This window comes from Flavimobilis marinus (assembly GCF_900113055.1).
GTDB lineage: Bacteria > Actinomycetota > Actinomycetes > Actinomycetales > Cellulomonadaceae > Flavimobilis > Flavimobilis marinus.
The window spans coordinates 112,109-162,337 of the sequence record NZ_FONZ01000005.1 but is presented as its reverse complement, the minus strand read 5'-3'; the positions used below and the strand labels follow the sequence as shown (position 1 = coordinate 162,337).

Here is a 50,229-nt window from a genome sequence, read left to right as displayed (position 1 = left end):
CCCACATAAAAACTGGCTACAAAAACAAAAACTTGCGTTTTCGTTCAATCAACCAAAGGAATCCTCAAGACCACCGAGCCAGCCACCATGTAGCAGCAGACACCAGCAGTCCACGAGGGATATTTGGCATTGACTATCAAGCACACTGTTGAGTTCTCAAGGAACAGACGCTCCCCGATCCACCCTCGCGGGCCGTTCGGAGGCAACCGTTCAAACTTACCCGACCGAACCCATCCTGTCCAACCCCACGCTTCAAGAGCGCAGAGTCGGGAAACGGATCCCGGTCGCCCACACACGTCAGGAGGGCGGAGTTCGCCCTCGAGAGGTTGTGGGGGTTGTCTTCCGCCGGGACCAGCCACGGCCTGCCTTGCGGCGGCCTCGTGTCTGTTCCTCCCTGGCGGGCTGACTTCGAGAACATTACGGGGCTCCTGGCGCAAGGGTCAAGTCGGCCTCGGGTGACCCCGGTCACCCCGTGGCAACCCGCCATTCACCGGCGCTGAGCAGCGGTAAGACGACTTGTTCGGTGCTGTCACGTTCCGTCGACCAGCCGCACCGTTGCTTCCCAGGGAGCCAGCTCGACACCCGCGTCGGTGATCGCCGCGGGGTTGGCCACGTTGGTGTTCAGCACCGCCGCCTGCGCCCAGTCCGCAGGCCCCGCCAGGGCCTGCGCCGGCACGGTCGCCGAAGCCGACGAGAGGTTCGCCAGCACGAGCATCCGCACCCCTCCCAGGGTGCGCTCGTACGCGAAGACCTGCTCGTCGTCGGGAAGCAGCATGCGCAGCGAGCCGTCGACCACGACCGCGTGCTCGCGCCGCAGCCGGATCAGTCGCTGGTAGTGGCTGCGCACCGAGTCCGGGTCCCCGACCTGGGCGGCGGCATTGATCTCGCGGTAGTTCGGGGTCACCGGGATCCACGGTTCCCCGGTCGTGAAGCCCGCCTGGGGACCGTCAGTCCACTGCACCGGCGTGCGCGAGTTGTCGCGCCCCGCGTACCGCAGGGCCTCGAGCACCTGCGCCGGATCCTGTCCCCGGACGCCGACGGCCTCGCGGTAGTGGTTGAGGGACTCGACGTCCCGGAAGTCGTCGAGGTCCCGGAAGACTGTGTTCGTCATGCCGAGCTCCTCGCCCTGGTAGACGTATGGCGTCCCGCGCATCAGGTGCAGGACCGTCGCCAGCGCCTTGGCAGAGGCGACCCGGTGCACGCCGTCGTCCCCGAACCGGGACACCGCGCGCGGCCGGTCGTGGTTCGACCAGTACAGGCTGTTCCACCCGACGCTCGCGAGGCCCTCCTGCCAGCGTCCGAGGGACGCCTTCAGCTCGGACAGCGCGATGGGACGCGGGTCGAACTTGCCCCCCGGGCCCTCGTCGACCTCCATGTGCTCGAACTGGAAGATCATGTTGACCTCGCGTCGCTCCGCGTCCGTGTAGCGCCGCGCCTGCTCCACCGTCGCGCCAGGCATCTCGCCCACCGTGAGGAACCGCGACGGATCGTCCCCGAACACCTCGCGGTTCATCTCCTGCAGGAACTCGTGGATGCGCGGACCCGACCCGAAGTGCGGGAACCCGTTGCCGTACAGCGCGCCCGGGGGCACCTCCCCGTCGGGCAGGCCCTCCGCCTTGGAGATGAAGTTGATGACGTCCATGCGGAAGCCGTCGACCCCGCGGTCGAGCCACCAGCGCATCATCGCGTAGACCGCCTGCCGAACCTCCGGGTTCTCCCAGTTGAGGTCGGGCTGCTTGCGGGTGAACAGGTGCAGGTAGTACTCGCCGGTCCGCTCGTCGTACTGCCACGCCGGCCCGGAGAAGATCGAGCCCCAGTTGTTCGGCTCGGCGCCGGGCTCGCCACCGGCCATGCCGGGACGGGGCGGCCGCCAGATGTACCAGTCGCGGCGCGCAGCATCCCGGGAGGAAGCCGACTCCACGAACCACGGGTGCTCGTCGGACGTGTGGTTCACCACCAGGTCCATGACGAGCCGCATGCCGCGCTCGTGCAGCCCGGCGATCAGCGCGTCGAGGTCCTCGAGCGTCCCGAACATCGGGTCGACGTCCTGGTAGTCGCTGATGTCGTAGCCGTTGTCGTCCTGCGGCGACCGGTAGACCGGTGACAGCCACACGACGCCGACCCCCAGGTCCTGCAGGTAGTCGAGCCTGGAGATGATCCCCGGGATGTCGCCGACGCCGTCGCCGTCGGAGTCGGCGAAGCTGCGCGGGTAGACCTGGTAGACCACGGTCGACCTCCACCACGCCTGCTCGGCCGCCGCCTCGGCGTCGGAGGTCGGGGTCTCGCCCAGCAGCAGCACGCTCTCGTCGGCGGTCGTCACAGCAGTCTCCGTCTCGTCGGGGAACGTCGTCCACCTTTCCACAGCGTCCCGAGCCGCGCCCAGCCCGCAGCCCGGGCGCTCGGCGAGCCCGGGACCTTGGGGGGTGTACGGCCGACGAGCCGCAGGCTATCGTCGGGTCGCCGACCACGGAGGTCGGCCCCGGCACCCGGTGCCGTGACCGAAGGGGCACCTCATGCCCATCCTTGAGATCGTCGGCTGGATCGGCTCAGCGATCCTCGTCTGGTCGCTGCTGCAGACCCGCATCCTGCGTCTGCGCCTGATCAACCTCGTCGGCTGCCTCATCCTCATCGCGTACAACTCGATCTCCGGCGTGTGGCCGATGACCGGCCTCAACGTGGTGCTCGCCGCCATCAACATCTACTACCTGCGCAAGCTCATGGGCGAGCGCCACTCGACCGCGTCCTACGACGTCGTCGAGGTCCGTCCGGACGACGCCTACCTGCAGCACCTGCTCGGCCAGCACGCGGCGGACATCGCTACGTTCAACCCTGCCGCCGCGGGCCGCCCCGTCACCGAGGCCCGCGAGGCGTACCTCATCGTGCACGGCGACGAGACGGTGGGCTACGTGCTCGCCCACGACGCCGGCGACGGCGAGGTGCAGGTCGACCTCGACTACGTCGTCGAGCGCTACCGCGACTTCACGCCCGGCGAGTTCGTCTTCCGCAGCTCGCAGCTGTTCGCCGCCAAGGGGTACCGGCGCATCGTCACCGCGCCGGGGAGCGCGTCAGCACCCGGCGCGTACTACGAGAAGATCGGCTTCTCCCGCGAGGGCGACCGCTTCGCCCTCGCCATCACGGCCTGACCTGCCCGACGGCGCGCCGTCGAGCGTCCCCGCTCAGGCCCAGACGAGGGCCTGAGCGGGGTCGTGCAGCACCGCGGCGACGTCGGCCAGGAGCCGCGACGCGAGGCCGCCGTCCACCAGGCGGTGGTCGACGCTCAGCGCGAGCTGGGTGACCATCCGCTTCTTGATCTTGCCCTTGTGCACCCACGGCTGCTCACGGATGGCGCCGAACGCGAGGATCGCCGCCTCGCCCGGGTTGAGGATCGGCGTGCCCGTGTCGATCCCGAACACCCCGACGTTGGTGATCGTGATCGTGCCGTCGCTCATGTCCGCCGGCGTCGTCTTGCCGGCGCGCGCCGCGGCCGTGAGGTCGGCGAGCCCGCGGGCCAGCTCGGTCAGCGACATCCGGTGCGCGTCCTTGATGTTCGGCACGACCAGGCCGCGGGGCGTCGCCGCAGCGATGCCCAGGTTCACGTAGTGCTTGTAGACGATCTCGCGGGCCTCGTCGTCCCAGCTCGCGTTGACCTCCGGGTGCCGGTTGAGGGCGATGAGCAGCGCCTTCGCGGTGACCAGGAGCGGCGTGACGCGGACGTCGGCGAACTCGCGGTCGGCCCGCAGCCGTTCGACCAGCCGCATGGTGCGGGTGACGTCGACCGTCTGGAACACCGTCACGTGGGGCGCGGTGAAGGCGCTCGCGACCATCGCCTCCGCGGTGCGCTTGCGCACGCTCTTCACCGGGACGCGGGTCTGCCGTCCGTCCGCGCTGACCGTGCCGGACGCGAGCCAGGGTGCGTCGTCGCCCGGATAGGTGGCGAGCGTCTGGCCCTCGGCCTGGCGCGCGAACGCGAGCACGTCCTCGCGGGTGATGATCTCCCCCGGTCCGGTGGGCGCCACGCTGCCGAGGTCCACGCCGAGGTCCTTGGCCAGCTTGCGCACGGGCGGCTTGGCGTAGACGGAGCCGTGCGCGGCACGGGCGGGCGACGGCGCAGGTTGCGCGGGCGCCGGCGCAGCAGGCGGGGGCGTCGCCGCTGCTGGCGTCGCTGCAGCCTGGTCGTTCGGCGTCGTCCCCGGTGCGGTCGACCCCGCGCCAGCGCGGCGGGCACGACGCGCGCTCGGCGCCGCCACCCCGTACCCGACCAGGACGTTGCCGCTGCCGGCCGCCGCCTCGGGCGTCGCGGCCTCGGCCGGAGCCCCGCCGTCCGACGTCGCGGCGGGCGGGCCGCCCGGGTCGACGTCGACGACGATGATCGGGGTGCCGACGTCGACGGTCGTGCCCTCGGCGACGAGCACCTGGCTGACGACCCCGGTCCACGGGCTCGGGAGCTCCACGAGGGACTTCGCCGTCTCGATCTCGACGATCGTCTGGTTCACCGACACGGCGTCCCCCACCGCGACGTGCCACTGCACGATCTCGGCCTCGGTGAGGCCCTCACCGGCGTCGGGCAGGAGGAAAGTCTCGAACACTGGCATCGCGCTGCTCCTCAGAACCCGAAGGCGCGGTCGACGGCGTCGAGCACGCGGTCCAGCCCGGGCAGGTAGTCGTGCTCGATCTTGGACACCGGGTACGGCGTGTGGAAACCACCGACACGCAGGACGGGCGCCTCGAGGGAGTAGAAGCACTCCTCGGTCACGCGCGCGGCGACCTCGGCGCCGGCGCCGAAGTAGGTCGGGGCCTCGTGCACGACGACGCAGCGTCCCGTCCGGCGCACCGACTCCACGACCGTGGCCGTGTCGAGGGGCGAGATGCTGCGCAGGTCGATGACCTCGATGCTGCGGCCCTCCTCGGCCGCGGACTGCGCGACCGCGAGCGCCGTGTGCACGGTCGGCCCGTACGCGACGAGCGTGAGGTCGGTCCCCGGGCGCACGACGACGGCGCGGTCCAGCGTGCCCTGCGCCGCGCCGGGGCGGTGGTCGAGGTCGACCTCGGCCTTGTCCCAGTAGCGGCCCTTGGGCTCGAAGAACAGGACGGGGTCGGGGCTCGCGATCGCGTCCTGGATCATCCAGTAGGCGTCGGCCGGGTTCGCGCACGTCACGACGCGCAGGCCCGGCGTGTGGGCGAACAGTGCCTCGGGGCTCTCGCTGTGGTGCTCGATCGCACCGATGCCGCCGCCGTAGGGGATGCGGATGACGACCGGGAGCGTGAGCTTCCCGCGGGAGCGGTAGTGCATCTTGGCGAGCTGCGTCGTGATCTGGTCGAACGCCGGGAACACGAATCCGTCGAACTGGATCTCGCACACGGGCCGGTAGCCGCGCAGCGCGAGGCCGATCGCCGTGCCGACGATGCCCGACTCCGCGAGCGGGGTGTCGACCACACGCTGCTCGCCGAACTCCGCCTGCAGGCCGTCGGTCACCCGGAACACGCCGCCGAGCGGCCCGATGTCCTCACCCATGAGGAGGGTCTTGTCGTCGTCGGCGAGCGCCTGGCGCAGGCCGAGGTTGATGGCCTTGGCCAGCGTGAGGGTGCGGGTACCGGTCGCCTGCGCGGTCGGGGGGTGCGTCGTCGTCATCGTCACCGTGCCTCCTCGAAGTTCTGCTCGTAGTCGGCGAACCACGCCCGGTCCGCCTCGACGACCGCGTTGTCGGTCGCGTACACGTGCTCGAACATCGACGCCGCGGCCGGGGCCGGCATCGCGCGGCACGCGGTGCGCACGTGCTCGCCGAGGGCGTCCGCCTCGTCGGCGAGGTCGCGCGCCCAGGTCTCGTCCCAGCCGTCCTCGGCCTTCAGCAGCGCCTCGATGCGGGTAAGCGGGTCGCGGTCGCGCCAGTACTGCTCCTCGGCGCGGCTGCGGTACCGGGTCGGGTCGTCCGACGTCGTGTGCGCGCCCATGCGGTACGTGTACGCCTCGACCAGGGTGGGGCCGCCGCCGGACCGGGCGCGCTCGAGCGCCTCCTGCGCGACCGCCCACGACGCGAGGACGTCGTTGCCGTCCACGCGGACGCCCGGCACGCCGAACCCCTCGCCGCGGCGGGCGACGGGCACCCGGAACTGGCGGGAGTTCGGCTCGGAGATCGCCCACTGGTTGTTCTGGCAGAACAGCACGAGCGGGGCCTGGTTGACGGCCGCGAAGACGAGCGCCTCGTTCACGTCGCCCTGGGAGGTGGCGCCGTCGCCGAAGTACGTCACGACCGCGGTGTCCCGGGCGGGGTCCCCCGTGCCGACGAGGCCGTCGCGCTGGACGCCCATCGCGTATCCGGTCGCGTGCAGCGTGTGCGAGCCGATCACCAGGGTGTAGAGGTGGAAGTTGTGCTCGGCCGGGTCCCAGCCGCCGTGGTCCACCCCGCGGAACAGTTGGAGGATCTGCGCAAGGTCCATGCCGCGGGTGTGCGCGACGCCGTGCTCCCGGTAGGAGGGGAACACCACGTCCTGGGGCGCCAGTGCCCGGCCGGAGCCGACCTGGGCCGCCTCCTGGCCGAGGCACTGCGGCCACAGGCCGAGCTCGCCCTGCCGCTGCAGGGAGGTCGCCTCGGTGTCGAACCGGCGCACGAGCGTCATGTCCCGGTAGAACGCGCGGATCTCCTGGGTCCCCAGCGCTGCCGCGCGAGCCCGGTAGGGCTCAGAGGCGGCGTCGTGGGTGCGCTCGCCTGCTGGGGTCACCAGCTGGACGAGCTCGACGTTCGTGGCGTCGTGGTTCGCGGTCAAGGCACTCCCCGGGTGGACGGGCGGAGGCTACGGTTCCGTAACCTACGCAAGCGTAGGGAACGGAACGCCGCCGCGACCATCTCCGGAAGCGCCCGAAAGGCGATCGTGCGGTTGTGGGGATCCCACAACCGCACGTCTGACCGAGGTGGTCAGGCGTCGGCGTCGAGCCAGCGGGCTGCAACGCCCAGGAGCAGGTCCGTCGCCTCGGGCTCGCCCACGGTGACCCGCAGGCCCTCGCCCGCGAACGGGCGGACGATCACTCCGGCGTCGGCTGCCTGGGTGGCGCACGCCCCCGTGCGTGCACCCAGGTCGAACCACACGAAGTTGGCCTGCGTCGCGGGCACGCGCCAGCCCTGAGCAGTCAACGCCTCGACGAGCCTCGTCCGCTCCGCCACGATCGCCTCGACCTGTCGGTCGAGCTCGTCCTTGGCCTGCAGGGAGGCGAGCGCGGCCCGCTGCGCGACGTGCGAGACCCCGAACGGCGTCGACGTGCCGCGGATCCCCGAGGCCAGCCGCTTGCGGGCCACGGCGTAGCCCACCCGGAGCCCCGCGAGCCCGTACGCCTTGGAGAAGGTGCGCAGCAGCACGAGGTTCGGGTGCTCGCGGAACAGCGCCAGGCCGTCCGCCACGTCGGGGTCCCGGACGAACTCCAGGTACGCCTCGTCCAGCACGACGAGGACGTCGCTCGGCACCGCGGCCAGCAGCCGCTCCATCGCGGCGTGGGTCACGACCGGGCCGGTCGGGTTGTTGGGCGAGCACACCAGCACGACCTTCGTGCGGTCGGTGACCGCCGCGGCCATCGCGTCGAGATCGAGCTCGCCCGTGCTGGCCCCCGACTCGTCGCGCCGCAGCGGGACCTGCACCGAGACCCCGCCCGCGACGGCCACCGCGATCGGGTACGCCTCGAACGACCGCCACGCGTAGACGACCTCGTCGCCCGGGTTCACCACGGCCTGCAGGATGTGCGAGAGCACCGCCACCGAGCCGTTGCCCGCGACGACGTGACCCGGCTCGAGCCCGAGGGTGTCCTCCAGCGCGCTCGTCAGCTCGGTCGCGAACATGTCGGGGTACCGGTTCGCCTCCTGGGCGGCGTCGATGATCGCCGCCAGCACCGACGGCAGCACCGGGTAGGGGTTCTCGTTCGACGACAGCTTGAACGCTGCCGCGCCGGCGCCGGGGCGGGCCCCGGGGACGTACGGCGGAAGGGCATCGACCTGGGGGCGCAAGGGCACTCGTTCGCTCACGCCCCCAGCATCGCACCCCAGGGGGCGCCGCTCGCCGCCGTCCCAGGGGCGTGGGGGCCTGTGCCAGGATCGGGGCATGGGTTTTCTCGCTCGGACTCTCGTGACCGCGCTCGGGCTCTGGGTCGCCACCTCCCTCGTGGGCGGCGTCGATGTCGTCGGCGCTGAGACGCCCGGTGGGACCGCCGTCGTGCTCGGTGTGGTCGCGCTCGTGCTCGGGCTCGTCAACGCCGTCGTGCGTCCCGTCGTGGCGTTTCTCGCCTTCCCGCTGTACATCCTCACGCTCGGGCTGTTCTTCCTCGTCGTCAACGCGCTCATGCTGATCCTGACCGCGTGGCTCACTGAGCTGCTGCCGTGGGGGCTAGCCGTCGACGGGTTCTGGTCGGCGTTCTTCGCGGCCGTCGTCGTGTCGGTCGTGACGCTCGTCGGCAACCTCGTCGTGCCCGACTAGCGGCGTCGTCGGCGGCGCTGAGAAACGGCGTGGAACAATGCGGGCATGCCGCTGACGAGCTCCTCGCCTGCCCCTGACCGTGTCTGCCTGGCCGAGGCCACGCCGCCGATCGCCCTCGGCCCGCTCGACGGCCGCTACCGCGCCGCGGTCGCCCCGCTGGTAGACCACCTCTCCGAGGCCGCGCTCAACCGCGAGCGCCTGCACGTCGAGGTCGAGTGGCTCATCCACCTGACCTCCCAGCAGGTGGTGCCCGGCGCCCCGACGCTCACCGACAACGAGCAGGGCTACCTGCGCGCCGTCGTCTCCGACTTCAGCGCGGCCGGGATCGCCGAGCTCGCGGAGATCGAGCGCCAGACGGTGCACGACGTCAAGGCCGTCGAGTACTTCCTCAAGCGTCGCCTCGCCGCCGCTCCCGGCATCCTGGGCCAGGACACGAACCTGCCCGCCGTGAGCGAGCTCGTGCACTTCGCCTGCACGAGCGAGGACATCAACAACCTCGCCTACTCGCTCATGGTGCGCGGCGCCGTCGAGCGCGTGTGGCTGCCCGCGGCGTACGAGCTCCTCGACCAGCTCGTCGCGATGGCGCGCGAGCACGCCGACGTCCCGATGCTCGCTCGCACCCACGGCCAGCCCGCGACACCGACCACGCTCGGCAAGGAGCTCGCGGTCCTCGCGCACCGCCTGCGCCGCCAGCTCACCCGGATCGAGCGCGCGGAGTTCCTCGGCAAGCTCAACGGCGCGACCGGCACCTACGGTGCGCACGTCGCGGCCGTCCCGGGCGCCGACTGGCCCGAGGTCTCGCGCACGTTCGTCGAGCACCTCGGCCTCACCTGGAACCCGCTGACGACGCAGATCGAGAGCCACGACTGGCAGGCCGAGCTCTACAGCGACGTCGCGCGGTTCAACCGGATCCTGCACAACCTGGCCACCGACATGTGGACGTACATCTCGCTCGGGGTGTTCACGCAGATCCCGGTCGCCGGCGCCACCGGGTCATCGACAATGCCGCACAAGGTCAACCCGATCCGGTTCGAGAACGCCGAGGCCAACCTCGAGATCTCGAGCGCCCTGCTGGACACGCTCGCCTCGACGCTCGTCACGAGCCGCCTGCAGCGCGACCTCACCGACTCGACCACGCAGCGCAACATCGGCCCCGCGTTCGGGCACTCGCTGCTCGCGATCGACAACGTCGGCCGCGGCCTCACGGCCCTCGCGGTGGACCGTCGCATGCTGGACGCCGACCTCGACGCCAACTGGGAGGTCCTCGGCGAGGCCATCCAGTCCGCGATGCGCGCCGCCGGCGTCGCGGGCGTGCCCGGCATGGAGAACCCGTACGAGCGACTCAAGGACCTCACACGCGGCCAGCGCCTCACGGGCGAGCAGATGCGGGAGTTCGTGGGCGGCCTCGGCCTGCCCGACGACGTCACGGAGCGCCTGGCGGCCATGACGCCGGCGAGCTACGTGGGCCTGGCGGCGTCGCTCGTGGACGACTACCTGTAGCCACCCCGAGTTGTCATGCGCGGGTCGGGCTCTAGCCCGATCCACGCATGACAACTCCGGGGAGGTCCGGATCAGGCGATCGAGCCGACTTGGGCGCGCACGGCGGCCTTGGCCGCCTGGATCTCCGCGTGCAGGCGCGCCCGGACCTCCTGGCGCAGCGTCTTCTCGGCGCGCGCGCGGGCCGGGGCGTCCAGGCGCTGGCCCCCGAGCGCAGCGACGCCCGCGACGACCTCGGCGTGGGCGAGCTCCTCGAGCGCGCGGATCTCGTCGACCACCGCGAGGTCGACGGTGCGGGCGGCGAGCCGCTCGGAGAACTCCTCGACGGCGTCGGCCACGACCTCGCGGGCGCGTTCGACGGGCTCGGTGCCGACCTGCGGGGCGTTCGCCCGGATGGTCGCGAGGTCCAGGAGCAGGACGCCCTCGACGTCGGCGACGTCCGCCTCGACGTCGCGCTGCAGGGCGAGGTCCAGGAGGACGAGCGGGCGGGCGGGGGCGTCGGGCTCGTGCGCCCGGTCCTCGGCGAGCACCGTGGCGCGCTCGCGGGCCGACGCGACGGCGGCAGCGTCGAGCACCGTCCCGATGCGGCCCGAGCAGGACACGACGACGTCGGCGTCCGCGAGCGCCTCGACGAGACCGTCGACGGGGATCGAGTCGACCCCGCGCGCGGCCGCGAAGGCCTCGGCGCGGCCCGAGCGCGAGTAGACGCGGACGTCGTCGCAGCCACGGGCCCGCAGGGCCGCGAGCGACGCCCCCGCGTACGACCCGGTGCCGATGAGGATGACGCGAGCCTGGCGCCACGGCGGCGCGGCGGCAGCCACCAGGTCCAGCCCGACGTTGACGATCGAGCGTCCGGCCGAGCCCAGCCCCGTAGCCGCCTCGACCCGCCGCGAGACGCGGGAGGCGAACTGGAACGCCTGCTCGAGCGTCGTGGACGTCATGCCGGCCGCGTGCGCGGCCGTGAGCGCACGGCGCACCTGGCCGGCGATCTCGCGCTCGCCGACCACCATCGAGTCGAGCCCGGAGGCGACCTCGAACAGGTGGCGCGTGGCGTCGTCGGCGGACCGCAGGCGCAGGGCGTCGCGCGCGGCGCCCGGGTCGATGTCGCCCGACGACGCGACCGCGTCCGTCAGGGCCGCGGCGATCTCGTCCGGCTGCGCGCCGTCGGGGGTCTCCACGTAGACCTCGAGCCTGTTGCACGTCGCGAGGACGACCGCACCGGTGACCGTGGGGCACGCCGCGACCAGGTCACGGCCCACGGAGGTCGCCCCCGCGCTCAGGCGCTCGAGGACGTCCAGGTCGAGGTCACGGTGCGAAGCACTGAAGGAAAGGAGATTCACGGCCCCTCGATTTAAGCATCGGGCGCATTCCGGAGCACAATCGACGGGTGAACATCACATCCGGCCACCCTTTATCTGACGGGACGACAGAAAACTCGCGGATCGTGCGCGCGTTCCGCGGCGACCGTCCCGACGTCACGCCCGTCTGGTTCATGCGTCAGGCCGGTCGCTCGCTGCCCGAGTACCGCGAGCTGCGCGCCGGCACGGGCATGATCGAGTCCTGCCTGCGCCCCGACCTCGCGAGCGAGATCACGCTTCAGCCCGTGCGCCGCCACGGCGTCGACGCGGGCATCTTCTTCTCCGACATCGTCGTGCCCCTGCGCCTCGCGGGCGTGGACGTCGACATCGCCCCCGGCGTCGGCCCCGTCCTCGGGTCGCCCGTGCGCACCGCCGACGACGTCGCCCGCCTGGGCGACCTCCAGCTCACGGACGCGGCGCTCGCCCCCGTCGCCGAGGCCGTCGCGCTCACCGTCGCCGGCCTCGCCGAGCTCCCCGGCGCGAGCGGCGAGGGCGACACCCCGCTGATCGGCTTCGCGGGCGCACCCTTCACGCTCGCCGCCTACATGGTCGAGGGTCGCCCCTCGCGCGACCACCTCGCCGCACGCGCCATGATGCACGGCCAGCCCGAGGTCTGGGACGCCCTGCTGCGCTGGTGCGCGAACGTCACCGGCCACTTCCTCACGGCCCAGGTGCGCGCCGGCGCGAGCGCCGCCCAGCTGTTCGACTCCTGGGCCGGGTCGCTGTCGCTCGCCGACTACGAGCGCCACGTGGCCCCGTACTCGACCCTCGCGCTGCGCGAGGTCCGCAGCCTCGACGTCGGCGGACGCCCCGTGCCGGTCATCCACTTCGGCACCTCGACCGGCCACCTGCTGACGGCCATGCGCGACGTCGGGGCGGACGTCGTGGGCGTCGACCACCGCACGCCGCTGTCCGAGGCCAGCACCATGCTCGGCGACGCCGTCCCCCTCCAGGGGAACATCGACCCGGCGATGCTCTTCACCCCCGAGGACGTGCTGCACGCGCACGCTCGCGAGGTCCTCGCCCAAGGTCGTCAGGCGCCTGCGCACGTGGTCAACCTCGGGCACGGCGTGCCCCCGGACACCGACCCCGCGGTCCTGACCCGCCTCGTCCAGGTCGTGCACGAGACGGCGCTGCCGTGAGTCGCCGGGCACCGCGCGTCGTCGTCGTCGGCGGCGGTGTCGCGGGGCTCGTGATCGCGCGCGACCTCGCCCGCGCGGGTCTGAACGTCGAGGTCCTCGAGGGTTCGCGGCACCTGGGCGGCGTGGTCGGCCCCCTGACCGTGCAGCGCGACCCCACCGCGCAGGCCGCTGGCCGCGGACGCTTCCGCACGGTCACCGTCGACGCAGGCGCGGAGTCGTTCGCCACGCGCAGCGTCGCGGTGGCCGATCTCCTCGAGGAGCTGCACCTGACCTCGCGCGTCGTGCCGCCCTCGCCGGTGGGCGCCTGGGTCGCCCACGACGCCGGCGCGGCACCGCTGCCCCGATCCGGCGTGCTCGGCATCCCGACGGACCTCGAGGAGATCGAGCGCGTCGCGGGCCGAGCAGCGGTGCGCCGCGCACGGCTCGACCGCTACCTCCCGCGTCGCATCGGTACGGGCCGCGCCGGCACGAGCGTGAGCCTCGGCCACCTCGTGCGGGCCCGGCTGGGACAGGAGGTGCTCGACCGCCTCGTCGCGCCCGTCGCCGGCGGCGTGCACTCGACCGACCCCATGCTGCTCGACGTCGACGCGGTGGCGCCGGGACTGCGCCGCGCCGTGGCCGAGCACGGCTCGCTCATGGCGGCCGCTGCCGCACTGCGGGCCGCCGCACCAGCCGGGGCCGCCGTCGCCGGGATCCGCGGCGGGATGCACAACCTCGTCACCGCCCTGGCTGACGAGGTCGTCGGCCACGGCGGCGTGATCCGCCCCGGGGCGCGCGTCGACGCGATCGAGCGCGTGGCGGGGACGCGGCGCTCGCCGTGGCGGCTGACTCTCGCCGACGGCGCCACGCTCGGCGCCGCGCACGTCGTCGTCGCGACCGACCTCCCCGCCGCCGGCGCACTCCTCACCCCGCTGCTCCCCGGGGTCACCATCCCGCAGCCGTCCGGGGGCGCCGGGGTCAGTCTCGTGACGCTCGTGCTGGAGCACCCCGATCTCAACGACGCCCCACGCGGGACGGGCGTGCTCGTCGCCCCCGGCGCCGGGCCCGCGTTGGGGATCCGCGCCAAGGCGCTGACGCACGCGAGCGCCAAGTGGGACTGGGTCCGTGACGCGCTGCCCCGGGACCACCACGTGGTCCGGTTGTCGTTCGGGCGGCTCGGTGAGGCAGACGCGCCCACCGCGTCGAACGATGCGCTCATCAGCACGGCGATCCACGACGTCGGCGTGCTCCTGGGCGTGCCGGTCGCACCCGAGCAGGTCGTCGGGTCCGCCGTCGTGCGGTTCCCGGCGGGCCTGCCCTACGCGGGCGTCGGCCACGCGGACCGCGTGCGCGCCGTGCGCGCGGCGGCGCACGAGCAGCCCGGCCTCCACGTGGCCGGCGCCTGGATCGCAGGCACCGGTCTCGCGGCCGTGGTCGCCGACGCCCGGGCGGTCGCGACCGCGCTCGCCGAGCAGCTCAAGAATGGCACCGGCCACCTCGCGGATTAGCCGACATATGGCCCCTGCGAGGGTTTGCAGACATGTCGTCATTTCCCGGTGTGACATTTCTCCGTCGATTTCCGTTCGCCTCCCCACGGGCGCAGACTGAGGGCCATGACCTCCTCCGACGTGTACGGCGGCGCGTCCGCCACCGAGACCGGACCCGAACCGGTCGCCTACACCCTCTGGGCCGTCCTTCGCCGTGACCCCGCGGCCGCCCCGACCGGGACCGACGCCGCGACGCTGGCCGCCGAGCTCGAGACCGCCGCCGCCGCCCTGCCCGGCGACGTCACGGTGCGAGGCTTCTACGACGTGTCGGGCCTGCGTGCGGACGCCGACGCCATGGTGTGGCTGCACGGCGCCGAGGCCGCCGACGTCCAGGCCGCCCTGCGCACCCTGCGCCGCACCGGGCTGCTGGCACCGCTGCTGCCGACGTGGAACGCGATGGGGGTGCACCGCCCTGCGGAGTTCACCGCCCGGCACCTTCCGGCCTACATGCGCGACGTGCCGCCCGCGCGCTGGCTGACCATCTACCCGTTCGTGCGCTCCTACGAGTGGTACTTGCTGCCCGAGGAGGAGCGCCGCACGATGCTGCGGGACCACGGGATGATGGGCCGCGACTACCCACAGGTGCTCGCCAACACGGTCTCGGCGTTCGCGCTGGGCGACTACGAGTGGCTCCTGGGCCTCGAGGCCGACGAGCTCACCGACCTGGTCGACCTTATGCGCCACCTGCGCTACACCGAGGCCCGCCGCCACGTCCGCGAGGAGATCCCCTTCTACACGGGGCGCCGCGTCGACGTCGCCGAGCTCACCCAGATCCTGGTCGGCACAGCGTGAGCACGCTCGAGGACTACTTCGCCTCCGTCGCCGGGGCGTTGCCCGCACGCGTCGGCACGGAGCCGACGCCGTACGACGCCGTGCTCCTGCTCGGCTTCGGCGGACCCGAGGGTCAGGACGACGTCCTGCCCTACCTGCGCAACGTCACCGGGGGCCGGGGTATCCCCGACGAGCGCCTCGAGGAGGTCGCGGTGCACTACCGCGCCTACGGCGGCGTGAGCCCGATCAACGACCAGAACCGCCAGCTGCGCGCGGCCCTCGAGACCGAGCTCGCCGCCCGCGGCTGGGACCTGCCCGTCGTCTGGGGCAACCGCAACTGGGCCCCCTACCTCGCCGACACCCTGCGCGAGGCCCACGCCGCGGGCCACCGGCGCATCCTCACCCTCGTCACGAGCGCGTACTCCTCCTACTCCGGCTGCCGGCAGTACCGCGAGGACCTCGCCCGGGCGCTCGACGAGACCGGGCTGACCGGCGAGCTGCAGATCGACAAGATCCGCCAGTACTTCGACCACCCCGGGTTCGTCGGCCCGTTCGTCGACGGCGTGCAGGGCGCCACCGGTCGCCTCCGCGAGCAGGTCGCCCAGGCGACCGGCGCGCAGGCCTCGCCCGACGACGTCCGGGTCCTGTTCTCGACGCACTCGATCCCCACCCGCGCGGCTGGCGCCACCGGCCCGCAGGAGGGCGTGCCGTGGCGCGACGGCGGCGCGTACGAGGCCCAGCACCTCGCGGTCGCGGAGCTCGTCATGGACGCCGCAGGCCTGGCCGGGACGCCCTGGGAGCTCGTCTACCAGTCCCGCTCCGGCGCGCCGACGACGCCGTGGCTCGAGCCCGACATCAACGACCGCATCACCGAGCTCGCCGGCGAGGGCGTGCGCGGCGTCGTGATCGTGCCGCTCGGGTTCGTCTCCGACCACATGGAGGTCCTCTGGGACCTCGACAACGAGGCCATGACGACGGCGACGTCCCTGGGGCTCGTCGCGGAGCGCGTGCCCACCCCCGGCGTCGACCCGCAGTTCGTCACCGGTCTGGCCGACCTCGTGGGCGAGCGGCTCGAGGGCGCCACGCGGCGCTCCGACACGCGCCTGGGCCCCTGGTTCGACGTCTGCCCCGCGGGGTGCTGCCTGAACCCGGCGGGCGCGGTGAAGCCGACGGTCGCGGGGGCCGACTCGTGACGACCGTCCGCATCGGCACCCGCGCCTCCGCCCTCGCGACCACCCAGACGGGTCACGTGGCCGACGCGCTCACAGCCGCGGGCGGCGCCCAGATCGAGACCGTGCACGTGCGCACCGACGGGGACCGCCTGCGCGGCTCGCTCACCCAGCTGGGCGGCACGGGCGTGTTCGTGACCGCGCTGCGCGACGCGCTCCTCGAGGGACGCTGCGACGTCGCTGTGCACTCGCTCAAGGACCTGCCCACCGGCGCCGCCCCCGGGCTCGTCACCGCCGCCGTGCCCGAGCGCGTCGACCCGCGCGACGCCCTCTGCGCGCGCGACGACCACACCCTCGAGACCCTCCCGCAGGGCTCGCGCGTCGGCACGGGCTCCCCGCGTCGCAAGGCGCAGCTGCTCGCGGTCCGCCCAGACCTCGACGTCGTGGACATCCGGGGCAACGTCGGCACCCGGCTCGCGCGCATCACCGCGGACCTCGACGCCGTCGTCCTCGCGGCCGCCGGCCTCGCCCGCCTCGACATGCTCGACGCCGCCACGGACCTGCTCGATCCGGCCGTCATGCTGCCCGCGGCGGGCCAGGGCGCCCTGGCCGTCGAGTGCCGCGCCGACGAGCAGCACGTCATCCCCGGGCTGACCGCCCTCGACCACCTGCCGACGCGGGTCGCCGTGGCGGCCGAGCGCGCACTGCTCGAGCACCTGGAGGCAGGCTGCGCTGCCCCGGTGGGCGCGCTCGGGCTCGTCGACGGCGCGGTGCTGCGCTTGGACGTGGTGGTCGCCGCCCTCGACGGGTCGAGGGTGCTGCGCGACCACCGCGAGGTTGCGCTCGGCCCGGACCCCGTAGCCCAGGCGGTCGCGCTCGGCCGCGACGCAGCCGCGGACCTGCTCGCCCAGGGGGCCGCTGCGCTTGCACCGGTCGGGCCCGCCGGGCGAGAGTGAAGCAATGACTGCCCGCCCCCGAGTTCTGGTGCCGCGTGACGGGACGGCTGGCGCCCGGTGGTCCGACGCCCTCGTCGAGGCCGGCCTCGATCCCGTGCTCGCGCCGCTGATCACCTTCGGACCACCCAAGGACCGCGAGCCGGTCCGGCACGCCCTGCGCCTCCTGCGCGACGGCGTGTTCGACTGGCTGCTCCTGACCAGCGAGCGCACCGTGGACGCGCTCGAGGTCGCCCTCGAGGTCAACGCCACGCCCGCCGGCATGCGACCGCGGCCCCGCGTGACGCTCGCCGAGGCCGCCCGGGGCTCACGCGTCGCCGCCGTCGGACCCTCGACCGCCCGCCGCGCCGAGCAGGCAGGCCTCACCGTCCAGCACGTGCCCACGACGGAGCACTCCGCCCGCGGCATGGTCACGGACCTCGGCCCCCTGGGCCCGGCCACCGCGTTCCTCCCGCACTCCGCGCTGGCACGCCCCGAGCTCGAGCACGGTCTGACCGCCCAGGGATGGGACGTCACCGCGGTCGACGCGTACCAGACCCTCACCGCGGACTCGCTCGGCGCCGAGGCCCACGACGTCGACGCTGTCGTGCTGACGTCATCGAGCGTGGCGACCACGTGGGCGCGCCTGCGCACGAGCGCGGGGCCCGACCCCGTCGTCGTCTGCCTCGGCCCGCGCACCGCCGAGACCGCGCAGTCGCTCGGGATCCGCGTCGCCGACGTCGCGCCCGATCCCAGCGTCCCCGCCACCGTGGCGACCCTGCTCGCCGCCCTCGCGGGCGCCACGAGCCGCCGCACGCCCGAGCCCGGAAGGCCGTCATGACCACGCCGTACTACCGCCCCCGCCGCCTGCGCACCTCGCCGGCGATGCGGTCGCTGACCGCCGAGACGCGGCTGCACGCCCGCGAGCTCGTGCTGCCGATGTTCGTCCGCGAAGGTCTCAGCGAAGCGCGGGAGATCCCGTCGATGCCCGGCGTGCTGCAGCACACCCGGGACTCGCTGCGCCGGGCGGCCGCCGCTGCGGCCGAGGCCGGTCTGGGCGGCGTCATGCTGTTCGGCGTCCCCGCGACGCGCGATGCCGTCGGCTCCGGCGCGACCGACCCCGACGGCATCCTGAACCTCGGGATCGCCGACGTCGTCAGCGAGGTCGGGGACGCGCTCGTCGTCATGACCGACGTCTGCCTCGACGAGTTCACCGACCACGGGCACTGCGGCCTCGTGCGCGCGGACGGCAGCGTGGACAACGACGCGACGCTCGCCCGCTACGTCGAGATGGCCCTCGTGCACGCGGAGGTCGGCGGCCACATGCTGGGCCTGTCCGGGATGATGGACGGCCAGGTCGGCGCCGTGCGGGAGGCTCTCGACGCGGCCGGGCACACCGACACCGCGATCCTCGCCTACGCCGCCAAGTACGCCTCCGCCTTCTACGGGCCGTTCCGCGACGCCGTCGAGTCCACGCTCACGGGCGACCGCAAGACGTACCAGATGGAGCCGGGCAACCGCCGCGAGGCGGCCCGCGAGGTCGCGCTCGACGTCGAGGAGGGCGCGGACGTGATCATGGTCAAGCCCGCCGGGCCATACCTGGACGTGCTCGCGGACGTCGCGGCGGCGTCGGACCTGCCCGTCGCCGCCTACCAGGTGTCCGGCGAGTACGCGATGATCGAGGCCGCCGCCGCGCAGGGCTGGATCGAGCGCGAGCGCGCGATCCTCGAGTCCCTGGTCGGCATCAAGCGCGCCGGGGCGGACATGATCTTGACCTACTGGGCCCAGGAAGTGGCGGGGATGCTCCGATGACCACCAACGAGGACGCCTTCGCGCGGGCCCAGTCCGTGCTGCCCGGCGGGGTGAGCTCACCCGTACGCGCCTACGGCTCGGTCGGCGGCACGCCACGGTTCGTGACCTCCGCCCGCGGTGCCACGATCACCGACGGCGCCGGTCGCACGTACGTCGACCTGGTCGCCTCGTGGGGCCCCGCGCTCCTGGGGCACGCGCACCCCGCGGTCGTCGCCGCGGTCCAGGAGGCCGCCGCGCGCGGGCTGTCGTTCGGCGCGCCGACCCTGGCCGAGGCCGAGCTCGCCGAGCAGGTGATCGCGCGCGTGCCCGCCGTCGAGAAGCTGCGCCTGGTCTCGACCGGGACCGAGGCAACCATGACCGCGGTGCGCCTCGCGCGCGGCGTGACGGGCCGTCCCCTGCTCATCAAGTTCGCCGGCTGCTACCACGGGCACCTCGACGCGCTCCTGGCGCAGGCCGGCTCGGGCGTCGCGACCCTCGCACTGCCCGGTTCCGCCGGCGTGACCGAGGCGTCCGCGGGCGAGACCCTCGTGCTGCCCTACAACGACCTCGCAGCCGTGGAGGCCGCCTTCGCCGAGCACGGCCCGCGCATCGCCGCCGTCATCACCGAGGCGGCTCCGGCGAACATGGGCGTCGTCGAGCCGGACGCTGGCTTCAACGCGGGCCTGCGGCGCATCACCGCGGCGCACGGCGCGCTGCTGATCCTCGACGAGGTGCTCACCGGCTTCCGCGTCAGCCGCGCCGGCTGGTGGGGCCTGGAGGGTCAGCCCGAGGGCTGGGCCCCCGACCTCTTCACGTTCGGCAAGGTCATCGGCGGCGGGATGCCCGTGGCCGGCGTGGGCGGGCCTGCCGCCGTGATGGACCACCTCGCGCCGCTGGGGCCGGTGTACCAGGCGGGCACGCTGTCCGGGAACCCGGTGGCCGTCGCCGCCGGCCTGGCTACCCTGCGGGCCGCCGACGACGCGGTGTACGCGCACGTGGACCGTGCCGCCGGGATCGTGTCGGAGGCCGTGAGCGCCGCGCTGACCGCCGAGGGTGTGGCGCACACGGTCCAGCGCGCGGGCTCGCTGTTCTCCTTCGCGTTCGGGGACGGGCTCGTGCGCGCTGGCGGTCCGCGGAGCTACGCCGACGTGCTCGCCCAGGAGTCCTGGCGCTATCCGCCGTTCTTCCACGCGATGCTCGACGCCGGGGTGGCGCTCCCGCCGTCGGTGTTCGAGGCCTGGTTCCTCACGGCGGCGCACGACGACGCGGCGCTCGACCAGATCGTCGGCGCCCTCCCGGCCGCAACCCGCGCAGCGGCAGCGGCGACGCCGGCCGTCTGACCCGGTCCCGATCCGAGTCCCGTTCCCGGGACACGGGAATGGGCGGTATCTGTTGCTGAGAGCAACAGATACCGCCCATTCTTCGTCGGGGCCGCGGGGCCGCGGGGCCCTGGGGTCAGCTGAGGCCGGCGGCCGTCTTCAGGTCGTCGACGAACGTGGGGTTCGCCTCGAGCCACTGACGGACGGACTCGTCCGGGTTCTCGCCCTGGTTCTCGTTGAACATGATGTTCTCGAGCGAGAACAGCTGCTCGTCGTTCAGCGTGAACGCCTTGATCATCGCGGCCACGTCCGGGTGGTCGGCAGAGAAGCCGTCACGGCCGACCGTGTGGATCTCCTCGGCGCCGCCCATGACGCCCTCGGGGTCCTCGAGGTCGCGGATCGGGTACTCGTCGTAGGCCCAGTGCGGACGCCACAGCGTGACGGCGACGTTCTCGCCCGCCTCGGTCTGGCTCTTGAGCTCGGCGAGCATCGCCGGGGTCGAGGAGATGACGAACTCCATGTCCTCGAGCCCGTACGTCGGGATGGCCTCGTCCTGCGTGATGCGGGTCAGGCCCGCACCGGACTCGATGCCGACGATCCGGTTGCCGAACGCGTCCGCATTCTCAGCCAGCTCCGCGAGGGACGAGATCGGAGCGTTTTCGTTCACAGCGATCGTGAGCTTGGCGTCGTCGTACCAGACGCCCAGCTGCTCGAGGTCGTCCTCGTACTTCTTCAGGTAGTCCGCGTGCGTGATCGGCAGCCACATGTCGAAGTTGACGTCGTAGTCGCCGCCGGCGAGGCCCGTGTAGACGATGCCCGCGTCTGCGGTCTCCGCCTGGACCTCGTAACCGTCGTCCTCGAGCATGACCTTGAACAGGTGGGAGACGGCGATGCCCTCGTCCCAGCCGCTGTGGACACCGATCGTGATGTTCTTGTCCGCCGCGGTCGGGCTCGACGAGCCCGCAGGCGTTGTCTCGTCCTCGGAGGAGCAGGCGGCGAGCGTCAGGCCGAGGCCGAGCGCGGAGACCGCTGCGAGGGAACGTCGTGCCGTGCGTGAGAAGGTCATGCTTTCCTTTCGCGGACGCCCGGGCGGGCGTCCAGGGTTGTGCTGGTGACGTGCTGGTTCAGGGGGCCCGGCAGCGGGGCCGGGCGAGGCCGTCAGGCCGAGGCGGTGGCGATCGCGCGGGCGACGGGTGAGCGGGCGCTGAAGGCCGCCGTGACCCGGTCGAGGAACATCGCGAGGATGACGACCGCGAGCCCCGCCTCGAAGCCGAGCGAGACGTTGACTCGCTGGAGGGCACCGACGACGTCGCGGCCGAGGCCGGCCGCACCGGTCAGACCCGAGATCACGACCATCGACAGGGACAGCATGATGACCTGGTTGACGCCCGCCATCAGTGTCGGCATGGCCAGGGGGAGCTGGATCTGACGCAGGATGCGTCCCTCGCTCGCGCCGAACGCGTGGCCGGCCTCGACGACCTCCTTGTCGACCTGGCGGATGCCGAGCTCGGTGAAGCGGACGCCGGGGGCCAGGGCGAAGACGACGGTCGCGACGATCCCCGGCACCGCGCCGGTCAGGAAGATGACGACCGTCGGGATCAGGTAGACGAACGCGGGCATCGTCTGCATGAAGTCCAGGACAGGCCGCACGGCACGGGAGACGTGATCGTTGCGCGCGGCCCAGATGCCCAGCGGGATGCCGATGACCAGCGCGATGCCACTCGCGAGGATGACCAGGGCGAGGGTGTCCATCGCATTGGACCACTGGTCCACCGCGGCGATGACCGAGAACCCGATCGCCGAGCCGAGGGCGAGCTTCCAGCCCTTCGCCAGGAGCGCGAGGCCGGACAGCAGCAGGGCGATCACCCAGAAGGGCGGTGAGGTCAGGACGAGGTCGAGTCCCTCGTAGGCGCCCAGCAGGACCGTCTTGATGCTGTCGAAGACGACCTCTCCGGCGTCGGTGACCCACGCGACGAAGTCGGCGACGCCGTCGCCCAGCGGGACGCGGGGAATGATCGTGTCGCTCATCGCAGGTCTCCTTCCGTCGGAGCGGCGGCGTCCGGCAGCGCAGGCACCAGGTCCGCGCCGTCGTCGGTGCTCGGGTCCGTGTCCGTGTCCGTGTCCGTGTCCGTGTCCGGGGGCACCATCGCCTCGAGCAGGGTGACGCGCGGGACGACGCCCATGAGGCGCCCGTCGTCGTCGATCACCGGGACCGGGAGTGGTGACTCGGCCGACGGCGCGAAGATCTCCGCGAGCGACGTCGTCACGTTGACCGTGGCCATGTCGTTGCGGACGATCTGCTCGATCGACTCGGCGCCGGCGCGCAGGGCGGCCACCGCCTCGTCGTCGCGGACCACGCCGCGCAGCACGCGGTTGCGGTCGACCACGAACGCGGCGGACACCTGGGCCTCCCGCATGGTGCGGCTCGCCTGGCGCGGCCCGGCGGTCCAGGACACGACGGCCGTGGGGCGGACCATGACCGACGACGCCGTCAGGACGCGCGTGCGGTCGACGTCGGCGACGAACTGCGCGACGTAGTCGTTGGCGGGGTCGGAGAGGATCTCCTCCGCGGTGCCGATCTGCACGATCCGGCCGTCGCGCATGACCGCGATCCGGTCACCGAGATACATGGCCTCGTTCAGGTCGTGGGTGATGAAGATGATCGTCTTGCCGAGCTTCTGCTGCAGCTCGACGAGCTGCTCCTGCATCTCGCGGCGGATCAGGGGGTCGAGCGCGGAGAACGCCTCGTCCATGAGCAGGATGTCGGTGTCGGCGGCCAGCGCACGGGCGAGGCCCACGCGCTGACGCATGCCGCCCGACAGCTGCGACGGGAGCGACTCCTCCCACTGGTCGAGCCCGACGAGGGCGAGAGCCTCTCGCGCCTTGGCCCGGCGCTCATCCTTGCCCATCCCCTGGATCTCGAGGGGGTAGGCGGCATTGTCGAGCACCGTGCGGTGCGGCAGGAGCGCGAAGTGCTGGAACACCATGGAGACCTTGGTACGACGCAAGGTGCGCATCCGCCCGGCGCTCACGGTGGCGAGGTCGTCGTCGCCGAGCAGGACCTTGCCCGCGCTCGGGCGCCACAGCCCGTTGAGCATGCGGATGAGGGTCGACTTGCCGGAGCCCGAGAGGCCCATGACGACGAAGATCTCACCGGGGGCGACGTCGAAGCTCGCGTCGATGACCGCGGCGGTGCCCGGGACGTCGTCCCGGCTCGCGCCCTGCTTCAGGCGGCGGACCGCCTCGCCGGGCTTGCGGCCGAAGACCTTGTAGACGTTCTCTACGCGAATCGCTGACATGTGTGCGGGGATCACTACCTTCGTCGGGGCACGCGCCCGTGAGGGCGCACATCGTCGTGGGATCGACTTCCGACCGGCAGCTCAGCGAGACGCAGGCGTGCACCGCACGAGGCGCGGTGGCCAGCACCGCACGAGCGGCGCAGGCGACCCAGAGGGCCGCAGGCTCGACGCCGACACGGCGGAAGTCCTGCTCCACCATGCCCCATCCGGGGTGGATCTGCGGTCCACGGACCGGGCGGCCAGGTCAACTCCTGGCCATCTCTTGACCAAATCGGCGCTGTGACCAGCGTATTTGCAGCGATTGTGATCGTTATCGCAATGTGACCCCGGTGCGCGGCCGGTCCACCGGGCGGATCGCCCATTCCGGTGATACCGGGCGTGACGACGGTCGCGAGGCAGCCCCCTGCGCTGCCTCGCGACCGTCCGAGTCGGCCTCAGTAGATGCCGCAGGTACCGTCCGACGACGATCCACCCGAGGCGGCACCCCTGACGCGGGCGCACTGGAGCCGGCTCTGCACCTCGATCCCACCCGCCCGCAGGGTGAACTTGTGCTGCGTGAACGACCGCCCCTGGTTGGAGACGACCCCGGCGCCGCGGTCGACGATCCCGCGGTACTGCCAGCCCGGCGTCCGGGTCTCGCCGCCGGCGGATGCCACGCGCGCCGCGGTGACGCGGGTGCCCGACGCGCACCAGTAGCCCACGTGGTAGAAGGTGTAGAGGACGGTGCCCGCAGCCGAGCGGGGGCGCCAGGTCCAGCGCTGGGTCCAACAGCCCGTCGCCATGGGCGACACGGTCTGGGCTCCGCCCTTGGCGACCGCGAGGCTCGTGAGGGCCGGAAGGTCAGCTGGCAGCTGCGGTCCGACCTCGACCTCGGTGGTGACAGGAAGCAGGTCTGCGAGGTCCGCCGGGTCCGCGTCTGGCTCATCCGCCGTCGCGGCGACCGCGCCGCCGAGCAGCATCAGCACAGCGAGCACGGCCGAGGCCGTCACTCTCCCGAGACTCCGCATCAGACTCCTTCCAGCGTCGTCGGACAGCACGCACGCCCTGTCCGGGAACACCAAAGCAAGGTTCCTGGCATTCGTCTATACCTTGTAGTGCACGATACTGCTACGGTGCCTTCATGACCGGGGTCTCCGAGAGTGTGCTCACGCAGCTGCGCAAGGGCGTGCTGGAGTACTGCGTGCTCGCGTGCCTGCGCACCGGTCCCGCCTACGGCCTCGAGCTCGCGTCGCGCCTCGGTCGCCACCAGGTGCTCTTCGCGAGCGAGGGCACCCTCTATCCCCTCCTGTCACGACTCCGGAAGCAAGGCCTCGTGGAGACGACGTGGCAGGAGTCGACGAGCGGCCCGCCGCGCCGCTACTACGAGCTCACCGCCGAGGGCACCGCCGCCCTCGCCGCCTTCGCCGCGACCTGGGGTCCGTTCCGCGAAGACGTCGACACCGTGCTCAAGGAGACCCGATGACGACCACGAGGACCGCCATGAACAAGCACCCGCTGGTCGAGGCGTACCTGGCCGACCTCGACCGCGCCCTGCGCGGCTCGGACCCGCGCGAACGAGCCGAGACGCTGGCATCGATCACCGAGCACCTCGACGAGGCTCTGGGGAACGCGCCCAGCACGGACGCCGTGCGCCAGGTGCTCGCCGAGCTCGGTCCGGTCGACGCGATCGCCGCGTCCACGACGCCCGCCGAGCCGCACCACGCAGCCCAGCCTCCCCGGTGGTTGCCGGCCCTCTCGCTCGCGATGGCCGGCGCGAGCCTCGCGCTGCTCCTGCTCAACCCGTTCATCGCGCTGCCGCTGGCCCTGGCCGCGCTCGTGATGGGCATCGTGCAGCTGCGCTCCGACGCCTCGAGCAGACCGCTGACCTGGGCTGCCGTCGCGGTGTCGACCGCCACGATCCTCGGCGCCGTGATCCTCGCCATCCTGCTCCTCTCCGTGAGCCAGGACGACGATCCGGTGCCGTCGCCGCGCGAGTCCGTGCAGCAGAGGTGACCGACCATGTCGACACCCGCCGCCGAGCTCGAGCGTGAGCTGCGCCGACTCGCGTTCGTGGAGCACCGCAGGCTGCTCGGCTCATTGAGCCCCGCCGCCCGAGCGGTGCTGGCCATGCGGCTCAACCCGGTCGGTCCGGGGCAGGTTCGCACCATCGGCCACGGCGCCTCCTCGGGGGAGCCCGGCGGCACGCCGCAGCGCCTGGAGGGATAGGTCCGGCATCCGGGTGCACATACCCCCAGGGGGTACTTGCACGTATACCCCTCTGGGGTATACGTTGCTTCGCATGAGCACCGACGCGAGCCCGACCACGCACGACGGCCCCCACGGGTACGCCTCCGACAAGGACGCGTACCTCAAGCGTCTGCGCCGTGTCGAGGGCCAGGTGCGCGGCATCGCGCGGATGGTCGAGGAGGACGTCTACTGCATCGACATCCTCACGCAGGTCGCGGCCGTCACCAAGGCTCTGCAGGCCGTCAGCCTCGGCCTCGTCGAGGACCACCTGGGCCACTGCGTCGTGCACGCCGCCCAGCAGTCCGAGGAGGCCGGCGCAGCGAAGGTGCGCGAGGCCGCCGACGCGATCGGTCGCCTGCTGCGCTGAGCGCAGCGTTCCCACCCCGAGTCCCCCCGAGTCACCAACCCCGAGGAGAAACCATGAGCGAGCAGACCACCACCACCACGTTCGGCGTCACCGGCATGACCTGCGGCAACTGCGTCCGCCACGTCACCGAGGAGCTCGAGCAGATCGACGCCGTCAAGTCCGTGTCGATCGAGCTCGTCACCGACGGCGCCTCCCAGGTGACGGTCGTCTCCGACGACGAGATCCCCGCCGACACCCTGCGCCACGCGATCGACGAGGCCGGCTACAGCATCGTCGTCTGACCCCGGCGCCCACCGGGCGCCCGCGCCACCCCCGACCGAAGGACACCGCCATGCCTGCCCCCCAGACCGATCTCCCCCTGACGCTCGACCTCGCGGTCGAGGGGATGACATGCGCGTCCTGCGTCGCCCGCGTGGAGAAGCGGCTGAACCAGGTGCCCGGCGTCGCGGCGACCGTCAACCTCCCGCTCGAGTCGGCGCACGTCGTGCTCTCGCCGCAGGAGGACGGGGGCTTCGCGAGCGAGGACGAGATCGTCGCCGCGGTCCGCAAGGCAGGCTACGACGCACGGGTCACCGGGACCACGCGTGCACCCGAGGCCGCGGACACCGAGGCGGCGGTTTCCGCTGGCGAGCGTGACGACCTCGAGGGCACCCCCGCCGGCGGCTTCGCCGACGAGGCGGCCGGCGCGCACCACGAGGCCGACACCTCGGCGCCCACCAGCGACCGCGGCGCCGACCTGCGTCGTCGGCTGCGCGTCGGGGCGGTGCTGAGCGTGCCCGTCGTCGCCCTCTCGATGATCCCGGCCCTGCAGTTCACGGGGTGGCAGTGGGTCGTCGCCGCGCTCGCGATCCCCGTCGTGACGTGGGGCGCGTGGCCGTTCCACCTGGCGGCGGCCAGGGCCGGGAGGCACGGCGCCTCGACGATGGACACCCTGGTGTCCCTGGGCGTGATCGCCGCGACGCTGTGGTCCCTGTGGGCGCTCCTGCTCGGCGGCGCCGGCGAGCTCGGCATGACCATGCGGCCGAGCCTCATCCCGGCCCGCACCGAGCACGCAGGCGCGCCCGAGCTGTACTTCGAGGTCGCCGTCGTCGTCACCACGTTCCTCCTCGCGGGGCGCTATGCGGAGCTGCGCTCCCGACGTCGGGCGGGCGACGCGCTGCGCAGCCTGCTCGAGCTCGGGGCGCGCTCGGCGACCATCCGGGAGACCGGCGCCGACGGCGTCGTCCACGAGCGCGAGATCCCCGCGGCGGACCTCGCGGTCGATGACGTGCTCGTGGTGCGCCCCGGCGAGAAGATCGCGACGGACGGCGTCGTGCTCGAGGGGAGCGGCGCGATCGACGCCTCCCTGCTGACCGGCGAGTCCTTGCCGGTCGAGGTGGGCGTCGGGGACACCGTGACCGGCGCGACCGTCAACACCTCCGGACACCTGGTGGTCCGTGCGACGCGGGTGGGGTCGGAGACCACGCTCGCGCAGATCGGACGCCTGGTCAGCCAGGCACAGACGGGCAAGGCCCCGGTGCAGCGGCTCGCCGACCGCATCTCGGCGGTGTTCGTGCCCGTGGTCCTCGTGATCGCCGTCGCGACCTTCGTCGCGTGGCTCGTGCTCAACGGCACCGACGGTGCGGGCGTGCAGGCGGCATTCACCGCGGCCGTCGCGGTGCTGATCATCGCTTGCCCGTGCGCCCTCGGGCTCGCGACGCCGACCGCCCTGCTCGTGGGCACGGGCCGCGCCGCACAGCTCGGGATCGTCATCAAGGGCCCGGAGATCCTCGAGTCCACCCGCCGGATCGACACGATCGTGCTGGACAAGACCGGCACGGTCACCCAGGGCGCGATGGCCGTCACCGACGTCGTCCCCCTATCCGACGACGTCAGCGCCGCGGACATCCTCCGCTTCGCCGCCGCGGTCGAGGCCAAGTCGGAGCACCCGATCGCCAGAGCCATCACGAAAGCGGCGGCCCAACCCGCTGAGTGCATGGTTTTGGCGGTCGAAACGGCCTCGGACACCGCCAAAATCACGCACTCAACGGATGAGGTCGGGGCGGACGGGGTGGTGGTCGGGTCGGACCAGGTGGTCGACTTCGTGATGGCCGCCGGGGGCGGCGTGTCCGGCGTGGTCCGGACCGCGCACTCAGGGCCGCACCTGTCGCGGCGGGTCGTGGTCGGCAAGCCCGGCTGGATCGCTGCCGAGCTCGACTCCGACGACGCGCCCTGGGCCAATGCCGTCGCCGACGCCGAGGCCGACGGCGGCACCGCGGTCGTCGTCGCCTGGAACGGCACCGCCCGCGGCGTCGTCGTGCTCCGCGACCCGGTCAAGGAGACCTCGGCGCACGCGATCGCCGAGCTCCGCAGCCTCGGGCTCCGTCCCTACCTGCTCACCGGCGACAACGCCGGCGCTGCCCGCACCGTGGCGCACGACGTCGGCATCGCCCCTGCCGACGTCATCTCCGGCGTGCTCCCCCAGGGCAAGGTCGACGTCGTGCGCCGGCTCCAGGACGAGGGCAAGGTCGTCGCCGTCGTCGGGGACGGCGTGAACGACGCCGCGGCGCTCGCCCAGGCAGGCCAGCGCGGGCTGGGCCTCGCGATGGGCACCGGCACGGACGTCGCGATCGAGGCGAGCGACATCACCCTGGTCTCGGGCGACCTACGCTCCGCGGCCGCCGCCATCCGCGTCTCACGCCGCACCCTGAGGATCATCAAGCAGAACCTGTTCTGGGCGTTCGCGTACAACGTCGCGGCCATCCCGCTCGCGGCGCTCGGCCTGCTCAACCCGATGATCGCCGGGGCCGCGATGGCCGCGAGCTCGGTCCTCGTCGTCGGGAACTCCCTGCGCCTGCGCCGCGCGCACTGACGTACGACGCCGCGAAGGGCGGGTGCCGCACCGGCGCCCGCCCTTCCCGCTCCGGCGCAGGTCAGCGGAAGCGGCGGCCCTCGTCCCGCCGGTACGCCACCACCGCCAGCGCCGTGAACAGCGCCGTCCAGGCCAGGAGCACCGGCCACGCGAGCGCGTAGACCTCGGCCCCGGTCACGGCACCGACGAGCAGGTCCCGGCCCGCACGCGTGGGCAGCAGCTCGGAGAACGTCGCCATCCAGTCCGGGAACAGCTCCGGCGGCATGAACAGGCCGCCCGCGAACGCGAGCGGGAACAGGATCACCTGGACCGCGGCGAGCGCCGCCTTGGCGGGCATCCCGAAGCCGACCGCCATGCCGAGCAGGACGAACGGCACCGCGGCGACGACGGCGACGCCGAGCCCCGCGAGCAGCCGCGGCGCGGTGACCGTCGCGTCGGTGAAGAGCCAGCCGATCACGACGAGCGGCAGCAGCCCGAGCAGCCCGAACAGGGCACCGTTCCCGACGCGCCCGACCATGCGCGGCACCGGTCCCGCCGGCAGCGCCCGGACGTACGGGTCGAACGGCTGCGCGCGGTCCTCGGCAACCCCGACGCCGTGCGTGAACATGCTCGCGGAGATGATCGCGAACAGCCCGAGCGAGGCGACCGACGTCGTCGCGATGACCGCGTCCCGCGCGATCGCCTCCTGGGGCACCACGAAGAAGAACAGCGCGAGCGCCGGGAACAGCATGTTGCCGATCACCGCGATCGGGATGCGCACCGTCTCGAGGAACTGGTAGCGCAGGTGGACCATCGTCAGGGACAGCGTGCTGGGTGCGGTCATGACGCCACCTCCGTGGTCTGGGCGTCGACCATCTGGCCGAACGCCTCCTCGAGGGTCGCGCCGCGCACCTCGATGCCGGTGAACTCGAGACCGGACCGCACGAGCGCCCGGACGTACGCGTCGGCGTCGGGCGTGAACACCTCGTGGGCGTCGCCGGCGCGCTCGGCGCGGGTCACGCCCGGGAGGGCTGCGACGTCGTGCGGGCTCGTCAGCGTGACCCGCCGCAGGCCGACCTGGGAGAGGATCCCGGCCATCGTGTCGTCCGCGACCACACGCCCCCGGTCGACGACGACGACGCGCTCGGCCAGGGCCTGCACCTCCTCGAGGTAGTGGCTGGTGAGAAGGACGGTGCCGCCGGCGGCGTGGTAGCGGCGGATCGCGTCCCACAGGGCGTGCCGGCCGCCGACGTCGAGGCCGGTCGTCGGCTCGTCGAGCAGGATCACGCGGGGCCGGCCCGCGAGCGCGAGCGCGACGGCCAGGCGGCGCTTCTGGCCGCCGGACAGACCACCGGTCTGGCGGTCGGCGAGGTCGGCGAGCCCGAACTCGCCCAGCAGCTCGGCCACGGGCACAGGATCGGGGTAGTGCCGCCCGACGAAGTCCACGACCTCCCCGACCTTGAGCGTCGGCGGCAGCCCGGTCTCCTGTGGCGTCAGGCCGAGACCGCGCCGCGTGGCGGCGACGCGGGGGTCGCCGCCCTCGAGGCGCACGGTCCCGGAGTCGGGCTTGCGCTGCCCGCACACGATCGACAGGAGGGTGGACTTCCCGGCGCCGTTGGGGCCGAGGATGCCGACGAGCTCGCCCGGGGCGATGTCGAGGCTGACGTCGTCGAGGGCGACGACGTCGCCGAAGCGTCGGGTGACCCCGACGACGGAGACTGCTGGACGGGTGCTCATGCGCCCGCTCCTCTCAGGAGGGTGGACAGGGTCTCGGTGTAGACCTCGAAGGCCCGGCGCCCGGCGGACGTCAGCTCGACGTACGTCGCGGGCCGGCGGCCCTCGTGGGTCTTGGTCACGGTCACGTAGGCGGCATCCTCGAGCCGACGCAGGTGCGTCGAGAGGTTGCCGCCGGTCATCTCGAGCAGCTTCTGCAGGCGGGTGAAGGCCATGCGGTCGCCCGGAGCGAGGGTCGCCAGCGTCGCGACCACGCGCAGCCGCGCCTGCGCGTGGATGACGGGGTCGAGCTCGACGTCGTCGGGCGGGGTCATCGCCGGGCCCGCCGCACGCGCCGCAGGTGGTCCGCCAGGGCGAGCGCGAGCATCCCGCCTCCGCCCGCGACCGCCATGACGAGGTAGGTCCACGGCATCCCGGCGACCGCGGCCGCGCCGGTGACGACGACGATCCACACCCCCAGGGCGAACATCGGCTTCTCCTGCCACAGGGCGCCGCCGGCCATGTACAGGACGCCGACGAGCAAGCAGGACGTGGAGTTCCAGGCGATCGCGATCACCTCGGGCGAGGCGCCCGCGTTCACGATGCCCGTGTTGACCAGGTAGACGGCGACGAAGCCGAGGAACCACGACCACCCGAACATGGCACCGCTGGTGGCGCTGGGCCCGCGGATGCCGGAGGAGCGGCGGAGCACGTGCACCACCGTGGCGATCGCCGCGGCCACGAGCGCCACCCCGAAGACCGCGAAGGCGAGCGGAGCCGGCTCCAGGGTCGGGCTCGTGCGCGCGGTCAGGTAGAGCGCCAGGTAGCCCCCGAGCCACGCGAGGCCCCACATGGCGAACAGCAGCCGGGCGTCGGGCTCGCCGCGGTCGCGCACGTGCTCCTGCTGGGCGTGGATCAGCGCGAGGGTCGCGGCGGCGTCGAGGGCGGTGTCGTCGTCGGGCTCGTCGGGGCGGCTGGTCATCGGGTCTCCCGGGCTGGATCGGTGCGACATCTTTGGTTTGTGCTGCAAACTACTTTGCGAGTGTGGCACTTCGCTCAGGTCCCGCGCAAGAGCCGGTGCTATAAATGCGGCCATGACCACCGACGTCGCCACCGAGCTCGCCCCGCAGCAGCGCCGGCGCCTCGGGGTCGAGGTCTGGATCGTCCTCGGGCTGACCCTGGGCCGCTCGGCCGTGTACGCCGTGCTCGCGATCATCGACCGCCTCACCGCCGACACCCCGCTGCGCGACCAGACCACCGCGATCAACACGAGCGCCTCGCCCCGGCCCTACGTGGACCTCGTCTACCAGCTCGTCGGGTTCGCGTTCGCGCTCGTCCCAGTCGCCCTCGCACTCTTCCTGCTGTCGGAGCCCGGCCGCAGCGTCCTGCGGCGGGTGGGCCTCGACCGCGCCCGCCCGCTGCGCGACCTGGGGTGGGGCGTCGCGCTCGCCGCCGCCGTCGGGCTGCCCGGCCTCGCGTTCTGGGCAGCCGGACGCGCGATGGGCATCACCGTGCAGGTCCAGGCGACGACTCTCGACGACCACTGGTGGGTGGTCCCCGTCCTGATCCTCGCCGCGCTCAAGAACGCCCTGGTCGAAGAGGTCATCGTCGTCGCGTACCTCATGGAACGCCTGCGCGACCTGCGCTGGGGCCTGCCCGCGGCCATCGCCACCAGCGCCGTCCTGCGCGGCGCCTACCACCTCTACCAGGGCATCGGGCCGTTCTTCGGCAACATCGCCATGGGGGTGCTGTTCGCCTGGTTCTACCAGTCGCGCTGGGGCCGACGCCGGGTCATGCCGCTCGTCGTCGCGCACACGCTGATGGACGTCGTCGCGTTCGTCGGGTACGCGCTCCTGCCGTTCTCCCTGCTCGAAGGGCTAGGGCTGGCCTGACCCGGCCCTCTAGACTCGGGCCCATGTCCGAGTCCGCACCCCCGCGCGCCCCGGCGCCGGTGGTCCGCACGGCGAGCGACGCCGCGACACCCACGCCCGTGCACCTCATCGACACACCGATGGACCGGGTGCGCCAGCCCAACGACCTGGTGAACCTGCTGCTGGGGATCGCCGGCATCGCCGTGATCATGCTCCTCGCGGTCTTCGCCCACGCCACCACGGTCGGCGTCCAGGAGGACGTGCGCGGGTTCTCCGACGTGCTCGCGCAGGTCCTGCTCATCCCCGTGGCCCTTCTCGAGGGCCTCGTCACGCTCCTCGTCCCGATCACCGTGATCACCGAGCTCGCGATCCGCCGCATGGGACGTCAGCTCGTCGAGTCCGTGCTCGCTGCCGGGCTCGGGCTCGTGCTCGCCGTCATCCTGTACCTGGTCCTCGCCACGTGGGGGTCGGACGCCCTGGTCAACGGGCTGTCCGTCGTCCGCAGCTCGGGCCCGGCGCTGTCGCTGCCCGCCTACGTCGCGGCCATCGCCGCCCTGCTCACGGTCGCGGGGCCGCGCACGCGCCGCCGGTCCGTCGGATGGTCGTGGAACCTCCTGTGGATCACGATCGGGATCTTCCTCATCACCGCCCAGGTCTCCCTCCCCGGCGTCGGCGTCACCCTGCTGCTCGGCTGGGTCGCCGGGCTCGTCGTCCGCTACGTCACCGGCGTGCACAGCGAGCGCGCCTACGGAGCCCGGCTGATCGAGGGCATCCGCCGGGCCGGCTTCGAGCCGACGTCGCTCGTCCGCGTCCGCGACGTCGCCGACGAGCCCCTGCACCACGACCTCGCCGTCGAGATCACGCCCGAGGGGCAGGAGGTCGACCACGGGTCCGACGGCTGGTGGCGCGGGCGGCAGGAGAGTCGCTTCGACCCCGCCACCCTTGCCCTGCTCCGGTCCGCAGACCACCGCGTCTACGCCATGACCACCGCGCACGGGCCGCGACTCGACGTCGTCGTGCTCGACGGCGACCGGCAGGTCGTCGGCTTCCTCAACCGCGCCTGGCGCTCCCTGCGCCTGCGCGGCATCGAGGGACGCGCCGCCCTGACGCTGCGGTCGGTGGCCGAGCGCGCGGCTCTGCTCATGTACGCCGCGCGCGGCGCCGGCGTGTGCACCCCCGAGCTGCGCGGCGTGTCCGCGGCCGACGACTCGATGATCCTCATCCAGACCCACACCTCGGGCGCCGTCTCCCTGCGCGACCTGCCCGAGGACGCGCTCACCGACGCCGTGCTCGAGGAGTGCTGGCGTCAGCTCTGCCTCGCGCACGACGCGGGCCTCGCCCACCGGGCGCTCACGGCCGACGTTGTCCTGCTCAGCGGGAGCGAGACCGGCCCGCAGGTGTGGCTCACCGGCTGGGAGTCGGGCGACGTCGCGTCCTCCGAGCTCGCGCGCCGCATGGACCTCGCCCAGATGCTCGCGCTGCTCGCCCTGCGCGTCGGGGCCGAGCGCGCCCTGGCGTCCGCCGCGAGCGTCCTCACCGACGAGCACATGGCGGCCATCGGACCGCTGCTGCAGCCGGTCGCCCTGCCCCGCTCCACCCGCGAGGAGGTGCGCCGCGACAAGACCGTCCTGACGCAGCTGCGCGACGAGCTGGTCAACCGCATGCCCGAGGCGAGCGTCGAGCCCGAGCGGCTCACGCGGTTCGGCGCCCGCACGATCCTCACGCTCACGCTCGGCATCGTGGCGGCCGTCGTCGTCATCACCACCATGAACTTCCAGGAGATCGTCACCGCCGTACGCGAGGCGAACCCCTGGTGGGCCCTGGCGAGCTTCGTGCTCGGCGCCCTCACGTGGGTCGGCGCGGCCGTCGCGTTCCTGGCCTTCTCGCCCGTGCAGATCGGGCTCTGGCGCGTCACGCTCACCCAGGCCGCGGCCTCCTACGTCGCGCTCGCCGCGCCCGCCGGCATCGGCCCCGCTGCCCTCAACCTCCGGCTCCTGACCCGACGCGGGGTGAGCGTGTCCCTGGCGGGCGCGACCGTCGCGCTGGTGCAGATCTCACAGGTGCTCGTCACCGTGGTGCTGCTGGTCCTGCTCTCGGTCGTCACCGGAGACGGCGGACTGCTGCGCGCCCTGCCGTCCACCACGATCCTCTGGACGCTCGGTGGGCTCAGCGTCGCCGTCGCCGGCGTGCTGAGCGTGCCCGCGCTGCGCCGCTGGGTGCTCGCCCGTCTGGAGCCGCTCGCCCGGCAAGCGTGGCCGCGCCTGAGCTCGATCCTCTCCCGGCCCGGGCGGCTCGGCCTCGGGCTCCTCGGCAACGCCGGCATGACCATGGGCTTCGTGCTCGCGTTCGACGCCGCGCTGCTGGCCTTCGGGCAGGAGATCAGCCTGATCGACGTGGCGATCATCTACCTGGTGGGCAACGCCGTCGGTGCCGCGGCGCCGACCCCCGGCGGCATCGGGGCCATCGAGCTGGTCCTCGCCGGCGCCCTGGCGTCGACCGCGGGCGTCCCTCCCGGCATCGCGACGTCGGTCGTCGTGCTGTTCCGCGTCATGACCTACTGGATCCGCATCCCGATCGGCTGGTTCGCCATGCGCTCGCTCCAGCGCGCCGGAGCGCTCTGACCGGCTCGCCGGGCGCTTGGCCGGGCGCCACGCCAGGCGCCGAGCCGAGCGCCGCGGGGACGACGAAGGCCCCGCCGGAATCCGACGGGGCCTTCGATCGAGGATCTTGCGAGGGGCTCAGCCCTCGACGCTCACCAGTCCACGCTGCGCAGCCTTCACCAGGCGGCGGGGGATGCTGACCGTCTGACCGTCGACGCGGGTGGCGACGAGCGGGGTCTCCGTCGCCTTCCACTGCGAGCGACGCGCACGGGTGTTGGCACGGGACATCTTCCGCTTCGGAACTGCCATGATCGTCCTTTCTCGGGGAAAAACCTTGCTCCGGCACAGCGAGCTAGGGCCCGGGAGCGGTCATATTTCGCTCCATGCTAGGACTCGGCCGGAAGTCCGGTCAAGTTCGGGTGCGTCACCGTCCCCGGACGCACCTCAGCCCCGGACCGAGGGCCGGGGCTGAGGGCTGCGCGAGGCGCAGGTGCTGCGGTCGCCAGGACTACTTGGCGACGGCCTTCTTCAGGATGGAGCCGGCGCTGATCTTGACGCCGTAGCCCGCGGGGATCGAGATCTCCTCGCCCGTGCGGGGGTTGCGACCGGTGCGGGCGGCGCGCTCGACGCGCTCCACCGAGAGCAGGCCGGTGACCTTGACGGCCTCGCCCTTGCCGAGCGAGTCGACGAGCACGTCCTGCAGCGCAGCGAGCGCCTTGTCAGCGTCGGCCTTGGACAGGTCAGCCTTGGCGGCGATGGCCGAGACGAGGTCAGAGCGGTTGAGCGGCATACGTATCCCTTCATCGGGTCGCGCCGGCCGAGGTGCGGGGCCGGCGCTCTGTGGACTTCGTTGCCCGCCTGACGGCGAGGCTTGGCTTCCAGACTAGGGAATCATGCACGACATCGCAGGATCCCGCGATGATGAACTGTACGCGTGTCATGCCTCCGCAGCCGCACGACCACGCGGTCGAGGCGTCGCGCGTCTCGTTGCGCGGGCGTCCCGTCCGGCCGCCGAACTACCTGGTCCGCCCGGCGGCACGCTGGGCCTTCCGTCCTGCTCAGGGCCCCTAAGGGGTATGTTGCGGGGTGTTTTCACCCACCTCGAGCGTCATCCACAGGCGTGCCTCCGGTTGCATCTGCTCGAGACGGGCCACACTCTGATAGGGACATACTCCTCTCCGATCGCCCCGGTCGGACACGGAGCTGGAACGACGGGGCCACCCTGTGCGGGGGGACGGAGGGCGCGAGGTGCAGCAGCAGATGCTCATCGAGCCTGACTTCGCCGCGATCGCACCCGCCCGCCGGTGGGCGAGCAACCACCTCGAGGACGCGGGCGTCTCCGGGCAGACCCTCGACATCCTGGTCCTGCTCGTGAGCGAGGTCGTCACCAACGCCGTGGCGCACGCGATCCCCCCGGTCGCCCTGCTGCTCGCGGTCGACGACCAGCGGGTGCGCGTGGAGGTGCGGGACTGCGCCCGCGAGGTGCCGATAGTGAAGTACCCGACCGCGTCGGCCACCGGCGGTCGCGGCATCGCCCTCGTCGACATGCTCGCCACCCGGTGGGGCGTGACCTCGTTCGACGACGACGAGGAGCGCCTGAAGTCCGTGTGGTTCGAGGTCGAGCTCTAGCCGATCGCTCCGGCCATCCGGCGCACCGCCTCGGTGAGCACGTCGCGCCGCGTCGCCGTGTTGAGCCGCACGAACCCCTCGCCACCTGGGCCGAACGACGCACCGTCGAGCACTGCGACGCGACCGCGGTCGCGGAACGTCGCGGCGGGGTCGTCGAGGCCGAGCGGGCGGCAGTCGAGCCAGGCGAGGTACGTCGCCTGGTGCGGGTGGTGACGTACGGCCGGCAGATGCTCGGCGAGGAGCTCGGCGACGAGGGTGCGCCGCCCGTCGAGCGCGGCGAGCAGCTCGTCGAGCCAGCCCGTGCCGTGCCGCAGCGCGGCGGTGTGCGCGATGGTCGCCATGTGGCTGGTCCCGGAGCCGAGCTCGAAGCGGTCGGGAGCCAGCGCGTCGTCGGACTCCGGCCCGGCGACCGCCAGGGCGGCCTTGAACCCGGCGAGGTTCCAGGCCTTCGATGCGGAGATCAGCGCGTAGCCGCGCGGGTCCACCGTCAGGTACGGCACGTGCGTGGCGCCGGGCAGGACGAGGGGTGCGTGGATCTCGTCCGCGACGACGGTCGCGTGGTGGTCTGCCGCGAGCGCGGCCACCCGGGCGAGCTCGTCGCGGGTGTGCGCGACGCCGGTGGGGTTGTGCGGGTTGCACAGCAGCACGACCGCACGGCTGGCATCGAGCCCGGCCATCGTCTGCGCGAGGTCGTCGAGGTCGAGGCGACCCTCGGGTGTCAGGCCGGTGGTGACCAGACGCCGCCCGGCACGCTCGACGACGGTCGCGAACGGCGGGTAGACGGGACTGGGCACGACGACGGGGTCGTGCGGCCCCGACAGCCGCTCGACGAGGGCGCGCATGGCGGTGATGACGTCGGGGGCCTGCGTGACGTCGTCGGCCGTGAAGGTCCAGCCCCAGCGTTGGGCGGCGAAGTCCGCGAAGGCGTCGGCGTACGCGTGGCCGCCGGGGTAGCCGGTATCCCCGCGCCGCATGGCGTCGCCGACGGCGTCGATCACGGCGGGCTCGATCGGCACGTCCATCTCGGCGACCCACAGCGGGAGCACGTCCGCGGGGTAGGCCTGCCACTTCACGCTGGTGCGCGTGCGCAGCTCGTCGAGGGTCAGGGTGTCCAGGAGGTCAGCCATGGAACGACGCTATCGCCCGCCACCCACACGGCGATGGGAGACTCGGGGCATGCCGCACATCCGCCTCATCGCGTCCGACGTCGACGGGACCCTGCTGACCCCTGACCACCGCATCACCCCCGCTGTCCGGGACACGGTGCTCCGCGCCCGGGCTGCCGGCGTGGACGTGGTCCTCGCCTCGGCACGGGGACCCAAGGCGATGAAGCACCTGCTGGCCGAGCTCGGCACGCTCGACGTCGGGCCCGTCATCTCCTATCAGGGCGCGCTCGTCGGGCAGTACTCGTCCGACGGCGTCCTCGACGTCCTGCACTCGACGCGACTCGACCACGGCGTCGCGCGGGCGGTGGTGGAGGCCGCCCTCGCCGCGGGCGCCACGGTGAACTGGTACGACGACGAGCAGTGGTTCTACTCGGAGTGGAACGGCTACGGCGAGTGGGAGGCGACCGCGACGGGGGTGCAGCCCGACGGGCAGCTCGGGCCCGACCAGCTCGCCGGCCGCGTCGGTCCGCACAAGCTGATGATCCCGCCGAGCTCGGAGGATCCCGCCCTCGTCCCCCGCCTGGCCGCGGCGCTGCCCGAGGGCGCCGTCGGGCACCTCTCGGGCGAGGGCTACCTCGAGATCGTCGCGCCTGGCGTCGACAAGTCCCACGGGCTCGCGCAGCTCCGCGACGACCTCGGCCTGGCCGCGGACCAGGTGGCGGCCGTGGGTGATGGACCCAACGACCTGGGCATGTTCGCCCTGGCGGGTACCGCGGTCGCGATGGCCAACGCGTCCGAGCACGTACGCGCCCAGGCGACGTTCGTGACGGCGTCGAACCTCGAGGACGGGCTCGCGGGCGCGATCGACTCCCTCCTCGCACGCTGACGGCTTCACAAGTCCGACACCTCCACCCCAGGCAACTTCCAGGTCTGCCCTGTCTACTGAGGTCATGGAGCCCTCAGAGGCCATCGAGCCCGTCCCGACGTCCCGCCTGCACGACCTCTCGACGACGTTCGCACTGATCGAACGGCTCGAGCAGCTGGCTGCGCGCTCGGCCCGGAACGACCTCGCGCGGCTCGACGACGAGGCACGCCGCGTGAACCGCGGGCTCGAGCGACTGCTCGCCGAGCTGGAACGCCCGACGAACGTCCGGCCGCTGCGCCCGCTCGACGGCGCTTCGGGCTTCTGACCGCACCCCCTACCCTGGGCCGTATCGCCGCACCTACCCCGCCTCCGCCGTCGGCCACCCCCGGCCGGGACGCCGTGCTGCCCTCGACCGTCGCCGGCGAGACCGTGCACGAGCTCGTGATCAAGAAGTCCCGGTTCCTCGCGCGCGCCGTCCACGTCGCGTCGGTGGACGAGGCGGACGCCGTGATCGCCCGCGTGCGCAAGGAGTTCTGGGACGCGCGGCACTCCTGCACGGCGCTCGTCGTCGGGCCACACGCGGACCAGCAGCGCTCGAACGACGACGGCGAGCCGTCCGGCACCGCGGGCGTGCCCATGCTCGAGGTGCTCCGCCAGCGCGACCTGACCGACGTCGTCGTCGTGGTCACCAGGTACTTCGGTGGGGTGCTGCTCGGGGCCGGCGGGCTGGTGCGGGCCTACTCGTCGAGCGTGTCCGAGGTGCTGGACCGGGCGCCGCTCGTGCGCCGCGCGCTCATGGACGAGACGACGATCGAGGTCCCGCACGCCGAGGCTGGTCGGCTCGAGCACTTCCTGCGGGAGTGGACGACGGCGCGGGGTGCGGTGCTCGACGACGTCACCTACGGGGGCACGGGCGTCACGTTCGCGCTGCTCGTGCCGCCGCGGCGGCGCGAGGTGCTGGCAGCCGACCTCGCCGCGACGAGCGCGGGGGCCGTCGAGGCCACCGTGGTGGGGCAGCGGGTCACGAACCTTCCCGGGTGACGACCCTTGTCCCGGGGCGGCCGCGCTGCTCGGCGCCTCCGCTGCCGGCACGGCCACGGACCGCGACGTGGCAGCCGGCCCCCCGGACGGCATCGACGCGCTGGTCGACCCGATCATCGGCGACAACTACCCGATCTACTCGGGCAGCGGGTTCCACGACGACGGCACCGCCTACGTCGCCTTCACCGGTCCGCTGCCGGCCGCTGACCGCGACACGATCCTCAGCCACGGTGACATCACGCTGATCGAAGACGCGGCGCTCGATGCCGGCACGGCCGACGCGCTGTCGGCCGAGCTCTTCTCCGCCGCCGCGGCGTCGGCGGACGGCGCCACGATCAGCCTGCACGTGGACCCGCTCGATGGTCACGCGGAGCTGGTCAGCAGCGCGCCGCTGCGCGGTGACGTCCCGACACCGCCCCCCGGAGTCACGGTCACGCTCACCGTCGACCCGAGCCTGTCCGCATCCGCCGACGCCGCCTGGAGCGACGCCGTCGGGAACGAGGCGGACGGCATGCACGCCCTCAATGCGGCGTTCGAGGAGCGCTGAGCGCTCGGCGCCCTGCGTCTGCGCAGCGACCGCGCCCGAACTGCGCCGATTGTCCCGCGGTGGCACGCTGGAGTGGCACGACCAGCGCGCCGCGACGCCACCGACGACCCGAAGCGAGGGACGACAGCCCGATGACTGACAGAGACCAGCTCCCCATCCCCGACTACGACCACCTCGCCGTCGGGACGCTCGCGCACCAGATCCGCTCGCTCGACGCGAGCGGGCTGCAGGCACTCCTCGACTACGAGAAGGCCCACGGCAACCGGCTGCCCGTCGTCCAGGTCCTCGAACGGCGGTTCGGCGAGCTGCAGGACGGCGACGAGCCCTCCGGCGGCGACCCGACCACGAGCGGCACCCAGGGACGCTCGTCGTCCCAGCGCGGCTCGGCTGTGACGCCCGGTGGGCCGGCGCCACGGTCCGCGCAGGCAGCCGGTGACCGCCACGCCTTCACCAACCCGGCGCAGAAGGACCGCTGAGCCGGACCGCCGAGCACTGCCAGTGAGCCAGCCGCTCCCTCCGGGCGGCTGGCTCACGTGCTGCTCAGCTGTCAATGCTGCGGAACTCGGTCTGCGCCACGAGCGCCCGGTCCGGGTAGAACTGCATCGCGCACGGCCCGGCCTCGCCGAGGAGGTCCGGGACGACCCACTGCCCGTCGACGTGCACCAAGTAGGCGGTGCGCGGCCGCATCTCCGGCGCGCACGTCTCGCCCTCGGCGAGCTGCGTGCGGGTGTCGCGCGGGCGGTCGGCGAGCACGTCGAGCAGCTCGGCGACCGCGACCGCCGCGAACTGCACCTGGTACTCCCCGGGCGGACCGCCGGGCCACGCCATCCCCTTCGTCGACGTCGAGGCACACTTCGCGATCACGTCCACGCGGGCGACGCTGCCCGCCAGGATCGACGCATCGCCCTGCCGGCCGAGCTCGCCGGCGATGATCCGGGCGCACAGGTCGCGCGCCTCCGCCGCGAGCGCGTCCGACGGCGCGGGCAGGGGCCGGAGCGTGCCGGCGTCCGGTGGCGGCTCGGGGCTGGTGGGCTCCGGGCTGGTGGGCTGGGGGCTCGTCGGATCGGTGCCGGTGGGCTCCGGCGCGGTAGGGGTGGGCATGGTCGACGTCGTCTCCTCGCTCGTCCCGGACGGGGACGTCGTGGGCGCGCCGTCGGAGGGCTCGCCCGTGCACGCGGCGAGCATCAAGCACGCCGCCAAGGCTGCCGCCCCGACCGTCCGACGTCGCATGGTCGCTCCTCGTGGCCGGTCACCCCCGGCCCTGCTCCCACGCTAGGACTTCTGCGTCCCGCGGGCGAGGGCAAGCACGTCATCGAGCGCGAGGGGCGGCCCCGGGGCACCCACCTCTCTTCCCCGTCCGCGCCCTCTTGCGCGCGTGACTTCGTCAGTTTGGTCGCGACTTCGTCAGCTGCAACTGACGAACTCGCGCCCAAACTCACGAAGTCGCGGATGGGGGGCGCCGGGGGCGCTGGGGGTGCTGGGGTGCTGGGGGTGCGGGGGGTGCGGGGCGGCGGGGGGTGCGGGGCGGCCGGGCGGCGGTTCACCACATGACGGAGCGCTCGCGCTCGCCGCGGCGGATCGGGTACCAGCGGTTGCCGTACCGCCGGGTCACCGCGCTGCCCTCGATGTCCGCGAGCGCCCCGGTCGTCGCGCACACGTGGTCGGCGACCCGGAAGGCGGCGGGGTTGTCCTCGGCGAGGAACCGCACGGTGATGCGCGCCTGGCCCCGCACGACGCCGACGTCCCACGCCTCGACCGTCGTGAGCTCGCGTCCGGCGTCGGCGGCCGTCGGCAGGATGGTCTCGGGGTCGACGCCCGGGGCGAGGGCCCCGACGGTCGCAGTCACGCGGTAGGACGGCACCGAGCCAGGGTAGTCGCGCGGGCTACGGTGTGGGCGTGGAGGAGGGACAGGGACGCGCGGCCTACCCGGCGCTGCGGGCCGCGGCGGGCGACACCCTCGCCGTCGGGTTCGGTCTGTTCCCCCTCGGGGTGGCGTTCGGGGTGCTGCTCGTGCAGTCCGGCTTCGCCTGGTGGTGGGCGCCGGTGTTCTCGATCATGATCTACGCCGGGTCGCTCGAGTTCCTGGCGGTCGGCCTGATCCTCGCCGCCACGCCGCTCGCGTCGATCGCGCTGACGACCTTCCTGGTGAACTTCCGCCACGTGTTCTACGCCCTGAGCTTCCCGCTGCACCGCGTGCACGGACCCTTCGCGCGGCTCTACGCCCGGTACGCCCTCACGGACGAGGTGTACGCCGTCACCGCGACCCGTCCAGCCGACACCCTGAGCAGCGCCCGCATCGTCTGGATCCAGGCGCTCTGCCAGGGCTACTGGGTCCTCGGCGGCGTCACCGGCGCGCTGGTGGGCTCGGTGATGCCCGACGTCGAGGGCATCAGCTTCGCGCTCACGGCCCTGTTCGTGGTGCTCGCCATCGACGGGTTCCGGGCGCACCGGGACGTGCCGGCACCGGTGCTCGCCCTGGTGTGCGCGCTGCTCGCGCAGCTCGTCGTACCGGACTACATGCTCGTCGCGGCGATGACGGCGTTCGTCGTCACGCTCGGCGTGCGGTACGTCGTCGTCGAGCGCGGGGGTGGTGCGCTTGCCTAGCACCGGCTATGTCCTGGCCGCGCTCGCGGTGTTCCTCGTGGTGACGTTCACGCTGCGAGCGGCCCCGTTCCTGCTGATCGACCGCCTGCGGGGCTCGGCGGCCGTCGCGTGGCTCGGCGCGCGCATGCCGGTCGGGATCATGGTGATCCTCGTGGTGTACACGCTGCGCGAGACCCCGTTCACGGCGGCTCCGCACGGCGCGCCCGAGCTGGTGGCGCTCGCCGTCACGGTCGGCCTGCACCTGTGGCGGCGCAACGCGCTGCTCAGCATCGTCGGTGGCACGGCGCTCTACGTCGCGCTGACGGCCCTGCTCACCTGACGTCGGGGTCGGTTCTGCGCGAACCGACACGTGAGCTGTCGATCTGCCCAGAACAGCGACTCGGTCGGAGGCTCTTCGGACGCCGGGCGTCAGCAACCTCGCCCGCTCAGCCCGCGACGGCCTCCACGACCGCGCGGAACTCGTCGTCCGCGACCCCGGCCGCGAGGGCGAGCACCACGAGCACCCGTGCCTTCGCGGGGCTGAGCCACCCACCGGGAAGCACGCCCCGGCCGAGGAGGTCGATCTCCCCACCGGGGTACCCGTACGTGCGGGTGAACGCCGGTCCCGAGCCGGTGCGGCTGCACAGCACCACGGGCATGCGGCCCGCGAGCGCCTCCACCCGCGCCGCGGCGTCGGCGGACACGTGCCCGGCCCCGGCGGCGGCGAGCACGACGGCGTCGTAGGCAGCGCCGTCGTCGGACCCCGTCCTACCCTCGCCCGCGCGACCCAGCCCGGCGAGGAGCGCGAGGTCGTCACCGATGCCCGCCTGCACGACGGCGACGCGCGGACTGACGCGTCCGGTGACCCGAGCGAGGCCGACGATCCGGTCGAGCCCCCGGGAGGAGAGCGGCACCGGGCGCGCCCCGAAGGTCACCCAACCCTCGGCGACGACCGCGACCGGGCCGAACGGCTCCGAGCTGAACGCGTCCGTGCTGAACGTGCTGGTCTTGGCCACCCAGCGAGCCGCGTGCGTGCGGTCGCCCAGGTGCACGAGCACCCCGGCCCCGCGTGCGTCGGCGCTCGCGGCGACCAGCACGGCCCCCACGAGGTTCGCCGGGCCGTCCCCGCCTGGCGCCGAGCGGTCGCGCAGTGCGCCCGTGACGACCACCGGGACCGCCGCGGCCGCGCCGAGCAGGTCCAGCGCGAACGCGACCTCCTCGATCGTGTCCGTGCCCTGGGAGACGACGACGCCGTCGACCGGCGCACCCGTGAGCGCCTCCCCCTCCGCGAGCGCCACGGTCATGTCCCGGAGCGCGAGGACGTCGTCGAGCGTGAGGGAGACGGACGGAGTCATGCGCAGCTCGACGGGCACGAGCTCGACGTCGGGCAACCAGCGCAAGACGTCCTGCAGCAGGGCGGAGGCACCGCTCACGGGCACGACGCCGGGGGTCGAGGTGCGCTCCGAGCTGATGGTGCCACCGAGGGTGACGAGGGCGATTCTCATGGCGCGAACCTATCCGCCGAGTCGGTCCGCCCGCCCCGCGGCGTCCTCGACCGCGGTCACGGCCTCGGGTTGCGTCGCCCCGGTGGCGCGCAACAGGTCCACCGCGGCGCTGCGCACCTGGCCCACGAGGACCGCGCTCGCGTGGGATCCGGGCAGGAGGCTGGACGACGTCGTCGCCGCGCGCAGCGCCCAGGTGCGCACGTCGTCCGCGTCGGCGTGCCCCGTGACCCACCGCTGGAGCTCCTCGACGGCCCGCACGACCTCCTGGAGCGCCTGCACGTGCCCGGAGGTGACCGCGGGCTCGCCGTCGTCGGTGGCGCGGTGCCGCACCAGGTTGGCGGCGGCCCGGCACAGGGCCCGCCCCGTGGACAGCATGATCACGACCCGGGACGCGACCGCCGTGACGGTGCGCACGGCGAAGTGCCGCTCGCGCCGTTCGACCTGCCGCCAGGCGAGCCGTTCGCGCGTGGCCGCGAGGGCCTCGCGGATCTCGGACCGGGCGTCGTCGAGGTCGTTCATGTCCTCGAGCGCCTCCTCCGCCATCGCCAGCGAGCCCGTCTCGACGGCGCGTGCCGCCTTGCGCAGCGCGTCCGCCAGCCGCCCCAGCACGCTCGCGGTGATCCCTCGGGCCAGGCGGTACGGGTCCGGGGAGGCGACGGCGTTGAGCACGACGGCGACGACGCCGCCCACGAGCGCGTCGCCGAGCCGCACCCAGGCGCTGGCGTCGAGGTACGGCGCGAGCGCCATGACGACAACGGCGGCCACGGCTGCCTGGTTCGCCATGAGTCCGCTGGGGCGCGCCGCCACGGCGATCGTCATGGCGACGAGCACTGCCAGGGTGAGCTGGAAGGTCCCGACGCCGAGCCACCGGGACAGCAGGTCGGCGGCCGCGAGCCCGACGACGACCCCGACCGAGATCTCCGACGCCCGGCGCACTCGTTGACCGGCAGCCAGGCCCGTGGAGACGACGGCCGCGATCGGGGCGAACACGGAGTTCTCGGGCCCGAACAGGAGTCCCGCCACGAGGAACGCCAGGCCGGCCGCCGAGGCCGCGAGCAGCAGCGAGGGTGCGTGCGCACGCACCCGGCGCGCCACGGCCCGCAGCGGCACGCGGCGTCGCGCCGCTCGCAGGCGACGTCTCCCGTCCACAGGGCTCCTCTCGGTCGCACGGGAGCGGGGACGCGGCGTGGCTCACGCGAGCGCCGGCCCGGCACATCCTCCAGCGTGCCCGCGGTGGCGGCGGGTCGCATCCGGGCCCCCAGATGCCCACGGCAGCGCACCGACCTACGATCGAACGACGGTTCAGCACGCATCCGAGACCCAACTACGGAGGCAGCATGAAGGTCGTCATCATCGGCGGGCACGGCAAGGTCGCCCTGCGGCTCGCCACGATCCTGTCCGACCAGGACCACGAGGTCACCTCGGTGATCCGCAACCCCGCGCAGAGCGCCGACGTCGCGGACACGGGCGCGGAGCCCTACGTCGCCGACGTCGAGCACCTGGACACCACGGCGCTCGTCGACGTGGTCTCCGGGCAGGACGCCGTGGTGTGGGCCGCGGGAGCCGGCGGGGGCTCGCCCGAGCGCACCTACGCCGTCGACCGCGATGCCGCGATCCGGGTGATCGACGCCGCCGAGCAGGCCGGTGTGCCGCGCTTCGTCATGCTCTCCTACTTCGGGGCGAGCCTGGACCACCAGGTCCCGGGCGACGACCCGTTCTTCGCGTACGCCGAGGCCAAGGCCGCCGCCGACCAGCACCTGCGCGACAGCGCGCTCGAGTGGACGATCGTGGCGCCGTCCGCGCTCACGGACAAGGACGGCACGGGACAGATCCTCACCGCAGAGTCGGGCGCCACGGCCAGCGAGGTCTCGCGCGACGACGTCGCGGAGGTCATCGCCGAGGTGCTCGCCACCGGTAGGGCGAGCGGGCGGATGGTGGAGTTCAACAACGGCACCGTGCCGATCAGCGAGGCGCTCGCGGCGCTCTGAGGCCGCGGCCAGCCAGCGGGCGCCCCCGCCGCGTGCAGGTGCGCCCCGGCGTGTGGGTGGACAGTGATTGGATGGGGCCATGCCTGCCACGGACGCCGCCTCGTACATCGCTGACTTCGCCTCCTTCATCGAGGCCTCGCCGTCGTCGTACCACGCTGCCGCAGAGGTGGCCCGGCGCCTGGAAGAGGCAGGGTTCACACGTCTCGAGGAGTCCGAGTCCTGGGAGGACGCGGTCCCGAGGGGGTTCGTGGTCCGGGACGGGGCCGTCATCGCGTGGGCGCAGCCGAACGGCGTGACTCCGACGACGCCCTTCCGGATCCTCGGGGCGCACACCGACTCGCCCGGCTTCAAGCTCAAGCCATCGCCCACGACCACGAACGCCGGGTGGCTGCAGGCCGGCGTCGAGGTCTACGGCGGGCCCCTGCTCAACTCCTGGCTCGACCGTGAGCTCGAGCTCGCCGGCCGCCTCGTCACCGCCGACGGTTCCGAGCACCTCGTCCGCACCGGTCCCTTCCTGCGCATCCCCCAGCTGGCGATCCACCTGGGCCGGGACGCCAACGACGGGCTGAAGCTCGACCGCCAGCGCCACGTCCAGCCGGTGTTCGGCGTCGAGGGCGCGAGCACCGCCGACGTCGTGGCGCACCTCGCGTCGCTCGCGGGCGTCGAGCGGGAGGACGTCGTCGGCTACGACGTCGTCACGGCGGACACCCAGGCCCCGCGCCGGTTCGGTGCCGACGAGGCGCTGTTCGCCGCAGGGCGCATGGACAACCTCAGCTCAGTGTTCGCCGGACTCATGGCACTGCTCGACGCCGCCGCGCCCCGCGGTGGCGGCCGCCGCGCGAGCGCCCGCCGGCTCGGGCACACGAGCGTGCTCGCCGCCTTCGACCACGAGGAGCTCGGCTCCGAGACCCGCTCGGGCGCGAGCGGCCCGTTCCTCGCGGACGTCCTGACCCGCCTCAGCGGCGGCACGGATGCCGAGCGCCTCCAGGCGTACTCGGGCTCGTGGTGCGTCTCCGCGGATGCCGGGCACGCCGTGCACCCGAACTACCAGGAGAAGCACGACCCGACCAACCGGCCGGTTGCCGGCGGGGGTCCGCTGCTGAAGATCAACGCGAACCAGCGTTACGCGACCGACGCGCACGGCGCTGCCCTCTGGGCTCGGCTGTGCCAGGCCGCGGGCGTCCCCGTGCAGGAGTTCGTCTCGAACAACACGGTGCCCTGCGGCTCCACGATCGGCCCGCTCACGGCTACCCGCCTCGGCATCCGTACGGTCGACGTCGGCATCCCCCTGCTGTCGATGCACTCGGCGCGCGAGCTTTGCCACGTCGACGACGCCACAGGGCTGGCCCGCGCGGTCGCGGCCTTCTTCGCCGGAGCCTGAGACAGCTCCCGGAGGTCTGGGCACGCGACCTGTGCTCCGCTAACGTCCCGCCATGGAGATCTACCACCTCACGCACGCGGCGGACTGGGACGAGGCCCAGGTCGTCGACAGCTACGAGGTGTCGACGCGCGGAGCGACCGTGCACCAGATGGGGTTCATCCACTGCTCGACCGCCGCGCAGCTGCCCGTCGTGGCACGCAACGTCTACGGGAGCGACCCCGCCCCGCTCGTCGTCCTCGTCATGGACGACGAGACCATCCGCGCTGCCGGCACGGAGGTCCGGTACGAGGAGGGCGGCGACGCGGGGTTCGACGAGCTCTACCCGCACGTCTACGGTCCCATCGACCCGGCGTGGGTCACGGGTGTCCGACCCGCCGCTCTCGACGACTCGGGGGCGCTGCACTGGTGACGGGACGAGCCCGAGCGCACCTGGGCACCTCGGCGGGCAGGCCGACGGGCGGTCAGGTCAGGCCGGAAGCAGCCAGGCGCGCTCGGAGTTGAAGGAGAGCGACACCGCGTCGCCCTCAGCGAGGATCGATTCGGTGCTCGGGTCCGGCACGACGACGACCACGGTGCCGTACTCGCTCTCGACCTCGTACTCGACGCTCTCGCCGTAGAACACGACGGACAGCACACGGCCGTGGTCCCCCAGGACGTCATCCCCTGGAGACGCCACCTCGACCGGAGCGAGACGCATCGACTCCGGGCGCACGAGGAGCGTCACCCCTGCACCCGCGACGCAGGCGGGGTGCGCCGGGACCTCGACGTCGCGCCCCAGCACGCGCACCCGTGCGGTCGCGTGGCCGTCGGCCCGCGGGGTGACGGAGACGGCCTCGGCGTCGAGGAAGTTCGCGCGGCCGATGAAGTCCGCCACGAAGACCGAGGCCGGGTGCCGGTAGATCTCGTCGGGTGTCGCGGCCTGCTCGATCCGTCCGGCGTTCATCACGACGATCCGGTCGGACATGCTCATGGCCTCGGTCTGGTCGTGCGTCACGTAGACCGACGTGATGCCCAGACGCTTCTGCAGCCGCCGGATCTCGAGACGCATCTGCACCCGAAGCTTGGCATCCAGGTTGGAGAGCGGCTCGTCGAACAGGAGCACCTTCGGTTTCATGACCATCGCTCGCGCCAGCGCGACGCGCTGCTGCTGACCGCCCGAGAGCTGGTTGGGCGCCCGGTCCGCGAGCCCGAGCAGGTTCATCGACGTCAGCGCGAGGTCGACCTCCTCCTTGAGCGCCGCACCGGACATCTTGCGCAGCGTGAGGCCGTAGGCGACGTTCTCCCGCACGGACAGGTGCGGGAAGAGCGCGTAGGACTGGAACACCATCGCCATGGGTCGCTTGTTCGGCGGCTCGACCACGATGTCGTCGTCGTCGAGGAAGATGTGCCCCGACGTCGGCTCCTCGAACCCGGCGATCATGCGCAGGGTGGTCGTCTTGCCGCACCCGGACGGGCCCAGCAGCGTGATGAACTCCCCGGGCTCGATGTCGAGGACGAGCTCGTCGACCGCGCGGACCGTCTGCTGCCCCTGGCCGAACTCCTTGACGATGTCGGTCAGGCGCAGCCGCCCGATGTCGGCGTGCCGGGCGAACGCCTCGGTGGAGTCGGTGAGCTGGGTCGTGGCCATGGTGAGCTCCTTGCCGGCGTAGCGTGCAGAGGGGGACGAGAGTGCGGGGCGGGCGCTCATGCGCCGCTCGCCGCGACCGGGACGGGGGTCCTGCCCCGAGCCGCGAGGTTGAGCAGACCGATCACCGTCATGACGATCACGATCAGGATCGTGCAGTACGCGAACGCGTTCCCGAAGCGGCCGGAGTCGACCTCGGACAGGATCTGGGACGTCATGATCTTGGTCTGCGGCGTCGTGATGAAGATGATCGGCGACAGCGTCGTCATCGACCGGGCGAACGCATAGGTCAGACCGGAGAGCAGTGCGGGCCTGATGAGCGGCAGGGTCACCCGCCGGAAGGTCGTCACGCCGGTCGCGCCGAGCGACGCCGACGCCTCGTCGATCGCGGGGTCGATCTGCTGGAGGGCCGCGACGCCCGAGCGCTGGGCTGAGGGCATCGAGCGGATCACGTAGACCATGACGATCGCGACCGCCCCGCCGAACACCGCGGCTCCCCCGGCGAAGGCTGGGAGCAGCTGGACGTTGCCGACGACGAGCGGGCGGTTGAAGGCCAGCGCGTAGCCGATGCCGACGACCGTGCCCGGGACGGCGAGCCCGAGCATGCCGGCGAAGTCCATCAGGCCTCGACCGCGCTTGAGCTTGCGGACGACGAGCCAGGCGACCAGCATGCCGAGGATCGCGGCGATCGGCGTCGCCAGCAGGGCCAGCACGGTGGTGTCGATCATGGCGTCCGAGCCGATGCCCTGCACCACGTACCGGTAGTTGTCGAGCGTGAAGGTGTTGTTGACCCCGAGGATCTGCACGAACCCGCCGATGATCACGGTGGCGTAGATCGTCACGATCAGCGCGGCGATGCCGAACACCACCACCATGAGCGGCACGCGTGCCCAGCCCTCGATCTCACGCACCCGTCCGGACGGCTTGCCGGTCACCGACACGATGCTGCGGCGGCTGCTCCAGTACCGCTGGACCAGGAACACGAGCAGGGCCGGCACCAGGAGGAACACGGAGTAGGCCGAGCCGCTCGCGACGTCGTACTCGCCCGTGATGGCGATGTACGCACGGGAGGACAGGACGGTGAAGTCACCGCCG

At 72.8% G+C, this 50,229-nt stretch carries 53 protein-coding genes (1 of these 53 running past the window's edge); 30 read left to right on the top strand and 23 right to left on the bottom strand.

Features of this window, described 5'->3' with window-relative positions:
- Positions 1–529: 529 nt before the first annotated feature.
- A complete protein-coding gene (locus BMZ30_RS12895; protein ID WP_268248149.1) occupies positions 530–2,299 on the bottom strand; it encodes an alpha-glucosidase in 1,770 nt (589 codons plus the stop codon).
- A 214-nt stretch (positions 2,300–2,513) separates the two neighbouring features.
- On the opposite strand from BMZ30_RS12895, the gene BMZ30_RS12890 reads away from it, so the two are divergent.
- On the top strand, positions 2,514–3,143 hold the full coding sequence (locus BMZ30_RS12890) for a hypothetical protein (protein ID WP_093379587.1): 630 nt from the start codon (positions 2,514–2,516) through the stop codon (positions 3,141–3,143).
- Between the two features lie 33 nt (positions 3,144–3,176).
- Here the strand turns inward: BMZ30_RS12890 and BMZ30_RS12885 are convergent, their stop codons facing one another.
- The 4 genes from BMZ30_RS12885 to hisC all read right to left on the bottom strand — a co-directional run bounded on the left by BMZ30_RS12885 (position 3,177) and on the right by hisC (position 8,006).
- The gene (locus BMZ30_RS12885) at positions 3,177–4,592 is read right to left on the bottom strand and encodes a dihydrolipoamide acetyltransferase family protein (RefSeq protein ID WP_093379585.1); all 1,416 of its coding nucleotides are present in this window, start codon (positions 4,590–4,592) and stop codon (positions 3,177–3,179) included.
- Between the two features lie 11 nt (positions 4,593–4,603).
- On the bottom strand, positions 4,604–5,629 hold the full coding sequence (locus BMZ30_RS12880; protein WP_093379644.1) for an alpha-ketoacid dehydrogenase subunit beta: 1,026 nt from the start codon (positions 5,627–5,629) through the stop codon (positions 4,604–4,606).
- A 2-nt stretch (positions 5,630–5,631) separates the two neighbouring features.
- A complete protein-coding gene (gene pdhA, locus BMZ30_RS12875; protein ID WP_093379582.1) occupies positions 5,632–6,762 on the bottom strand; it encodes a pyruvate dehydrogenase (acetyl-transferring) E1 component subunit alpha in 1,131 nt (376 codons plus the stop codon).
- A gap of 149 nt (positions 6,763–6,911) precedes the next feature.
- A complete protein-coding gene (gene hisC / locus BMZ30_RS12870; RefSeq protein WP_229828422.1) occupies positions 6,912–8,006 on the bottom strand; it encodes a histidinol-phosphate transaminase in 1,095 nt (364 codons plus the stop codon).
- A gap of 76 nt (positions 8,007–8,082) precedes the next feature.
- On the opposite strand from hisC, the gene BMZ30_RS12865 reads away from it, so the two are divergent.
- Complete coding sequence (locus BMZ30_RS12865; RefSeq protein ID WP_093379578.1) at positions 8,083–8,454, top strand: phage holin family protein; 372 nt, start codon at positions 8,083–8,085, stop codon at positions 8,452–8,454.
- A gap of 45 nt (positions 8,455–8,499) precedes the next feature.
- Positions 8,500–9,954 carry an adenylosuccinate lyase gene (gene purB, locus BMZ30_RS12860; RefSeq protein WP_093379576.1) on the top strand — a complete coding sequence of 485 codons (1,455 nt, stop codon included), beginning with the start codon at positions 8,500–8,502 and terminating at the stop codon, positions 9,952–9,954.
- A gap of 71 nt (positions 9,955–10,025) precedes the next feature.
- Here the strand turns inward: purB and BMZ30_RS12855 are convergent, their stop codons facing one another.
- Complete coding sequence (locus BMZ30_RS12855) at positions 10,026–11,291, bottom strand: glutamyl-tRNA reductase (protein WP_093379573.1); 1,266 nt, start codon at positions 11,289–11,291, stop codon at positions 10,026–10,028.
- A 47-nt stretch (positions 11,292–11,338) separates the two neighbouring features.
- Here BMZ30_RS12855 and hemE point away from each other — a divergent pair, with 47 nt between their 5' ends.
- From hemE to hemL, 8 genes are all read left to right on the top strand, one after another.
- Positions 11,339–12,451 carry a uroporphyrinogen decarboxylase gene (hemE, locus tag BMZ30_RS12850; RefSeq protein WP_093379571.1) on the top strand — a complete coding sequence of 371 codons (1,113 nt, stop codon included), beginning with the start codon at positions 11,339–11,341 and terminating at the stop codon, positions 12,449–12,451.
- Positions 12,448–13,938, top strand: coding sequence for a protoporphyrinogen/coproporphyrinogen oxidase (locus BMZ30_RS12845; RefSeq protein WP_093379568.1), 1,491 nt, complete (start codon positions 12,448–12,450; stop codon positions 13,936–13,938). Before hemE ends, BMZ30_RS12845 begins: the two co-directional genes overlap by 4 nt.
- A 105-nt stretch (positions 13,939–14,043) precedes the next feature.
- Positions 14,044–14,769 carry a hydrogen peroxide-dependent heme synthase gene (gene hemQ, locus BMZ30_RS12840; protein ID WP_093379566.1) on the top strand — a complete coding sequence of 242 codons (726 nt, stop codon included), beginning with the start codon at positions 14,044–14,046 and terminating at the stop codon, positions 14,767–14,769.
- Between the two features lie 38 nt (positions 14,770–14,807).
- Positions 14,808–15,941, top strand: a complete 1,134-nt coding sequence (locus BMZ30_RS12835) for a ferrochelatase (RefSeq protein WP_229828482.1) — start codon at positions 14,808–14,810, stop codon at positions 15,939–15,941.
- Positions 15,938–16,873 (top strand): hydroxymethylbilane synthase, encoded by a 936-nt coding sequence (gene hemC / locus BMZ30_RS12830; RefSeq protein ID WP_093379641.1) that lies wholly within the window; start codon positions 15,938–15,940, stop codon positions 16,871–16,873. The genes BMZ30_RS12835 and hemC overlap by 4 nt, the downstream gene beginning before the upstream one ends.
- 4 nt (positions 16,874–16,877) lie before the next feature.
- The gene (locus tag BMZ30_RS12825; RefSeq protein WP_093379561.1) at positions 16,878–17,690 is read left to right on the top strand and encodes a uroporphyrinogen-III synthase; all 813 of its coding nucleotides are present in this window, start codon (positions 16,878–16,880) and stop codon (positions 17,688–17,690) included.
- Positions 17,687–18,661, top strand: a complete 975-nt coding sequence (gene hemB / locus BMZ30_RS12820; protein WP_093379558.1) for a porphobilinogen synthase — start codon at positions 17,687–17,689, stop codon at positions 18,659–18,661. Before BMZ30_RS12825 ends, hemB begins: the two co-directional genes overlap by 4 nt.
- Positions 18,658–19,980 carry a glutamate-1-semialdehyde 2,1-aminomutase gene (gene hemL, locus BMZ30_RS12815; protein ID WP_093379556.1) on the top strand — a complete coding sequence of 441 codons (1,323 nt, stop codon included), beginning with the start codon at positions 18,658–18,660 and terminating at the stop codon, positions 19,978–19,980. Before hemB ends, hemL begins: the two co-directional genes overlap by 4 nt.
- 115 nt (positions 19,981–20,095) lie before the next feature.
- Here the strand turns inward: hemL and BMZ30_RS12810 are convergent, their stop codons facing one another.
- From BMZ30_RS12810 to BMZ30_RS12795, 4 genes are all read right to left on the bottom strand, one after another.
- Positions 20,096–21,025: a glycine betaine ABC transporter substrate-binding protein gene (locus tag BMZ30_RS12810; RefSeq protein ID WP_093379553.1), complete on the bottom strand. Its 930-nt coding sequence runs from the start codon at positions 21,023–21,025 to the stop codon at positions 20,096–20,098.
- Positions 21,026–21,117: 92 nt separating this feature from the next.
- On the bottom strand, positions 21,118–21,987 hold the full coding sequence (locus tag BMZ30_RS12805; protein WP_093379551.1) for an ABC transporter permease: 870 nt from the start codon (positions 21,985–21,987) through the stop codon (positions 21,118–21,120).
- Positions 21,984–23,258 (bottom strand): quaternary amine ABC transporter ATP-binding protein, encoded by a 1,275-nt coding sequence (locus BMZ30_RS12800; RefSeq protein WP_093379548.1) that lies wholly within the window; start codon positions 23,256–23,258, stop codon positions 21,984–21,986. The genes BMZ30_RS12805 and BMZ30_RS12800 overlap by 4 nt, the downstream gene beginning before the upstream one ends.
- A gap of 434 nt (positions 23,259–23,692) precedes the next feature.
- Positions 23,693–24,247, bottom strand: coding sequence for a hypothetical protein (locus tag BMZ30_RS12795; protein ID WP_093379546.1), 555 nt, complete (start codon positions 24,245–24,247; stop codon positions 23,693–23,695).
- 131 nt (positions 24,248–24,378) lie between these two features.
- Here BMZ30_RS12795 and BMZ30_RS12790 point away from each other — a divergent pair, with 131 nt between their 5' ends.
- The 6 genes from BMZ30_RS12790 (at position 24,379) to BMZ30_RS12765 (ending at position 28,702) form a co-directional block, all read left to right on the top strand.
- A complete protein-coding gene (locus tag BMZ30_RS12790) occupies positions 24,379–24,720 on the top strand; it encodes a PadR family transcriptional regulator (protein ID WP_093379543.1) in 342 nt (113 codons plus the stop codon).
- The gene (locus BMZ30_RS12785) at positions 24,717–25,250 is read left to right on the top strand and encodes an HAAS signaling domain-containing protein (RefSeq protein WP_093379541.1); all 534 of its coding nucleotides are present in this window, start codon (positions 24,717–24,719) and stop codon (positions 25,248–25,250) included. The genes BMZ30_RS12790 and BMZ30_RS12785 overlap by 4 nt, the downstream gene beginning before the upstream one ends.
- 6 nt (positions 25,251–25,256) lie before the next feature.
- Complete coding sequence (locus BMZ30_RS12780; RefSeq protein ID WP_093379539.1) at positions 25,257–25,463, top strand: hypothetical protein; 207 nt, start codon at positions 25,257–25,259, stop codon at positions 25,461–25,463.
- A 73-nt stretch (positions 25,464–25,536) separates the two neighbouring features.
- Positions 25,537–25,851 (top strand): metal-sensitive transcriptional regulator, encoded by a 315-nt coding sequence (locus tag BMZ30_RS12775; RefSeq protein WP_093379536.1) that lies wholly within the window; start codon positions 25,537–25,539, stop codon positions 25,849–25,851.
- A 53-nt stretch (positions 25,852–25,904) separates the two neighbouring features.
- The gene (locus tag BMZ30_RS12770) at positions 25,905–26,132 is read left to right on the top strand and encodes a heavy-metal-associated domain-containing protein (RefSeq protein WP_093379534.1); all 228 of its coding nucleotides are present in this window, start codon (positions 25,905–25,907) and stop codon (positions 26,130–26,132) included.
- Between the two features lie 50 nt (positions 26,133–26,182).
- A complete protein-coding gene (locus BMZ30_RS12765) occupies positions 26,183–28,702 on the top strand; it encodes a heavy metal translocating P-type ATPase (protein WP_093379531.1) in 2,520 nt (839 codons plus the stop codon).
- Between the two features lie 61 nt (positions 28,703–28,763).
- Here BMZ30_RS12765 and BMZ30_RS12760 read toward each other — a convergent pair whose 3' ends face one another.
- From BMZ30_RS12760 to BMZ30_RS12745, 4 genes are read right to left on the bottom strand one after another with little or no spacing between them, the layout of a single operon-like run.
- On the bottom strand, positions 28,764–29,525 hold the full coding sequence (locus BMZ30_RS12760) for an ABC transporter permease (protein WP_093379529.1): 762 nt from the start codon (positions 29,523–29,525) through the stop codon (positions 28,764–28,766).
- Positions 29,522–30,418, bottom strand: coding sequence for an ABC transporter ATP-binding protein (locus tag BMZ30_RS12755; protein WP_093379526.1), 897 nt, complete (start codon positions 30,416–30,418; stop codon positions 29,522–29,524). Before BMZ30_RS12755 ends, BMZ30_RS12760 begins: the two co-directional genes overlap by 4 nt.
- On the bottom strand, positions 30,415–30,729 hold the full coding sequence (locus tag BMZ30_RS12750; protein ID WP_093379523.1) for a transcriptional regulator: 315 nt from the start codon (positions 30,727–30,729) through the stop codon (positions 30,415–30,417). The genes BMZ30_RS12755 and BMZ30_RS12750 overlap by 4 nt, the downstream gene beginning before the upstream one ends.
- Entirely contained in the window at positions 30,726–31,376 is a 651-nt protein-coding gene (locus BMZ30_RS12745; protein WP_093379521.1) for a hypothetical protein, read from the bottom strand. The genes BMZ30_RS12750 and BMZ30_RS12745 overlap by 4 nt, the downstream gene beginning before the upstream one ends.
- A gap of 112 nt (positions 31,377–31,488) precedes the next feature.
- Here BMZ30_RS12745 and BMZ30_RS12740 point away from each other — a divergent pair, with 112 nt between their 5' ends.
- Entirely contained in the window at positions 31,489–32,286 is a 798-nt protein-coding gene (locus BMZ30_RS12740; RefSeq protein WP_093379519.1) for a CPBP family intramembrane glutamic endopeptidase, read from the top strand.
- Between the two features lie 23 nt (positions 32,287–32,309).
- On the top strand, positions 32,310–34,886 hold the full coding sequence (locus BMZ30_RS12735) for a flippase-like domain-containing protein (protein WP_093379518.1): 2,577 nt from the start codon (positions 32,310–32,312) through the stop codon (positions 34,884–34,886).
- Positions 34,887–35,003: 117 nt separating this feature from the next.
- Here BMZ30_RS12735 and rpmF read toward each other — a convergent pair whose 3' ends face one another.
- Both rpmF and BMZ30_RS12725 read right to left on the bottom strand, forming a co-directional pair.
- Entirely contained in the window at positions 35,004–35,174 is a 171-nt protein-coding gene (gene rpmF / locus BMZ30_RS12730) for a 50S ribosomal protein L32 (protein ID WP_093379516.1), read from the bottom strand.
- Positions 35,175–35,373: 199 nt separating this feature from the next.
- On the bottom strand, positions 35,374–35,655 hold the full coding sequence (locus tag BMZ30_RS12725; protein WP_093379515.1) for an HU family DNA-binding protein: 282 nt from the start codon (positions 35,653–35,655) through the stop codon (positions 35,374–35,376).
- A 470-nt stretch (positions 35,656–36,125) separates the two neighbouring features.
- Here BMZ30_RS12725 and BMZ30_RS12720 point away from each other — a divergent pair, with 470 nt between their 5' ends.
- Positions 36,126–36,494 carry an ATP-binding protein gene (locus BMZ30_RS12720; RefSeq protein ID WP_093379639.1) on the top strand — a complete coding sequence of 123 codons (369 nt, stop codon included), beginning with the start codon at positions 36,126–36,128 and terminating at the stop codon, positions 36,492–36,494.
- Here the strand turns inward: BMZ30_RS12720 and BMZ30_RS12715 are convergent.
- A complete protein-coding gene (locus BMZ30_RS12715) occupies positions 36,491–37,621 on the bottom strand; it encodes a MalY/PatB family protein (protein WP_093379512.1) in 1,131 nt (376 codons plus the stop codon). The genes BMZ30_RS12720 and BMZ30_RS12715 overlap by 4 nt on opposite strands.
- Positions 37,622–37,670: 49 nt before the next feature.
- Here BMZ30_RS12715 and BMZ30_RS12710 point away from each other — a divergent pair, with 49 nt between their 5' ends.
- The 5 genes from BMZ30_RS12710 (at position 37,671) to BMZ30_RS12690 (ending at position 40,529) form a co-directional block, all read left to right on the top strand.
- Positions 37,671–38,486, top strand: a complete 816-nt coding sequence (locus BMZ30_RS12710; RefSeq protein ID WP_177191377.1) for a Cof-type HAD-IIB family hydrolase — start codon at positions 37,671–37,673, stop codon at positions 38,484–38,486.
- Positions 38,487–38,550: 64 nt separating this feature from the next.
- Positions 38,551–38,790 carry a hypothetical protein gene (locus BMZ30_RS12705; protein WP_093379507.1) on the top strand — a complete coding sequence of 80 codons (240 nt, stop codon included), beginning with the start codon at positions 38,551–38,553 and terminating at the stop codon, positions 38,788–38,790.
- A 74-nt stretch (positions 38,791–38,864) separates the two neighbouring features.
- Positions 38,865–39,506: an IMPACT family protein gene (locus tag BMZ30_RS12700; RefSeq protein ID WP_093379505.1), complete on the top strand. Its 642-nt coding sequence runs from the start codon at positions 38,865–38,867 to the stop codon at positions 39,504–39,506.
- 67 nt (positions 39,507–39,573) lie between these two features.
- Complete coding sequence (locus BMZ30_RS12695; RefSeq protein ID WP_093379502.1) at positions 39,574–40,053, top strand: hypothetical protein; 480 nt, start codon at positions 39,574–39,576, stop codon at positions 40,051–40,053.
- Between the two features lie 131 nt (positions 40,054–40,184).
- Positions 40,185–40,529 (top strand): DUF8129 domain-containing protein, encoded by a 345-nt coding sequence (locus BMZ30_RS12690; RefSeq protein ID WP_177191376.1) that lies wholly within the window; start codon positions 40,185–40,187, stop codon positions 40,527–40,529.
- 64 nt (positions 40,530–40,593) lie between these two features.
- Here the strand turns inward: BMZ30_RS12690 and BMZ30_RS13820 are convergent, their stop codons facing one another.
- Together BMZ30_RS13820 and BMZ30_RS12680 are read right to left on the bottom strand one after the other, a co-directional pair.
- The gene (locus BMZ30_RS13820; RefSeq protein WP_177191375.1) at positions 40,594–41,283 is read right to left on the bottom strand and encodes a hypothetical protein; all 690 of its coding nucleotides are present in this window, start codon (positions 41,281–41,283) and stop codon (positions 40,594–40,596) included.
- A gap of 310 nt (positions 41,284–41,593) precedes the next feature.
- Positions 41,594–41,914: a hypothetical protein gene (locus BMZ30_RS12680; protein ID WP_093379500.1), complete on the bottom strand. Its 321-nt coding sequence runs from the start codon at positions 41,912–41,914 to the stop codon at positions 41,594–41,596.
- Between the two features lie 35 nt (positions 41,915–41,949).
- On the opposite strand from BMZ30_RS12680, the gene BMZ30_RS12675 reads away from it, so the two are divergent.
- Positions 41,950–42,657 carry an AzlC family ABC transporter permease gene (locus BMZ30_RS12675; protein WP_177191374.1) on the top strand — a complete coding sequence of 236 codons (708 nt, stop codon included), beginning with the start codon at positions 41,950–41,952 and terminating at the stop codon, positions 42,655–42,657.
- A complete protein-coding gene (locus BMZ30_RS12670; protein WP_093379636.1) occupies positions 42,650–42,976 on the top strand; it encodes a branched-chain amino acid transporter permease in 327 nt (108 codons plus the stop codon). The genes BMZ30_RS12675 and BMZ30_RS12670 overlap by 8 nt, the downstream gene beginning before the upstream one ends.
- A 106-nt stretch (positions 42,977–43,082) precedes the next feature.
- On the opposite strand, the gene BMZ30_RS12665 is transcribed toward BMZ30_RS12670, so the two are convergent.
- Together BMZ30_RS12665 and BMZ30_RS12660 are read right to left on the bottom strand one after the other, a co-directional pair.
- Positions 43,083–44,141, bottom strand: a complete 1,059-nt coding sequence (locus tag BMZ30_RS12665; protein WP_093379495.1) for an asparaginase domain-containing protein — start codon at positions 44,139–44,141, stop codon at positions 43,083–43,085.
- Positions 44,142–44,150: 9 nt separating this feature from the next.
- Positions 44,151–45,290 carry an FUSC family protein gene (locus BMZ30_RS12660; protein ID WP_093379492.1) on the bottom strand — a complete coding sequence of 380 codons (1,140 nt, stop codon included), beginning with the start codon at positions 45,288–45,290 and terminating at the stop codon, positions 44,151–44,153.
- Between the two features lie 188 nt (positions 45,291–45,478).
- Here BMZ30_RS12660 and BMZ30_RS12655 point away from each other — a divergent pair, with 188 nt between their 5' ends.
- The 3 genes from BMZ30_RS12655 (at position 45,479) to BMZ30_RS12645 (ending at position 47,919) form a co-directional block, all read left to right on the top strand.
- A complete protein-coding gene (locus tag BMZ30_RS12655) occupies positions 45,479–46,129 on the top strand; it encodes an SDR family oxidoreductase (RefSeq protein WP_093379489.1) in 651 nt (216 codons plus the stop codon).
- A 79-nt stretch (positions 46,130–46,208) separates the two neighbouring features.
- Positions 46,209–47,510: a M18 family aminopeptidase gene (locus BMZ30_RS12650; protein ID WP_093379486.1), complete on the top strand. Its 1,302-nt coding sequence runs from the start codon at positions 46,209–46,211 to the stop codon at positions 47,508–47,510.
- A gap of 52 nt (positions 47,511–47,562) precedes the next feature.
- Positions 47,563–47,919, top strand: coding sequence for a DUF952 domain-containing protein (locus tag BMZ30_RS12645; RefSeq protein WP_093379483.1), 357 nt, complete (start codon positions 47,563–47,565; stop codon positions 47,917–47,919).
- Between the two features lie 57 nt (positions 47,920–47,976).
- Here BMZ30_RS12645 and BMZ30_RS12640 read toward each other — a convergent pair whose 3' ends face one another.
- Positions 47,977–49,137 carry an ABC transporter ATP-binding protein gene (locus BMZ30_RS12640; RefSeq protein ID WP_093379634.1) on the bottom strand — a complete coding sequence of 387 codons (1,161 nt, stop codon included), beginning with the start codon at positions 49,135–49,137 and terminating at the stop codon, positions 47,977–47,979.
- A gap of 56 nt (positions 49,138–49,193) precedes the next feature.
- Positions 49,194–50,229, bottom strand: the 3' portion of a protein-coding gene (locus tag BMZ30_RS12635; protein ID WP_093379480.1) for an ABC transporter permease. It continues 704 nt past the right edge of the window; only the last 1,036 of its 1,740 coding nucleotides appear in the window; its start codon lies off the right edge, out of view — the gene reads right to left on this strand; the stop codon is at positions 49,194–49,196.

Excerpts from the sequence above, each read along its gene's own strand:
- BMZ30_RS12765 (WP_093379531.1), top strand. The coding sequence starts at position 26,183 with ATGCCTGCCCCCCAGACCGATCTCCCCCTGACGCTCGACCTCGCGGTC.
- BMZ30_RS12775 (WP_093379536.1), top strand. The coding sequence starts at position 25,537 with ATGAGCACCGACGCGAGCCCGACCACGCACGACGGCCCCCACGGGTAC.
- BMZ30_RS12720 (WP_093379639.1), top strand. The coding sequence starts at position 36,126 with ATGCTCATCGAGCCTGACTTCGCCGCGATCGCACCCGCCCGCCGGTGG.
- BMZ30_RS12640 (WP_093379634.1), bottom strand. The coding sequence starts at position 49,137 with ATGGCCACGACCCAGCTCACCGACTCCACCGAGGCGTTCGCCCGGCAC.
- BMZ30_RS12890 (WP_093379587.1), top strand. The coding sequence starts at position 2,514 with ATGCCCATCCTTGAGATCGTCGGCTGGATCGGCTCAGCGATCCTCGTC.
- BMZ30_RS12885 (WP_093379585.1), bottom strand. The coding sequence starts at position 4,592 with ATGCCAGTGTTCGAGACTTTCCTCCTGCCCGACGCCGGTGAGGGCCTC.
- BMZ30_RS12790 (WP_093379543.1), top strand. The coding sequence starts at position 24,379 with ATGACCGGGGTCTCCGAGAGTGTGCTCACGCAGCTGCGCAAGGGCGTG.
- hemL (WP_093379556.1), top strand. The coding sequence starts at position 18,658 with ATGACCACCAACGAGGACGCCTTCGCGCGGGCCCAGTCCGTGCTGCCC.
- rpmF (WP_093379516.1), bottom strand. The coding sequence starts at position 35,174 with ATGGCAGTTCCGAAGCGGAAGATGTCCCGTGCCAACACCCGTGCGCGT.
- BMZ30_RS12745 (WP_093379521.1), bottom strand. The coding sequence starts at position 31,376 with ATGACCAGCCGCCCCGACGAGCCCGACGACGACACCGCCCTCGACGCC.
- BMZ30_RS12655 (WP_093379489.1), top strand. The coding sequence starts at position 45,479 with ATGAAGGTCGTCATCATCGGCGGGCACGGCAAGGTCGCCCTGCGGCTC.
- BMZ30_RS12750 (WP_093379523.1), bottom strand. The coding sequence starts at position 30,729 with ATGACCCCGCCCGACGACGTCGAGCTCGACCCCGTCATCCACGCGCAG.
- BMZ30_RS12725 (WP_093379515.1), bottom strand. The coding sequence starts at position 35,655 with ATGCCGCTCAACCGCTCTGACCTCGTCTCGGCCATCGCCGCCAAGGCT.
- BMZ30_RS12645 (WP_093379483.1), top strand. The coding sequence starts at position 47,563 with ATGGAGATCTACCACCTCACGCACGCGGCGGACTGGGACGAGGCCCAG.
- BMZ30_RS12705 (WP_093379507.1), top strand. The coding sequence starts at position 38,551 with ATGGAGCCCTCAGAGGCCATCGAGCCCGTCCCGACGTCCCGCCTGCAC.
- BMZ30_RS12780 (WP_093379539.1), top strand. The coding sequence starts at position 25,257 with ATGTCGACACCCGCCGCCGAGCTCGAGCGTGAGCTGCGCCGACTCGCG.
- BMZ30_RS12665 (WP_093379495.1), bottom strand. The coding sequence starts at position 44,141 with ATGAGAATCGCCCTCGTCACCCTCGGTGGCACCATCAGCTCGGAGCGC.
- BMZ30_RS12690 (WP_177191376.1), top strand. The coding sequence starts at position 40,185 with ATGACTGACAGAGACCAGCTCCCCATCCCCGACTACGACCACCTCGCC.
- BMZ30_RS12865 (WP_093379578.1), top strand. The coding sequence starts at position 8,083 with ATGGGTTTTCTCGCTCGGACTCTCGTGACCGCGCTCGGGCTCTGGGTC.
- BMZ30_RS12810 (WP_093379553.1), bottom strand. The coding sequence starts at position 21,025 with ATGACCTTCTCACGCACGGCACGACGTTCCCTCGCAGCGGTCTCCGCG.
- BMZ30_RS12735 (WP_093379518.1), top strand. The coding sequence starts at position 32,310 with ATGTCCGAGTCCGCACCCCCGCGCGCCCCGGCGCCGGTGGTCCGCACG.
- BMZ30_RS12785 (WP_093379541.1), top strand. The coding sequence starts at position 24,717 with ATGACGACCACGAGGACCGCCATGAACAAGCACCCGCTGGTCGAGGCG.
- BMZ30_RS12650 (WP_093379486.1), top strand. The coding sequence starts at position 46,209 with ATGCCTGCCACGGACGCCGCCTCGTACATCGCTGACTTCGCCTCCTTC.
- purB (WP_093379576.1), top strand. The coding sequence starts at position 8,500 with ATGCCGCTGACGAGCTCCTCGCCTGCCCCTGACCGTGTCTGCCTGGCC.
- BMZ30_RS12740 (WP_093379519.1), top strand. The coding sequence starts at position 31,489 with ATGACCACCGACGTCGCCACCGAGCTCGCCCCGCAGCAGCGCCGGCGC.
- BMZ30_RS12825 (WP_093379561.1), top strand. The coding sequence starts at position 16,878 with ATGACTGCCCGCCCCCGAGTTCTGGTGCCGCGTGACGGGACGGCTGGC.
- BMZ30_RS12880 (WP_093379644.1), bottom strand. The coding sequence starts at position 5,629 with ATGACGACGACGCACCCCCCGACCGCGCAGGCGACCGGTACCCGCACC.
- BMZ30_RS13820 (WP_177191375.1), bottom strand. The coding sequence starts at position 41,283 with ATGCGACGTCGGACGGTCGGGGCGGCAGCCTTGGCGGCGTGCTTGATG.
- BMZ30_RS12805 (WP_093379551.1), bottom strand. The coding sequence starts at position 21,987 with ATGAGCGACACGATCATTCCCCGCGTCCCGCTGGGCGACGGCGTCGCC.
- BMZ30_RS12715 (WP_093379512.1), bottom strand. The coding sequence starts at position 37,621 with ATGGCTGACCTCCTGGACACCCTGACCCTCGACGAGCTGCGCACGCGC.
- BMZ30_RS12710 (WP_177191377.1), top strand. The coding sequence starts at position 37,671 with ATGCCGCACATCCGCCTCATCGCGTCCGACGTCGACGGGACCCTGCTG.
- hemQ (WP_093379566.1), top strand. The coding sequence starts at position 14,044 with ATGACCTCCTCCGACGTGTACGGCGGCGCGTCCGCCACCGAGACCGGA.
- BMZ30_RS12755 (WP_093379526.1), bottom strand. The coding sequence starts at position 30,418 with ATGAGCACCCGTCCAGCAGTCTCCGTCGTCGGGGTCACCCGACGCTTC.
- BMZ30_RS12800 (WP_093379548.1), bottom strand. The coding sequence starts at position 23,258 with ATGTCAGCGATTCGCGTAGAGAACGTCTACAAGGTCTTCGGCCGCAAG.
- BMZ30_RS12760 (WP_093379529.1), bottom strand. The coding sequence starts at position 29,525 with ATGACCGCACCCAGCACGCTGTCCCTGACGATGGTCCACCTGCGCTAC.
- BMZ30_RS12770 (WP_093379534.1), top strand. The coding sequence starts at position 25,905 with ATGAGCGAGCAGACCACCACCACCACGTTCGGCGTCACCGGCATGACC.
- hemB (WP_093379558.1), top strand. The coding sequence starts at position 17,687 with ATGACCACGCCGTACTACCGCCCCCGCCGCCTGCGCACCTCGCCGGCG.